Source organism: Actinomadura monticuli (assembly GCF_041463655.1).
Classification (GTDB): domain Bacteria; phylum Actinomycetota; class Actinomycetes; order Streptosporangiales; family Streptosporangiaceae; genus Spirillospora; species Spirillospora monticuli.
The window spans coordinates 1-57671 of record NZ_JAXCEI010000008.1; the positions used below are offsets into that span (position 1 = coordinate 1).

Annotated in this window: 49 protein-coding genes, 1 tRNA gene and 2 pseudogenes (1 of these 52 running past the window's edge); 30 read left to right on the forward strand and 22 right to left on the reverse strand. The window is 73.0% G+C overall.

Translation table 11 applies throughout. The annotated features are described in order from the left end of the window. Positions 1-161: 161 nt before the first annotated feature. Positions 162-3632 carry an AAA family ATPase gene (locus SM611_RS18985; protein WP_371951053.1) on the reverse strand — a complete coding sequence of 1157 codons (3471 nt, stop codon included), beginning with the start codon at positions 3630-3632 and terminating at the stop codon, positions 162-164. A 210-nt stretch (positions 3633-3842) separates the two neighbouring features. On the opposite strand from SM611_RS18985, the gene SM611_RS18990 reads away from it, so the two are divergent. Continuing rightward, positions 3843-7220 (forward strand): pyruvate carboxylase, encoded by a 3378-nt coding sequence (locus tag SM611_RS18990; RefSeq protein ID WP_371951054.1) that lies wholly within the window; start codon positions 3843-3845, stop codon positions 7218-7220. A 59-nt stretch (positions 7221-7279) separates the two neighbouring features. Here SM611_RS18990 and SM611_RS18995 read toward each other — a convergent pair whose 3' ends face one another. After that, a complete protein-coding gene (locus SM611_RS18995; protein ID WP_371951055.1) occupies positions 7280-7918 on the reverse strand; it encodes a TetR/AcrR family transcriptional regulator in 639 nt (212 codons plus the stop codon). A 194-nt stretch (positions 7919-8112) separates the two neighbouring features. Between SM611_RS18995 and SM611_RS19000 the strand changes: the two are divergent. After that, positions 8113-9015, forward strand: a pseudogene (locus tag SM611_RS19000) (RNA polymerase sigma factor); the annotation flags it as partial. A gap of 184 nt (positions 9016-9199) precedes the next feature. Here SM611_RS19000 and SM611_RS19005 read toward each other — a convergent pair. The 3 genes from SM611_RS19005 to SM611_RS19015 all read right to left on the reverse strand — a co-directional run bounded on the left by SM611_RS19005 (position 9200) and on the right by SM611_RS19015 (position 11930). Further along, positions 9200-10132: a threonine/serine dehydratase gene (locus SM611_RS19005; RefSeq protein WP_371951056.1), complete on the reverse strand. Its 933-nt coding sequence runs from the start codon at positions 10130-10132 to the stop codon at positions 9200-9202. A gap of 90 nt (positions 10133-10222) precedes the next feature. After that, positions 10223-11404, reverse strand: a complete 1182-nt coding sequence (locus SM611_RS19010) for an RNA polymerase sigma factor (RefSeq protein ID WP_371951505.1) — start codon at positions 11402-11404, stop codon at positions 10223-10225. A gap of 172 nt (positions 11405-11576) precedes the next feature. Beyond that, entirely contained in the window at positions 11577-11930 is a 354-nt protein-coding gene (locus SM611_RS19015) for a YciI family protein (RefSeq protein ID WP_371951058.1), read from the reverse strand. A gap of 252 nt (positions 11931-12182) precedes the next feature. Here SM611_RS19015 and SM611_RS19020 point away from each other — a divergent pair, with 252 nt between their 5' ends. Next, on the forward strand, positions 12183-13085 hold the full coding sequence (locus tag SM611_RS19020; protein WP_371951059.1) for a Sco1979 family transcriptional regulator: 903 nt from the start codon (positions 12183-12185) through the stop codon (positions 13083-13085). A 1-nt stretch (position 13086) separates the two neighbouring features. On the opposite strand, the gene SM611_RS19025 is transcribed toward SM611_RS19020, so the two are convergent. Further along, positions 13087-13647, reverse strand: a complete 561-nt coding sequence (locus SM611_RS19025; RefSeq protein ID WP_371951061.1) for a dihydrofolate reductase family protein — start codon at positions 13645-13647, stop codon at positions 13087-13089. 252 nt (positions 13648-13899) lie between these two features. Here SM611_RS19025 and SM611_RS19030 point away from each other — a divergent pair, with 252 nt between their 5' ends. The 4 genes from SM611_RS19030 to SM611_RS19045 are packed head-to-tail and all read left to right on the forward strand — an operon-like array spanning position 13900 to position 21381. Continuing rightward, positions 13900-17217, forward strand: coding sequence for an ABC transporter permease (locus SM611_RS19030; RefSeq protein ID WP_371951063.1), 3318 nt, complete (start codon positions 13900-13902; stop codon positions 17215-17217). Then, complete coding sequence (locus SM611_RS19035; RefSeq protein ID WP_371951065.1) at positions 17214-19778, forward strand: ABC transporter permease; 2565 nt, start codon at positions 17214-17216, stop codon at positions 19776-19778. Before SM611_RS19030 ends, SM611_RS19035 begins: the two co-directional genes overlap by 4 nt. Beyond that, positions 19778-20692 (forward strand): ABC transporter ATP-binding protein, encoded by a 915-nt coding sequence (locus SM611_RS19040; RefSeq protein WP_371951067.1) that lies wholly within the window; start codon positions 19778-19780, stop codon positions 20690-20692. Before SM611_RS19035 ends, SM611_RS19040 begins: the two co-directional genes overlap by 1 nt. Next, positions 20689-21381: an ABC transporter ATP-binding protein gene (locus tag SM611_RS19045; RefSeq protein ID WP_371951069.1), complete on the forward strand. Its 693-nt coding sequence runs from the start codon at positions 20689-20691 to the stop codon at positions 21379-21381. The genes SM611_RS19040 and SM611_RS19045 overlap by 4 nt, the downstream gene beginning before the upstream one ends. Before the next feature lie 4 nt (positions 21382-21385). On the opposite strand, the gene SM611_RS19050 is transcribed toward SM611_RS19045, so the two are convergent. Then, complete coding sequence (locus SM611_RS19050) at positions 21386-22129, reverse strand: GntR family transcriptional regulator (RefSeq protein WP_371951071.1); 744 nt, start codon at positions 22127-22129, stop codon at positions 21386-21388. A gap of 171 nt (positions 22130-22300) precedes the next feature. Here SM611_RS19050 and SM611_RS19055 point away from each other — a divergent pair, with 171 nt between their 5' ends. The 5 genes from SM611_RS19055 (at position 22301) to SM611_RS19075 (ending at position 25560) form a co-directional block, all read left to right on the forward strand. After that, positions 22301-22654 (forward strand): ATP-binding protein, encoded by a 354-nt coding sequence (locus tag SM611_RS19055; RefSeq protein WP_371951073.1) that lies wholly within the window; start codon positions 22301-22303, stop codon positions 22652-22654. Continuing rightward, the gene (locus tag SM611_RS19060) at positions 22651-22881 is read left to right on the forward strand and encodes a hypothetical protein (RefSeq protein WP_371951075.1); all 231 of its coding nucleotides are present in this window, start codon (positions 22651-22653) and stop codon (positions 22879-22881) included. Before SM611_RS19055 ends, SM611_RS19060 begins: the two co-directional genes overlap by 4 nt. A 220-nt stretch (positions 22882-23101) precedes the next feature. Next, entirely contained in the window at positions 23102-24334 is a 1233-nt protein-coding gene (locus SM611_RS19065; RefSeq protein ID WP_371951077.1) for a Tm-1-like ATP-binding domain-containing protein, read from the forward strand. After that, positions 24331-25152, forward strand: a complete 822-nt coding sequence (locus tag SM611_RS19070; protein ID WP_371951078.1) for a phosphoenolpyruvate hydrolase family protein — start codon at positions 24331-24333, stop codon at positions 25150-25152. The genes SM611_RS19065 and SM611_RS19070 overlap by 4 nt, the downstream gene beginning before the upstream one ends. After that, positions 25153-25560: a cupin domain-containing protein gene (locus tag SM611_RS19075; RefSeq protein ID WP_371951079.1), complete on the forward strand. Its 408-nt coding sequence runs from the start codon at positions 25153-25155 to the stop codon at positions 25558-25560. Here SM611_RS19075 and SM611_RS19080 read toward each other — a convergent pair. Beyond that, entirely contained in the window at positions 25557-26726 is a 1170-nt protein-coding gene (locus SM611_RS19080; protein WP_371951081.1) for an ROK family protein, read from the reverse strand. The genes SM611_RS19075 and SM611_RS19080 overlap by 4 nt on opposite strands. A 59-nt stretch (positions 26727-26785) precedes the next feature. On the opposite strand from SM611_RS19080, the gene SM611_RS19085 reads away from it, so the two are divergent. Then, positions 26786-27955: an MFS transporter gene (locus tag SM611_RS19085; protein ID WP_371951506.1), complete on the forward strand. Its 1170-nt coding sequence runs from the start codon at positions 26786-26788 to the stop codon at positions 27953-27955. Here the strand turns inward: SM611_RS19085 and SM611_RS19090 are convergent. Next, the gene (locus SM611_RS19090) at positions 27942-28271 is read right to left on the reverse strand and encodes a YchJ family protein (RefSeq protein WP_371951083.1); all 330 of its coding nucleotides are present in this window, start codon (positions 28269-28271) and stop codon (positions 27942-27944) included. The genes SM611_RS19085 and SM611_RS19090 overlap by 14 nt on opposite strands. A gap of 274 nt (positions 28272-28545) precedes the next feature. Between SM611_RS19090 and SM611_RS19095 the strand changes: the two genes are divergently transcribed. The 5 genes from SM611_RS19095 to SM611_RS19115 all read left to right on the forward strand — a co-directional run bounded on the left by SM611_RS19095 (position 28546) and on the right by SM611_RS19115 (position 33873). Next, positions 28546-28689, forward strand: a complete 144-nt coding sequence (locus SM611_RS19095; protein ID WP_371951085.1) for a YciI family protein — start codon at positions 28546-28548, stop codon at positions 28687-28689. A gap of 375 nt (positions 28690-29064) precedes the next feature. Further along, on the forward strand, positions 29065-29154 hold the full coding sequence (gene kdpF, locus SM611_RS19100; RefSeq protein ID WP_371951086.1) for a K(+)-transporting ATPase subunit F: 90 nt from the start codon (positions 29065-29067) through the stop codon (positions 29152-29154). Continuing rightward, entirely contained in the window at positions 29155-30819 is a 1665-nt protein-coding gene (gene kdpA / locus SM611_RS19105; RefSeq protein WP_371951087.1) for a potassium-transporting ATPase subunit KdpA, read from the forward strand. Further along, positions 30816-32963, forward strand: a complete 2148-nt coding sequence (gene kdpB, locus SM611_RS19110) for a potassium-transporting ATPase subunit KdpB (RefSeq protein WP_371951089.1) — start codon at positions 30816-30818, stop codon at positions 32961-32963. The genes kdpA and kdpB overlap by 4 nt, the downstream gene beginning before the upstream one ends. Before the next feature lies 1 nt (position 32964). Further along, positions 32965-33873 (forward strand): potassium-transporting ATPase subunit C, encoded by a 909-nt coding sequence (locus SM611_RS19115; RefSeq protein ID WP_371951090.1) that lies wholly within the window; start codon positions 32965-32967, stop codon positions 33871-33873. Here the strand turns inward: SM611_RS19115 and SM611_RS19120 are convergent. Together SM611_RS19120 and SM611_RS19125 are read right to left on the reverse strand one after the other, a co-directional pair. Further along, on the reverse strand, positions 33870-34535 hold the full coding sequence (locus tag SM611_RS19120) for a response regulator (protein ID WP_371951092.1): 666 nt from the start codon (positions 34533-34535) through the stop codon (positions 33870-33872). The two genes, SM611_RS19115 and SM611_RS19120, sit on opposite strands and share 4 nt — an antisense overlap. Next, a complete protein-coding gene (locus SM611_RS19125) occupies positions 34532-37057 on the reverse strand; it encodes a DUF4118 domain-containing protein (protein WP_371951093.1) in 2526 nt (841 codons plus the stop codon). Before SM611_RS19125 ends, SM611_RS19120 begins: the two co-directional genes overlap by 4 nt. A gap of 174 nt (positions 37058-37231) precedes the next feature. Here SM611_RS19125 and pabB point away from each other — a divergent pair, with 174 nt between their 5' ends. Beyond that, a complete protein-coding gene (pabB, locus tag SM611_RS19130; protein ID WP_371951094.1) occupies positions 37232-39283 on the forward strand; it encodes an aminodeoxychorismate synthase component I in 2052 nt (683 codons plus the stop codon). A gap of 57 nt (positions 39284-39340) precedes the next feature. On the opposite strand, the gene SM611_RS19135 is transcribed toward pabB, so the two are convergent. Then, a complete protein-coding gene (locus SM611_RS19135; RefSeq protein ID WP_371951095.1) occupies positions 39341-39601 on the reverse strand; it encodes a cellulose binding domain-containing protein in 261 nt (86 codons plus the stop codon). On the opposite strand from SM611_RS19135, the gene SM611_RS19140 reads away from it, so the two are divergent. Further along, positions 39600-41114 carry an alpha/beta hydrolase domain-containing protein gene (locus SM611_RS19140; protein WP_371951096.1) on the forward strand — a complete coding sequence of 505 codons (1515 nt, stop codon included), beginning with the start codon at positions 39600-39602 and terminating at the stop codon, positions 41112-41114. The genes SM611_RS19135 and SM611_RS19140 overlap by 2 nt on opposite strands. A 410-nt stretch (positions 41115-41524) precedes the next feature. Continuing rightward, positions 41525-41692, forward strand: a complete 168-nt coding sequence (locus tag SM611_RS37645; protein ID WP_504230281.1) for a DUF8730 family Cys-rich protein — start codon at positions 41525-41527, stop codon at positions 41690-41692. A gap of 90 nt (positions 41693-41782) precedes the next feature. Here the strand turns inward: SM611_RS37645 and SM611_RS19145 are convergent. Next, positions 41783-41855, reverse strand: a tRNA-Arg gene (locus SM611_RS19145). Positions 41856-41987: 132 nt separating this feature from the next. On the opposite strand from SM611_RS19145, the gene SM611_RS19150 reads away from it, so the two are divergent. Together SM611_RS19150 and SM611_RS19155 are read left to right on the forward strand one after the other, a co-directional pair. Beyond that, positions 41988-42431 carry a hypothetical protein gene (locus SM611_RS19150; RefSeq protein WP_371951097.1) on the forward strand — a complete coding sequence of 148 codons (444 nt, stop codon included), beginning with the start codon at positions 41988-41990 and terminating at the stop codon, positions 42429-42431. Positions 42432-42513: 82 nt separating this feature from the next. Next, complete coding sequence (locus SM611_RS19155; RefSeq protein WP_371951099.1) at positions 42514-43554, forward strand: D-alanyl-D-alanine carboxypeptidase family protein; 1041 nt, start codon at positions 42514-42516, stop codon at positions 43552-43554. 28 nt (positions 43555-43582) lie between these two features. Here SM611_RS19155 and mscL read toward each other — a convergent pair whose 3' ends face one another. The 4 genes from mscL to SM611_RS19175 form a co-directional block, all read right to left on the reverse strand. Then, entirely contained in the window at positions 43583-43996 is a 414-nt protein-coding gene (gene mscL, locus SM611_RS19160) for a large conductance mechanosensitive channel protein MscL (RefSeq protein ID WP_371951101.1), read from the reverse strand. A gap of 218 nt (positions 43997-44214) precedes the next feature. After that, the gene (locus SM611_RS19165; protein WP_371951102.1) at positions 44215-44967 is read right to left on the reverse strand and encodes an SAF domain-containing protein; all 753 of its coding nucleotides are present in this window, start codon (positions 44965-44967) and stop codon (positions 44215-44217) included. Next, positions 44964-45785, reverse strand: coding sequence for an S-methyl-5'-thioadenosine phosphorylase (locus SM611_RS19170; protein ID WP_371951104.1), 822 nt, complete (start codon positions 45783-45785; stop codon positions 44964-44966). Before SM611_RS19170 ends, SM611_RS19165 begins: the two co-directional genes overlap by 4 nt. A 119-nt stretch (positions 45786-45904) precedes the next feature. Beyond that, positions 45905-48028, reverse strand: coding sequence for an MMPL family transporter (locus SM611_RS19175; RefSeq protein ID WP_371951106.1), 2124 nt, complete (start codon positions 48026-48028; stop codon positions 45905-45907). Between the two features lie 345 nt (positions 48029-48373). On the opposite strand from SM611_RS19175, the gene SM611_RS19180 reads away from it, so the two are divergent. Further along, a complete protein-coding gene (locus tag SM611_RS19180; protein WP_371951521.1) occupies positions 48374-48559 on the forward strand; it encodes a hypothetical protein in 186 nt (61 codons plus the stop codon). A gap of 14 nt (positions 48560-48573) precedes the next feature. Here the strand turns inward: SM611_RS19180 and SM611_RS19185 are convergent. From SM611_RS19185 to SM611_RS19195, 3 genes and pseudogenes are all read right to left on the reverse strand, one after another. Beyond that, a pseudogene (locus SM611_RS19185) lies at positions 48574-48762 on the reverse strand (FmdB family zinc ribbon protein); the annotation flags it as partial. Between the two features lie 109 nt (positions 48763-48871). Beyond that, positions 48872-50356, reverse strand: a complete 1485-nt coding sequence (locus tag SM611_RS19190; RefSeq protein WP_371951107.1) for a potassium/proton antiporter — start codon at positions 50354-50356, stop codon at positions 48872-48874. Positions 50357-50760: 404 nt separating this feature from the next. Next, a complete protein-coding gene (locus SM611_RS19195; protein ID WP_371951108.1) occupies positions 50761-51342 on the reverse strand; it encodes a 5-formyltetrahydrofolate cyclo-ligase in 582 nt (193 codons plus the stop codon). A gap of 33 nt (positions 51343-51375) precedes the next feature. Here SM611_RS19195 and galU point away from each other — a divergent pair, with 33 nt between their 5' ends. From galU to SM611_RS19215, 4 genes are read left to right on the forward strand one after another with little or no spacing between them, the layout of a single operon-like run. Then, entirely contained in the window at positions 51376-52302 is a 927-nt protein-coding gene (gene galU / locus SM611_RS19200) for a UTP--glucose-1-phosphate uridylyltransferase GalU (RefSeq protein ID WP_371951110.1), read from the forward strand. Between the two features lie 26 nt (positions 52303-52328). Continuing rightward, entirely contained in the window at positions 52329-53534 is a 1206-nt protein-coding gene (glp, locus tag SM611_RS19205) for a molybdotransferase-like divisome protein Glp (RefSeq protein WP_371951112.1), read from the forward strand. Further along, a complete protein-coding gene (moaC, locus tag SM611_RS19210) occupies positions 53531-53998 on the forward strand; it encodes a cyclic pyranopterin monophosphate synthase MoaC (RefSeq protein ID WP_371951113.1) in 468 nt (155 codons plus the stop codon). The genes glp and moaC overlap by 4 nt, the downstream gene beginning before the upstream one ends. Positions 53999-54006: 8 nt before the next feature. After that, complete coding sequence (locus tag SM611_RS19215) at positions 54007-54474, forward strand: MogA/MoaB family molybdenum cofactor biosynthesis protein (protein ID WP_371951507.1); 468 nt, start codon at positions 54007-54009, stop codon at positions 54472-54474. A gap of 223 nt (positions 54475-54697) precedes the next feature. Here the strand turns inward: SM611_RS19215 and SM611_RS19220 are convergent, their stop codons facing one another. Then, entirely contained in the window at positions 54698-54886 is a 189-nt protein-coding gene (locus SM611_RS19220) for a DUF397 domain-containing protein (protein ID WP_371951115.1), read from the reverse strand. Positions 54887-54890: 4 nt separating this feature from the next. Then, positions 54891-55763, reverse strand: a complete 873-nt coding sequence (locus SM611_RS19225) for a helix-turn-helix domain-containing protein (protein WP_371951117.1) — start codon at positions 55761-55763, stop codon at positions 54891-54893. Between the two features lie 322 nt (positions 55764-56085). Here SM611_RS19225 and SM611_RS19230 point away from each other — a divergent pair, with 322 nt between their 5' ends. After that, on the forward strand, positions 56086-56511 hold the full coding sequence (locus tag SM611_RS19230; protein WP_371951119.1) for an ATP-binding protein: 426 nt from the start codon (positions 56086-56088) through the stop codon (positions 56509-56511). A gap of 269 nt (positions 56512-56780) precedes the next feature. After that, a protein-coding gene (locus SM611_RS19235) for a serine/threonine-protein kinase (protein WP_371951120.1) crosses the window boundary here: on the forward strand, positions 56781-57671 show its 5' portion. It continues 696 nt past the right edge of the window; 891 of the gene's 1587 nt are visible here — the first part of the coding sequence; the start codon lies at positions 56781-56783; its stop codon lies off the right edge, out of view.

Here is a 57671-nt window from a genome sequence, read left to right on the forward strand (position 1 = left end):
AAGGCCAAGACCCACCGGTCATCCCCCAGCCCACACCCGTCCAACTCCATCTCCTGGACCTGCTGGACATCGACCCGCGACAACTCCGCTGACGATCACTCATGTGCGGAAAACGGGGCTAGCGTCCGGCCGAAGGCGAGCCCGGCACCGGCGGAACCCGGCTACAGGTAGAGGCCGGGGCTCGCGGACGATTCGGGCTTGGGCGGGCGCAGGTCGGCGGCCTCCAGGGTGGTGAGGTCGGAGACGTCCGAGGAGGCGGTCAGCCGTTCGGACTGCACCGCGACCGCGCCGTCCAGGAGGTTGCGCATGAGCCGCCCGTTGCCGAACGACGGGCCGCGCGGGACGTCGCGGAGCACCTCGCGCAGGCGCGCGGGCACGTCCGCGGCCACCCGCAGCCCCTCGGCGGCGGCGAGCCGGCCGAAGATCTCGACGAGCTCGGCGTCGGAGTAGTCGGGGAAGGCCAGCCGCTTGGGGAAGCGGGATTCGAGCCCGGAGTTGGCGGTGAGGAACGCCTTCATCTCCCGCTCGTAGCCCGCTGCGATGACGACGAGGTCGCCGCGGTACTCCTCCATGAGCTGCACGAGGGTGGAGACGGCCTCCTGCGTATAGGCGTCGCCGGTCAGGGAGTACGCCTCGTCGATGAACAGGACGCCGCCGAGGGCCTGCTCGACGGCCGCCCGCACCCGCGGGGCCGTCTGGCCGAGGTAGGAGCCGACGAGGTCGGCGCGGGAGACCTCGACGAGGTGCCCGGACGAGAGCAGCCCGAAGTCGGCGTAGACGGCGGCGACGAGGCGGGCGACGGTCGTCTTGGCGGTGCCCGGGTTGCCGGTGAACACCATGTGCCGGCTCGGGACGGTCACGGGCTGCCCGGCGGCGCGGCGCAGGTCGGCGGCGCGGGCCTCGGCGGCGAGGCGGTGCACCTCCTTCTTGACGTCCGCGAGGCCGATGAGGGCGTCGAGCTCGGCGAGCGGGTCGGTGAAGGGGCGGACGCGGGCGGCGCCGGAGAGCGCGTCCGGGATGTCCTCGGGGAGGAGGGCGGCCAGGTCGTCCGGCGTGGGGTCGCTCAGCGCGGTGACGCGGCGGGCCTGCAGGACGGTGGCCCGCTCGCACAGGTTGCGCATGGTGCGGGCGTTGCCGAACGAGCGGCCGCGCGGGGCGCGGCGGAGCAGGTCGGTCACCCGGGCGAGGGCGGCCGGGGCCGCCTCCAGCCCGGCGGCCGCCACCTGGCCGGCGAAGATCTCGACGAGTTCGGCGTCGGCGAAGTCGGGGAACCGGACGGTGCCGGGGAAGCGGGACGCCAGCCCCGGGTTGGAGGCGATGAACCGCCGCATCTCGCGTTCGTAGCCGGCGACGATGACGACGAGGTCGTCGCGGTGGTTCTCCATGAACTTCAGCAGCTCGGCGATGGCCTCCGGGCCGTAGTCCTCCTCCACGCCCTCCTGGACCAGCGAGTACGCCTCGTCGATGAACAGGACGCCGCCGACGGCCCGCTGCGCGACCCTGCGCGTCTTCATGGCGGTCTCGCCGATGTAGGTGCCGACGAGGGCGGAGCGGGTCGCCTCGACGAGGTGGCCGGACGTCAGGACGCCGAGGTCCTTCAGGACACGGGCGAACAGCCGCGCGACGACGGTCTTGCCGGTGCCGGGGTTGCCGGTGAACACCATGTGCCGGGCGGGCGGCGCGGGGGCGGCGACGCCGGCGTCCCGCCGCATCTTCGCCGCCTTCGCGCCCGCGACGACCAGCTCGATCTCGTGCTTGACGCCGCCGAGCCCGGTGAGGGCGGCGAGCTCGGCCATCGGGTCGGCGCCGGACGGCCCGAACGAGGCGGGTATGTCCGGACGCTTGACGACGAGTTCCTGGCCGGGCTCGGTCCGCTCGCGGACGGCCTCCACGACGATGTCGGCGAGGCGCTGCGCGAGCCGGGCGTTGCGCAGGTTGCGGTCGGGCGCCGTGGCGGCGAGGAGCTGCCCCGCGGCCGTCAGGGCGCGCTTGTGCGCGCGCGCCCCGCGCTGCCGGATCGCCCGGTTGAACAGCTCGGCGTGCCCCTCCGGGGTGAACGGGCGGGTCCGGACGACCTTCAGCCGCAGGGCGAGCGCCGGGTTGACCTCGCGGATCCGCTCGTCGCCGCCGGGCTCGCACAGGGCGACGACGTGCAGGTCGTCGTGGACGTCCAGGGCCTGGTGCAGCTGTTCGAGGATGGCCTCGCCGCTGCGCTCGTCCCTGGACATGTCGTCGAGGCCGTCGATGATCATGAGCCGGACCCCGGCGCTGTCGCGGGCGTCGTTGTAGAGGTGGACGGTCGCGGACGACACCTCCTTGGCGGCGAAGAAGTCGCCCGACAGCCACAGCGGCGGGTCGACGATGCCGTGCCGCCGGACGAGCCGGACGATCTCCTGTGCCGCGTCGCGCTTGCCGGTGCCGTCCGGGCCGACGATCATCAGCCGGACCGGGCCGGGGCCGGTGGCGATCTCCTCCAGCGCGGCGGTGACGTCGGGCTGGCCGACCAGGTCGGCCTCGACCTTGGCGCGGGCCCGGCCGCCGCCGCTCGGGCGCGACGGCGCCTTGCCGAGGCTCGCGGCGAGCGGGTTGACGATCCGGCGGCGCGGCGTGAACAGCCGGAGGACGTCCTCCTGGAACCCGCCGACCGGGACCCAGGTGGACTGCGGGGCCTTCGGCACGCCGGGCAGGCCCTGGACGGACGCGGAGAAGCGCATCGCCATGTCGAGCCAGCCGCGGCACGCCTCGATGGCGCCGGCGCCGAGGCCGCGTGCGAGCCACGCCCACTCGTCCAGCGACCACGTGTTCCCGTCGAAGGACCCGCGCCTGTCCTCGAACCGTCCGAGCAACTCGCCGTACCGGTCCTCGGTGAGGACGGCGGACAGCTCCACCGGCACCTGCTTCAGCCCGGCCTGCAGCAGCAGGTGGACGAGCAGTTCGTCGGTGCTCTCGTCGTGCGGGGCTATCCCGCGCAGGTGCTCGTGGACGGGCAGCAGGCCGGAGCACACCCATTCCAGGTGGCTGATGGGCCCGGCCAGTTCGGGCAGGGCGGCGAGGACGTCGTCGTCGGCCTGCGCCGCCCACGCGTCGCGCCGGCGCTCCACGGAGAGCTTGAGCCAGTCGCCGTCCGGGGGGTTGTCGTACAGCTTCTGGAGCGCCCGGAGACGCCGCCCGAACGGTTCGATGCCCTCGAAGACGCCGAGGCACTCGCGTCCCAGGGCGAGCGCGAGGTCCTGGTCGCCGCACTCCTCCAGCCAGTCGAAGCCCCGGAACTCGCCCGACAGGGCGCTCCAGGTGTCCGGCTTGTCGGGCGTGCCGGGGTCCTTGGAATCGGTCAGGAAACGTCCGAAGAACTCGTGGTACAGCCTGTTGAACGCGCCGGCGTAGATCGCCCCGGCTCCCGGCAGATAGGCGAGAGTGCTGATCATCTCGGCGGCGACCAGCGGCGACGGATCGGTCATCATGCCGTGCTGGCGGGTCTTCAGCGGGACGCAGCGCGGGTCCCGGACGAGGGCGTCGACGCGGTCGCGGATCTCGGCGAACAGGCCGTCCGGGACGCGCCACGGCCCGTGCGCGTAGAGGTCGAGGACGCGGTCCTCGGACACGAGAAGTTCCAGATTCTCCGGCAGCCGCACAGCATTTCCCCTCGAAGGCACACCCGACAGGGCGAGCAGCCTAGCGATCAAGCCTGACGAACGCCGAGATGCGGGAAACAACGCCGCATTTTGACCACAAGTCGCCTTCTGTCACATTGTTCACAGCCTTGGGGTCCCCCAGGGGGCTGCCCCGGCTGAACAACTGGGTAAGTATCCGCAGATTCGGTTCGCTTTCCCGGGAGAGATACGTTGATCAGAAAGCTGCTCGTCGCCAACCGGGGCGAGATCGCCGTGCGCGCCTTCCGCGCGGCCTACGAACTGGGCATCGCCAGCGTCGCCGTCTACGCGCACGAGGACCGGCTGTCCCTGCACCGGCAGAAGGCGGACGAGGCGTACGAGATCGGCGAGCACGGCCACCCCGTCCGCGCCTACCTGGACGTGGACGGCATCGTGGAGACCGCGCTGCGGGTCGGCGCGGACGCCGTCTACCCGGGCTACGGCTTCCTGTCGGAGAGCCCCGAGCTGGCGGAGGCGTGCGAGCGCAACGGGATCGCGTTCGTCGGCCCGCCGTCCCACGTGCTCAGCCTCGCCGGCAACAAGATCGAGGCGGTCGCCGCGGCGCGCCGGGCGGGGCTGCCCGTGCTGCGCTCGGCGACCCCCGAGCCCGGACGCGAACTGGAGTCGGCCGACGAGGTCGGCTTCCCGCTGTTCGTCAAGGCCGCGGCGGGCGGCGGCGGGCGCGGGCTGCGCCGCGTCGACCAACGCGAGGAGCTGGAGGCCGCCGTCGACACGGCGCGCCGTGAGGCCGAGAGCGCGTTCGGCGACCCGACCGTCTTCCTGGAGCAGGCGGTGGAGCGCCCCCGCCACATCGAGGTGCAGGTCCTCGCGGACGGCGCCGGGCACATCGTCCATCTGCGCGAGCGCGACTGCTCGGTGCAGCGCCGCCACCAGAAGGTCGTCGAGATCGCGCCCGCGCCCCGGCTGGACCAGGCCGTCGCCGAGCGGCTCTGCGAGGACGCGGTGAAGTTCGCGCGCGAGATCGGCTACGAGAACGCCGGCACCGTCGAGTTCCTCGTGGACGACCGCGGCGAGCACGTGTTCATCGAGATGAACCCGCGCATCCAGGTCGAGCACACCGTGACCGAAGAGGTCACCGGCGTCGACCTCGTGCAGAGCCAGCTGCGCATCGCGGGCGGCGAGACGCTGGACGACCTCGGCATCGCCCAGGAGAACGTGACCGTCGGCGGGTTCGCCGTGCAGTGCCGCATCACCACCGAGGACCCCGCGAACGGGTTCCGTCCCGACACCGGGAAGATCTCGGCGTACCGGTCGCCGGGCGGCGCCGGGGTGCGGCTCGACACCGGCACCGCGTACGGCGGCGCGATCGTGTCCCCGCACTTCGACTCGCTGCTGGTGAAGCTGACGTGCCGGGGCCGGACGTTCGAGGAGGCGGTGCGGCGGGCGCGCCGGGCCGTCGCCGAGTTCCGCATCCGCGGCGTCGCGTCCAACATCCCGTTCCTGCAGGCGCTGCTGGACGAGCCCGACTTCCGCGCGGGCGGCGTCACGACGTCCTACATCGCCGACCACCCCGACCTGCTGACGGCCCGGTCGAGCGGCGACCGGGCGACGCGGCTCGTCCGGTACCTGGCGGACGTCACCGTCAACAAGCCGCACGGCGACGCGCCGACCGACCTGGACCCGGCGGCGAAGCTGCCGCCGCTGGATCTGGACGGCCCCTTCCCGGAGGGATCGCGCGACCGGCTGCTCGCGCTCGGGCCGCAGGCGTTCGCCGAACGGCTCCGGAACCAGAGCGCCCTGGCCGTCACCGACACGACGTTCCGGGACGCGCACCAGTCGCTCCTCGCGACGCGGGTACGCACCTACGATCTGCTCTCCGCCGCGCCCTACCTCGCGCGGATGACGCCGCAGCTCCTGTCCATCGAGGCGTGGGGCGGGGCAACGTACGACGTCGCCCTCCGCTTCCTGGGCGAGTCGCCCTGGGACAGGCTGGCCGCGATCCGTGCTGCCGCGCCGAACCTGTGCATCCAGATGCTGCTGCGTGGCCGCAACACCGTCGGCTACACGCCGTACCCCGACTCGGTGGCGCGCGCCTTCGTGAAGGAGGCGGCCAGTACGGGAGTCGACATCTTCCGTGTGTTCGACGCCCTGAACGACGTGGAACGCATGCGTCCGGCCATCGACGCGGCGCTCCAGACGCACGCCCTGGTCGAAGGAACCCTCTGCTACACGGGCGACCTCTCGTCCCCGCACGAACGGATCTACACGCTCGACTACTACCTGCGCCTCGCGGAGGAACTGGTCGAGGCGGGCGTCCACATCCTGTGCGTCAAGGACATGGCCGGCCTGCTCCGGGCTCCCGCCGCGCGGACACTGGTGAAGGCCCTGCGCGAGCGTTTCGACCTGCCCGTCCACCTGCACACCCACGACACGGCCGGCGGGCAGATCGGCACCTACATCGCCGCCATCGAAGCCGGGGTCGACGCGGTCGACGGGGCCGCCGCGCCGCTCTCCGGCACCACGAGCCAGCCGCCCCTCCAGGCGATCGTGGCCGCGACCGACTTCACCGACCACGCCACCGGCATCGACCTGGACGCGCTCACCGTCATGGAGCCGTACTGGGAGGCGGTCCGCAAGCTGTACGCGCCGTTCGAGATGGGGCTGCCGTCGCCGACCGGACGCGTCTACCGGCACGAGATCCCGGGCGGGCAGCTGTCCAACCTGCGGCAGCAGGCGGTCGCGCTCGGGCTCGGCGACCGCTTCGAGGAGATCGAGCGCCTGTACGCGGCGGCCGACGCGATCCTCGGGCGGCTCGTGAAGGTGACCCCGTCCAGCAAGGTCGTCGGCGACCTCGCCCTGCACCTCGTCGCGGCCGGCGCCGACCCGGACGACTTCGCCGAGAACCCGGAGCGCTACGACATCCCCGACAGCGTCATCGGGTTCCTCAACGGCGAGCTGGGCGACCCGCCCGGCGGCTGGCCCGAGCCCTTCCGGTCCAAGGCCCTCGCGGGCCGCCAGTACACGCCCGCCAGGGCCGAACTGGACGGCGCCGAGGAGAAGGCCCTGGCCGGGCCGGAGGTGCGCGACACGCTCGACCGCCTCCTCTTCCCCGGTCCCGCGAAGGACTACCGCGAGACCCGCGCCGCCTACGGCGACATCTCCGTCCTGCCGACGGGCCCGTTCCTCTACGGCCTCCGCACCGGGCACGAGGTCGCGTTCGACCTCGAACCGGGCGTCCGCGTGCTCGCCGGCCTGGAGGCGGTCGGCGCCGTCGACGAGGCGGGCGTCCGGCAGGTGATCTGCACGGTGAACGGCCAGCTGCGCACGCTGTCCGTCCGCGACAAGTCCGTGGCGTCGGACGCGCCGCCGGTCGAGCGGGCCGACCCGTCCGATCCCGGCCATGTCGCCGCCCCGTTCGACGGCTCGGTGACGCTGCGCGCCGCCCGGGGCGACGAGGTCGCCGCGGGCGACGTGGTGGCCACGATCGAGGCGATGAAGATGGAGGCCGCCATCACCGCCCCCGTGGCCGGCACGGTGGCCCGCCTCGCCGTGCCCGAGGCCACCCCCGTCCAGGCCGGCGACCTGCTCCTGGTCATCCAGACCGACTGACCGCCGGATCGCGGCGTGCCGTCGTCATCGCGCCCCGCATGGCGACGACACGCCGCACGTCAGCGGGAGGCGGCGGCCGGGCGGACGGCGTAGCCGGACAGGGACGGGGCCAGCAGGTCGAAGGCCCTCCTCCCGATCCTGGTGAGGGCGGCGGCGATCTGGTCGTCCGGTTCGCCGTCCAGGGTGCGGCGGACGGTCTCCTGGAACAGGACGCGGTGGACGGCGCCGAGCTGGGCGGCCACCAGCCGGGGGAGCGGGTCGTCGGGGGCGGCGGCGGTCTCCTCGGCGAGGACGGCGGCCAGGGCGTCCTCGCGCTCCTCGTGGAACTCGCGGAGCCGGGCGACCAGCGCCGGGCTCCCGGTGAGCATGCGGGCGAACTGCGGCCCGGAGAAGCCGATCACGGGATCGTGCCGGGCGGCGGCGTCCAGGAAGCCGCGGCGCAGCGCGGCCAGGGCGGACTCGCCGGGCGCCCGCTCCGCGACCGTGTCGGCCAGCAGGCCGGTGAAATCCTCGTGCAGGTCGAGTGCGAGGTCCTCCTTGCGCGGGAAGTAGTTGGTCACGGTCATCTTCGCGACCTGGGCGGCCGCCGCGACGTCGGCGATCGTCACCCGGTCGAAGCCGTGCCGCAGGAAGAGGCGCGTCGCCTGGTCCGAGATGGCCTGCCTCGTCTGCCGCTTCTTCATCTCCCGCAGTCCCATGCCGACCATCATCGCATAGCTCGACCTAAATTTGTCATTGACATAGTTTTAGGTCAGTCATAAGTTTATGTCGCGGGGCCGGCGGGTACCGAGATCGCGTGACCCGTTCCCTCCCGGTCGGACGAGCAAAGGACACCGCCCTGAACGCCAGCCGCACGACGAGCGCGTCCCCTCGCGCCACCGTGAACCTCGTCGACCCGATGAAGGACTACCTGTCACGCATCGGGCGCACCGCGCTGCTCACGGCCGAGCAGGAGGTCGACCTGGCCAAGCGCATCGAGGCCGGCCTGTTCGCCCGCGAACGCCTCGAGACCCTCGGCGACGACCTCAGCCTCCAGGACAAGGAAGACCTGGAATGGATCGCCGCCGACGGCGCGCGCGCGAAGCAGCACATGGTCGAGGCCAACCTGCGCCTCGTCGTGTCGCTCGCCAAGCGCTACATGGGCCACGGCCTCCCGCTGAACGACCTCGTCCAGGAGGGCAACCTCGGGCTGATCCGCGCCGTGGAGAAGTTCGAGTACCGGCGGGGCCTGAAGTTCTCCACCTACGCCGTCTGGTGGATCAAGCAGGCGATCAGCCGCGCGCTGGCCGACCAGAGCCGCACCATCCGCATCCCCGTGCACGTCGTCGAGGTGCTCAACCGGATGACGCGCGCCCGGCGGCGGATGATGCAGGACCTCGGCCGCGAGCCGACCTCGCGGGAACTGGCCGTCGAGCTGGACGTCACCCCCGAGAAGGTGGAGTGGCTGCGGCGGCAGGCCCGCGAGCCGCTGTCCCTGCACACCCCGCTCGGCGAGGACGGCGACGGCGAGCTCGGCGACGTCATCGAGGACCCGGAGGGCGGCGACCCCGCCGACGTCGTCGCGTCCTCCATGCTGCGCGGGCGGCTCGACGCCGTCCTGGAGACGCTCACCGAGCGCGAGGCGGGCGTGATCTCGATGCGGTTCGGGCTGTCCGGCGGCGAGCCGAAGACCCTCGAAGAGGTCGGCAAGGTCTACGGGGTGACGCGCGAGCGCATCCGGCAGATCGAGTCCAAGGGCATGCACAAGCTGCGCCATCCGTCCCGGCGCGAGACCCTCGCCGACCTGCTCGGCTGACCCCTCCGGCGCGACCCCTTCAGCAGGTGGAGGACGGCCGCGTCAGTCTCGACGCACCGGTCGGCGCCTTCCTGCCCGGCCTCTTGCCGGGGCGGCTCGGCGAGCAGGTCACCGTGCGCACGCGGGATGCTCGACGCCGTCGGCGGACCCGGCCTCCCGCGCCGCCAAGGGTCCAGAAGGGAGGTCAGACCAGGTCGGACGGGTCGGTGTTGGCGCCGCACAGCACGACCAGGACGCGCTCGTCCGGGGCGGGGCGGTGGGCGCCGGTGCGGAGGGCGGCGAGGGCGGCGGCGGTGCCGTGCTCGACGACCAGGCGGTACTCGTCCCACAGGTGCCGCCGCGCTTCGATGATCGCCTCGTCGGTGACGAGGAGGGGCCGCACCCCGGTCCGGGACGCGACCGAGAAGGCGATCTCGCCGAGCCGGGTGGCGCCGAGGGAGTCGGCCGCGACGCCGCAGACGTCCACGTCGACGGGGCGTCCGGCGTGCAGGGCCCGCTCCAGGGTCGGGATGGTCTCGGGTTCCACGCCGACGACCCGAGCCCGCCCTTCGAGGGCGGCGGCGACGCCCGCCATCAGCCCGCCGCCGCCGACCGCGATCAGGACGGTGTCGACCTCGCCGCCGGTCTGCTCCAGGATCTCCAGGCCCAGGGTGCCTTGACCGGCGCAGACCTCGGGCAGGTCGTAGGCGTGGCAGAGCAGCGCCCCGGTGTCGGCGGCGCGCTTGACGGCGGCGTCCTGCGCCTCGGCGTAGCGCGTCCCGACCTGGACGACGGCGGCGCCGAGGGCGCGCAGCCGCGCGACCTTCACGGCGGGCGCCGTCTCCGGGACGAACACCTCGGCGGGCACGCCCGCCTCCGCGGCGGCGTAGGCGAACGCGAGTCCCGCGTTGCCGCCGGACGCGGCGACGACGCCGGTGTCCGGCAGCCGCCCTTCGTCCCGCGCGGCGAGGATGTGGTTGAACGCGCCCCGCGCCTTGAACGACCCGGTGTGCTGGGCCAGTTCGAGCTTCAGCCACATCCGCCCCGCCGGGCCCGGCTCGACCTCGATGAGCGGCGTGCGCCGCACGTGCCCCGCGATGCGCCGTGCCGCCGCCTGGACGTCCGAATGAGCGATCACCGATCTTCCTCCCGGCCTCGATCCGCCTAAGCAGCCAAGCACAGTTTCGGAGATGACGGAGACTCCGGAGCGCCGGCTAATGGGCACCGGCTACTGCGCGCGGCCTCCCACGGAGGCGGCGCGGTCGAGGAGGGCCTTGCGTTCGGGCGCGTTGCGGGTCAGTTCCGCGGCGCGCTCGAACTGCGTCCGGGCCTCGTCCCACCGGCCGAGGCGTTCGAGCAGGTCGCCGCGGACGCTCGGCAGCAGGTGGTAGCCGCGCAGGGACGCCTCGTCCACCAGCGCGTCGGCGATGTCGAGGCCCTTCTCGGGGCCGTGCGCCATGCCGACCGCCACCGCGCGGTTCAGTTCCACGACGGGCGACGGGGCCACGGTCGCGAGGATCTCGTAGAGGGACGCGATCTGCGCCCAGTCGGTGTCCTCGGCGGTGGGGGCCTGCGCGTGGGACGCGGCGATCGCGGCCTGCAGGACGTACGGTCCGGGCGGCTCGCCGAGGTCCTTCGCGCGCAGCAGGGCGGCGTAGCCGCGGTGGATGAGGAGCCGGTCCCAGCGGCCGCGGTCCTGCTCCAGGAGCGGGATGGGCTCGCCGGACGGCCCGGTGCGCGCGCGTGTCCGGGACGCCTGGATCTCCATCAGCGCGGCGAGCCCGTGCACCTCAGGCTCGCCCGGCGCGAGTCCGGCGAGGATGCGGCCGAGGCGGAGCGCCTCCTGGCACAGGTCCGTCCGCACCCAGGCGTCGCCGGCGCTGGCCGCGTACCCCTCGTTGAAGATCAGGTAGATGACCTCCAGGACGGACGACAGCCGCGCCGCGCGGTCCGGCCCCTCGGGGACCTCGAAGGGGACGCCCGCCTCCGACAGCGTCCGCTTCGCCCGGACGATCCGCTGCGCCACGGTCGGCTCGGAGACGAGGAACGCGTGCGCGATCTCGTCGGTGGTGAGGCCGCCGAGCATCCGCAGCGTCAGCGCGACCCGCGCGTGCACCGGCAGCACCGGATGGCACGCCGTGAAGATCAGCCGCAGGACGTCGTCCTCGATGTGCTCGTCGTCCGGGACGTCCAACTCCGGTGGAGCCTGGCTCTCCAGGTCGCGGCCGATCTCTTCGAGCTTGTGCTCCAGGCGCTGCCGCCGGCGGATCCGGTCGATGGCGCGGCGCTTCCCGACGGCCATGAGCCAGGCGCCCGGGTTGTCCGGGACGCCTGACTCAGGCCACTGTTCGAGCGCGGCGACCAGCGCGTCCTGCGCGAGTTCCTCGGCGAGCCCGATGTCGTGCACCATGCGGGCGAGCCCGGCGATGATGCGGGCGGCCTCCAGCCGCCACACCGCGTCGATGCTCGCGTGCACACCGGACCCGTTCGAAGCCGTCACGCTGCCGATGAGAGCACCAGCACCGGCCGCCGCGCAAGCTCACCCCCGAGCTCAGCCCGGGTCAGCCCGGGTCAGTGCGGGTTCACTGCCCGGGGAAGGGGTCGTCCGGGCCGAACACCTGCTTGATGACGCCCTCGCCGTCGCCGACGATCGAGTAGAACCGCTTGGACATCTCGATCGCCTCCTCGCGGGTGCGGACCTCGATGAGCGCGAAGCCGACGACGCCCTCCTTGGCCTCGGTGAACGGGCCGTCCGTCACGGTGATCTTGCCGCCGGTCGAGGTGATCCGGGTGCCGTAGGGCTCCAGCCCGCCGGTCGCGAGGAGGATGCCGGCCTTGGCCGTCTCCTCGATGAACTTGCCCATCTCCTGCTGGAGCTTCTCGTCCGGCTGGCCGCCGTCGGAGCCGGTGTCCGTCGTCATCATCAGGAACCGCATGGGTGCCTCCTCATTTTCCGTCTTCCGGGTCATCCCCGGCCTTCGCTGACGCGTCGAACAAGGGGGGAGCGGATCGACATCCCGTCCCCGGGTTTTTCGGTTTTTTCTTTGGAACTGGATCGTGCCAGGTCAGCGCCCAGTGGGCGAGAAGCGGCACGGGCGTTGCAGAGACTGTGACAAACCGGGAGGTTCGGGGCAGGTGGGCAAGGTGCTCGCGGTCGAGTAACTTCTTCCCGTAGGTAGTTTTCCTGCATGCCGAGGAGGAGTTCCGTGGCCGACGACCCGGTCCGCGTCGCCACGGACCCGCGGGCCGCCGGGCCGACCGTGCTGCGGATGGTGGTCGGCGCGCAGCTGCGCCGCTTCCGCGAGGCCGCCGGGATCTCCACCGAGGCCGCCGGCTACGAGATCCGCGGCTCGCACTCCAAGATCAGCCGCATGGAGCTGGGCCGCGTCGGCTTCAAGGAGCGCGACCTCGCCGACCTCCTCACCCTGTACGGGGTGGCCGACCCCGCCGTCCGCGAGACGCTGCTGGACCTGGCCGAGCACGCCGGCGCCCCGGGCTGGTGGCAGGCGTACGGCGACGTGGTGCCCGGCTGGTTCGAGCCCTACCTCGGGCTGGAGCAGGGCGCGGAGATCGTCCGCCTGTACGAGGTCCAGGACGTCCCGGAGCTGCTCCAGACCCCGGAGTACGCCCGCGCCCTCATCGGCGCCCGCTTCCCGGAGGCGTCCAAGGAGGAGATCGACCGCCGGGTCGAGCTGCGGCTGGAGCGCCGCCGCGTGTTCGAGCGCCCCGAGCCGCTGAAGCTGTGGGCCGTCCTCGACGAGGCGGTCCTGCGCCGCGTCGTCGGCGGGACCGACACGATGCGCGCGCAGATCGGGCACCTGGCCGAGATGGCGGAGCGGCCGAACGTCACCGTGCAGGTGCTGCCGTTCGCCGCCGGAGGCCACGCGGGCGAGAGCGGCCCGGTGACGCTGCTGCGGTTCGCCGAGCCCGAACTGCCCGACGTCGTCTACCTGGAGCAGCTCACCGGCGCCCTCTATCCGGACCGGGCGGCCGACATCGCCCGCTACCGGGACGTCCTGAACCGCCTCGGCGTGCAGGCGGAGCCCCCGTCCCGCACGCCGGAGATCCTGCGCGACGCCCTCCGCCGCTGACCTACGTCCCGGCCGGGACGTACGTCGCGATGATCACGCCCGTCTCGAAGGCCCGGGTGCCGGCGGGCTTGAACGACGCCGCGAACCCTTCGCGGGCGATCAGGTCCTCCGGGTCGGCCGGCCCGACGAACACGGGGTGGATCCAGAGACGCAGCTCGTCCAGGAGGCCGTGTCGCACCAGCGTCCGCGACACGGGGCCGAAGCCGTACTGCAGGATGTCCTGGCCGTCCTGCTCCTTGAGCCTGGTGATCTCGGCGACGGCGTCCGCGCGCGGGATCGCCGTGGTGTCGCCCCAGCCCGGCTTCTTCAGCGAGTCGGACACGACGTAGTGGGGGAGGGTGTTCATCCGGACGCCGAAGTCGCCGGTCGCCTCCTCCATCGCCGGCCACGCCTGCGAGAAGCCGTCGAACGTCCGGCGCCCCATGAGCAGGGCGCCGCAGGAGAACAGCAGCTCCCGCGCGTAGGCGGCGGCCTCGTCCTGGAAGTAGTCCGACGTCCAGTTCTGCGGCCTCTCGATGACGCCGTCGAGCGAGACGTACGTCGAGTTGATGATTCTGCGCATGGTGCCTCCGTGATCCGGTCGTCTGCATGCGCGGCCCCGTCCCCCGGATTCTCGCGGTCGCCGGCCCGCACCGCCGCCATTTCGCCGCCGCGGGCGGTGCGGGCGTTTCGCCGCACCGGTTCCGAGGACGGGTGACCGGGTGATTTGTCATACATTGCGAGAGCATTGCGGAACGTTACGGAACGGTCGCGGCCCCTTGTGGTCCGTGCCACTCTCAATTGATCATGAGCGGCTGTGGGGCGACGGGGGCTTGTGCTCAGGCGGCTGGCCGGCGATCGGACGCTGGTCCTGGCCGCGTGCCTCACCGCGCTCTTCGCCACCACCGTCCTCGCGGCGCTCGTCGGCTACACCGGTTCGGTGACGCGCGAGGGCCTGCGCCGCACCCTCGCCGACGCGACGTTCGACTCGGTCGGGACGACGATCGTCACGCACGTCCCCGGGAACGGCCTGCCCAAGGTGCGGGACGAGGTGGACCGCGGGCTCGGCCGGATCTACCGGGACGCGCCGCTGTCCGTCTCGATGAGCGTGCGCAGTGACTCCTACACCCTTCCCGGGCAGGAGAGGAGCGACCATCCCGAGCTGACCGCGTTCGCGACCTACACCGGCGTCGAGAAGCACGCGCGCCTCACCGAGGGACGCTGGCCCGCCGAGACGTCCGGCGAGGTGGAGGCGGTGCTGCCCGCGGCCGCCGCCAAGGCCATGGACGCCGGCGTGGACGACGTCCTCACCCTGCACGGACGCGTCGACGAGAAGTCCGTCGTGAAGGTCCGGGTCGTCGGGCTGTTCGACGTCCCCGACCCGCGGCACTACTTCTGGCAGGACGACCGGCTCATCACCACCGGCGTCGAACGGCTCGACTACACGACGTACGGGCCGTTCGTGGTGCCCCCCGAGGTGTTCGCCGCCCGGTTCACCGGCACGGGCGCCGACGCCCGCTTCACCGTCATGCCCGACCTGCGCGGCGTCGGGGCCGGCGACCTCGGCGCGCTCGGCGACCGCGTGTCGCGCGCCGGCGCCGTCCTCCAGGACGCCGGCGGCGGAAGCCAGTTCACCGTCGTGACCAAGCTCCCCGAACTGACCGGGCAGCTGAGCGGCGCCGTCCTGGTGGCGCGGTCCACGATGCTGATCCCGGTGCTCCAGCTGATCCTGCTGGCCGGATCGGCGTGGCTGCTCGTCGCCCGGCTGCTCGCCGACCACCGGCGCGGCGAGGTCGCGCTGCTGCGCACCCGCGGCATGGGGATGCGGCAGCTCGCCGGGCTCGGGCTGGCGGAGGGCCTGCTCATCGTGCTGCCCGCCGCGGTGCTCGGTCCGCTGCTCGCCGGCCCGCTGCTGCGCCTCGCCGGGCACGCCCCGGCGGTCCGGGCGGCCGGCCTCCGGCTCGACGCCGGGCCGCTCGCGCCGCTGTGGGCCGTCTCGATCGCCACGGCGCTGGCCTGCGCGGTCGTGCTGACCATCCCGACATTGCGCGGCGCGAACCGCACGTTCGTCGAGGCGCAGGCCGGGATCGGCCGGCAGGGGCGCGGCGGCCTGCGCGGCTCCGGCGTCGACCTGGCCCTGCTGCTCGTCGCCGGGCTCGCGATCTGGCAGCTCACCCGGTACGGGGCGGACGGCGCGGGCGGTGCCGGGGACGGCACGTCCGGCATCGACCCGTTCATCGTGTCCGGCCCGGCGCTGGCGCTGCTCGCCGGCGGGGTGCTGCTGCTGCGGGTGGTGCCGCTGCTGTCGGGCGTCGCCGAACGGGTCGCGACGCGCGGCCGAGGGCTCGTGCCCGTCCTCGGCACCCGGCAGGTGGGGCGGCGCCAGCTCCGTTACGCGGGACCGGTCCTGCTGCTGGTCATGGCGATGGCCGTCGGGGTCCTGTCGGTGACGACGATGGCGACCTGGCGCCGGTCGCAGACCGACCAGGCCGACTTCCAGAGCGGCGCCGACCTGCGGCTCACCCGCGGCACCCGGTCCGGCGGCCCGGCGCCACTCGGGCAGGGCGGCCGGTTCGCGGCGCTGCCCGGCGTCACGGCCGCGACGCCCGTGCTGCGCACCGAGGCCGACCTCGGCAACGAGCCCGCGACCCTGCTCGGCGCCGACGCGAAGGCGCTCGGCCCGCTGCTGCGCGTCCAGCCGGGCCTGCGGGACGACCTGCGGCTGGACGAGCTGGCGAAGGCGCGTCCCGCAGCCCCGGCGCTGACCGTCCCGGGCCGGCCGGAGCGGCTGCTGTTCGACGTGCGGCTCGACCGTGCCGGGCCGGCGCCCGCCCGGCCGGTGGGCTACACGCCGCCGCGCGGGCCGGACCACAGGATCGCCGTGACCGTCGTGGACGGGGCCGGGCAGGCCCGCCGCGTCGACCTCCCCGCGTTCGACGCGGGCGGCGGCACGCACACCCTCGCCCTGGACGCCGCGGAGCTGGCCGGACCGGACGGCGTGCCGTCCTACCCGCTGTCGGTGCGGGGCGTCCACTTCGCCTACGACGACAACGTGCTCACCGGCAGGCTCGATCTCCGGCTGCTCCGCGTGCGCGGCGAGGGGACGGGTGAGGCCGCGCTCCCCGCCGGCTCCCGCTGGGACGTGTTCGCCGAGCAGCCGGACCTGCCGGACTCCCGCGAGCCGGCCGGCGAGGACACCAAGGACGCGCTCGTCGACCTCGACATCCCCGCGTCACCGACCCTCTCCGGGAACCGCGGCTACGGCAACGGCACCGCGACCGGCATGGTCGTCCACGCGATGCTCGGCGCGGGGACGCCGCCGTCCCACGGCGCGGGGGCCAACGACGACCTCCTGCCCGCCGTGCCGGGCGTCGTCACCGAGGAGACGGCCGGACGCGCCAAGGTCGGCGTCGGCGGCACCGTCACCGTCAGCACCGTCGACGGCGACCAGCCGGTCAAGGTCGTGGGGATCGCCCCCGCGCTGCCGACCGTGCCGCCCGGCGAGCCCGGCCTCCTCGTGGACCTGCCGACGCTCGTCCAGGGCCGGCTCACCGCCGCCGGCTTCGCCGGCGCGAACGTCGAGCCCGGCGAATGGTGGGCGTCGGCGCGCGGCGGGCGCACCGCCCCGGCCGTCCGGGCGCTCGCGCGGCACCCCGCCTGGGGCGAGGTCGCCGCCGACCGCGTCGACCTGCGCGCCGAGCTGCGGGACGCGCCGCTCGGCGCCGCCCTGCAGGGCGCGCTCGTGCTCGGCTTCGGCGCGGCGCTGGCCTTCGCCGTCATCGCGTTCGTGGTGAACGCCGCCGTCACGGCGGGCGAGCGGACCCGCGAGTTCGCGGTGCTGCGCGCCCTCGGCGTCCATCCCCGGCAGGTCGCCGGGATGCTGGCGATCGAGCAGGCGTACCTGGTCGTGCTCGGCCTCCTCGGCGGGACGTTCCTCGGCCTCGCCGTGGCGCGGCTCGTCGTCCCGCACATCGTGCTCAGCGTGCAGGCGGCGCAGCCGTACCCGCCCGCCGAGCTCGTCGTCCAATGGCCGCTGGTGCTGGCCGTGCTCGGCGGCGTCGCCGCGGTGCTGGGCCTCGTGCTGCCGCCGGTGATCCGCGTGCTGCGGCGCGGCGACCCGGGCGCCGGCCTGCGTGCGGGGGAGGACCGATGAGGGGCTCCGCCATGCGGCTCGCGCGGGCGCAGTGGGCGCCGCTCGCCGCGCTGGCCGTCCTGTCGCTGCTGTCGGCGCTGCTCGCCGTCGCCGTCCCGGCCCGGACGGAGGCCGGGTACGACCGCGCCGCTGCCGCCGCCGCCGGCTCCTCCGCCGACCTCACCGTGGAGGGCAAGGCGGCGGGGAGCGCCGCGTGGTCGGCCGTCCCGAGCCAGGCCGCGATGGGCGCCAACAGCGTCACCTGGCAGCAGATGCTGCCGCGCTCGCTGGCGAAGGTCGCCGGGGAGCCGGAGGCGTCCGCCAGGACGGCGCGGCTGCCCGTCCCCGGGACGTTCGACGCGCCGCGGCTGATGTACCTGGGCTGGGATCTCGGCGCCTGGAACCGCATCCGGGTCGTCGCCGGCCGCATGGCGATCAACCCGCCGTCGGAGACGAGCGGCGACATCCGCGTCATGGTCTCCGAGACGTACGCCGCGCAGCTCGGCTACAAGGTCGGTGACCGGCTGGACCTCGGGGACCTCGCGGTCGAGATCTCCGGGCTGTACGAGCCGCTGAACGCCGCCGACCCCTTCTGGGAGCCCCGCCCCAGCCTGCTGCACCCGGTGAAGGTGTCGCTCGGCGGCGACGGGGGCCAGGCCGACGCGGGCACCGCGCTGCTGGACGCGGGCGGGTACTCGCGGGTCGTCCGCGAGACCGGCACGCAGTTCACCTTCAGCTGGCGCTTCCCGATCCGCGGCGCGGACATCGACGCCGGGGACGCCGCCGCCCTGGCCGCCGACCTCGGCGCGTTCCGGTCCGCCGTGCAGGGGCGCGGCGGGCTCTTCCCCTGCGACGTCGTCTCCGCGCTCGACGACCGGCTGACCGAGTTCGCCGGACGGCTGCACACCGCCCGGTCCGTGCTCGGCCTGGCGCTCGGCGGGCTCGCCGCCGTCGCCGCCGGGGTGCTGCTCCTCGCCGCCGGGCTGCTCGGCGAACGGCTCCGCCCGGTCCTCGGCACGATGCGGGCGCGCGGCGCGTCGCTGCGCCAGCTCGCCGTCCCCGCCTGCGGGCTGACCGCGCTCGCCGTCGTCCCCGCCGCCCTCCTCGGGTACGCGGCGGGCCGGCTGCTGGACGCCGGGCCGCCGCAGCCGTCCTCCGCCTACGCGATCGGCGCGCTGGTCGGGGTCGTCCTGCTGGTGCCCGCCGCCATGGCGTGGCGGGAGCGGGCCGGCGGCCTCGGCTCGGCCACCGACCGCCGCGAGGACCTCGTCGCCGCCCGGCCCTTCGTGCGGCGGCTCGTCCTGGACGTCCTGCTGGTCGCGCTCGCGGTGATCGGCGTCGTGCTGCTGCGCGAGCGCGGCGCGTCCGCCGGGACGGACCCGCTGGTCGCCGCCGTCCCCGTGCTGCTGGGCGCGGCGCTCGGCGTGCTCGTCCTGCGCGCCTACCCGTACCTGCTGCGCGCCGCCGGGCCGTTCCTGCGGCGGCGCAGCGGCGCGGTCGCGTTCCTCGGCATCGCCCGCGCGTCCCGGCAGAACCTGGTGGGCGCGCTGCCGCTCGTCGTGCTGCTGCTGGCGGCCACCGTCGCCGGGTTCACCGCCACCGTCGACACGGCGCTGCGGGACGGGCAGGTGCGCGCGTCCTGGTCGGAGATCGGCGCCGACGCGCGCATCGAGGCGGGGCCGGTGGACGACGCGGCACTGGCCCGCATCCGGGCGCTGCCCGGCGTGACCGGCGCCGTCCCGTTCCGGGTCATCACCGGCGTGTCGACGGCCACGGACCAGGCCCCGATGACCGTGGTCGGCGTTGACCTGGACGCCTACCGGAAGTTCGCGCCGCGCGTGCCGGACGTCCCGTCCGGCTCGGGCGTCCTGCTGTCACCGCTCGCCGCCCGGACGGTGGGCGGCGGCACGGTGACCCTGAGCCGTCCCGGGATGTCGCCGATCACCGTCAGGTCGGCCGGGGAGATCGAGTACATCCCCGGGCAGGGCCGGGGCACCGCGTTCGTCGTCGTCCCGTACAAGATGATCGCCGGAGAGACGGGCTTCCCGTCCCAGGTGTTCGTCAACGGCGACGTGGACGCCGAGGCCCTGCGCGCCGCCGCACCCGGACGCGACGTGCGGATGCGGCAGGACGTGCTCCGATCCATGACCGATGTGCCCATGGTGACCGTCGTCCACCAGACGTTCCGGGACGGCGCGCTCATCGGCGGCGGGTTCGGCCTGCTCGCGGTGCTGCTCGTCCTCGTCGTCGGCGCCCGCGCCCGCGGCCGCACCGTCGCCCACCTGCGCGCCCTCGGGCTGAGCCGGCGGCAGAGCCGGGGCCTCGCGCTCGTCGAGATCGCGCCCGTCCTGCTCTGCGCGGTCGGCGCCGGCTGGGTGCTCGGCCTCCTGCTGCCCGACATCACCGGCCCGGTCGTCGACCTGCGCCCCTACACGGGCGGCTTCGCGGCGACCGCGCACGTCCCGGGATGGCCGGCGCTGCTCGGCCTGCTCGGCGCCCTGCTGCTCGCCGCCGCCGCGGCCGTCGCCGTCGACCGCGCCTTCGACACCCGCCCCGGAACCGCCCTGAGAACGGGGGACTGATGACCAACGCACCCGACCTCGCCGAACTGGAGCGTCGCGCCGCCGAGCGCGGGCCCGCCTACGGCGAGGGCGCGCACATCGTGTGCGACAACCTCGTCCGCATCTACAAGACCGACGGGGTCGAGGTCGTCGCGCTGCAGGGCCTCGACCTGCTCGTCGACCCCGGCGAGCTGGTCGCGCTCGTGGGCGCGTCCGGCTCCGGGAAGTCGACGCTCCTCAACATCCTGTCCGGCCTGGACGTGCCGACCGCCGGCGTCGCCCGGGTCGCCGGCTCCGACCTGCTGACCATGGCGTCCAAGGAGCGGCTCCGGTTCCGGCGCGAGCAGGTCGGGTTCATCTGGCAGCAGACGTCCCGCAACCTCCTCCCGTACCTGACCGCCGCGCAGAACGTCGAGCTGCCCATGAGGTTCGCGGGCCGCTCCCGCCGCGCCCGCGCCACCCGCGCCGCCGAACTGCTCGGCATGCTGGACGTCGGCGACTGCGCGAACCGGCGTCCGGCGGAACTGTCCGGCGGCCAGCAGCAGCGCATCGCGATCGCCGTCGCCGTCGCCAACGAGCCCAAGGTCGTCCTGGCGGACGAGCCCACCGGCGAACTCGACACCGCCACGGCCACCGGGGTATTCGACGCGCTCCGCCGCGTCAACGAGGAGCTCGGCACCACCACCGTCGTCGTCACCCACGACGCGCAGGTGTCCGAGCGCGTCGACCGGACGATCGGCATCCGGGACGGCCGCACCAGCGTCGAGGTCCGGCGCGGGGGCGGCGCCCCCGAGGAGTACGCGCTCCTCGACCGCACCGGCCGCGTCCAGCTCCCGGCCGCGTTCACCGAGGCCCTCGACATGCGGGACCGCGTCCGCCTCGCCCTGGAGAGCGACCACGTCGGCGTCTGGCCCGACCGGGAGGAGACCCCATGACCGACCCGATGGTGGCCGTCGAGGGCCTCACCCGCACCTACCGCACCGGGAAGATCGAGGTGCCGGCGCTGCGCGGCGCGTCGTTCACCGTCGACGGCGGCCGGCTCGTCGCCGTCAAGGGCCGGTCCGGCTCGGGCAAGACGACCCTCCTCAACCTGATCGGCGGCCTCGACACCCCCGACGGCGGCACCGTCCACGTGGACGGCAGGAACGTCGGGACGCTTCCGGAGAACGACCTGCTGGCCCTGCGCCGCGACCACATCGGCTACGTCTTCCAGTCCCACGGCCTGATCCCGGTCCTCTCCGCCGCCGAGAACATCGAGGTCCCGCTACGCCTGGTCAGGACGAACCCGGCCGAGCGCGACGAACGCGTCCGCGTCCTGCTCGCCTTGGTCGGCCTGGCAGACCACGCCGCCCAGCGCCCCTACGAACTTTCGGGCGGCCAACGCCAGCGAGTGGCCATAGCCCGCGCCCTGGCGAACCGCCCGCGCCTGCTCCTGGCCGACGAGCCCACAGGTCAGCTCGACTCCGAAACGGCCGCCGCCATCATGCCCCTGCTGCGCGCGGTCGTGGCCAGCGAAGGCGTGACCGTCCTGGTCGCCACCCACGACCAGGCCCTCCTCTCCGAAGCCGACCGGGTCCTGAACCTGGAGGACGGCATCATCACCGAAGCCCCCGTCCCCGCCTGACCGATCACTCGACAGGGATGGTGTAAGCCAGCTCGTAGCGGTCGACCGGTACCACGATGTCGGCGGTCTCGACCGCGCGGTCCCCGGTGTAGGTGCGCTGGATCACCATCACGATGGACCCCACCGGCTCGTCCAGACGCTCGGCCTCGTCCGCCAGGATGGCCCGCGCCGTCACGACCTCGGTGGCCAACGTGATCACCTGACCGATGGCCCGCATCCGCGCGACCACGCCGGCACCGGCGTGCGGTCCCTCTTCGGGCAGCATCACCGGCGTCCCGCGCGTGATCTCCAGCGGTTCCCAAGAAGCGGAGAGCATGACGGGCTGATCGTCCGCGAGGAAGGTGTACCGCGTCTCCAGCACCGCATCGCCCTCGGCGATGCCGAGCCGCTCGGCCACCGTTGGCGACGCCGTGCCCGTCTCCGAGGTGGAACGCCACGTCCCGGCGCGCCCCTGCGCCTCCATATCCGCCCGAAACGGCGAGGTCCCCCGGCCACGCGCGCGGTACCAGCTCCTCGTGAGGCGCTTCACCCGCGGGCGCTGGCGCACATATGTGCCGCTCCCGGAACGAGACTCCACGTAGCCCTCAGACACCAGAAGCCTGACGGCCTCGACGGCTACACGATCTGAGACGCCGTGCTCGCGCGCGAGCTGATGGCGCGAGGGAACCCGGTCGCCCGGTGCCAGGTGGCCGTCGACTATCTGTCGGCGCAGATTGTCGGCGATGCGTAGATATGCAGGCTCGGTCACTGTGACTCCGGGTGGCGAAGTGGGTGCGAATGCTCGACTCAAGCTTGACAAGCTGCGTACTCAACTCTCGAGCTGAGCACTCAGCTTGGCCATTACTTACCGTCACTGCTTGATCGCTTGGGGGTGCCTCCTGTCATGGAATGGTCCCAGACCTACCCGGGTCTCCCATCCATGGTTCCTGCGATCCGCGCATTCGTCCGCGGGCTACTGGACGGCTCCCCGCGAACGTCCGACGCCGAACTGGTCGTGTCCGAACTCGCGGCGAACTCCCTGCGGCACACCATCAGCGGGGCCCCAGGCGGAGAGGTTTCGGTCACCGTGGCGTTGCGTCCCGGATGGGTGCGCATCGCTGTCACGGACGCCGGGGCAGGAGCGTGGCAGCAGCCGGCCGGGGCCGTGGACGCGGTGTCCGAGTACGGACGGGGATTGTTCATCGTCGAGCAGACCGCCGACAAGGTCGGGCATGACATCACCAAGTCCGGTCAGACCATGTGGGCGGAGTTCACCTGGGACGTGGAGTCATGAGCCTGAGGCCGCTGGAGGACACGGCTGTCATCGACGTGCGGCCGATCCAGAAGGACTCGGCTCAAGCGCTCGCGCTGAAGTACGGCGTCCTGGCGTGGTTCGGACATCACACGCGTGAGTGGTGGGCCCTGGTGGACGGTCGGGTGCTCGTCGGCGCGCGATGCCCTGAGCGGCTGGGCCAGGCCATCGCGGCGGTTAGAAGGCGGAGCGTGTCCGGGTCTCCATAGAGCCGGAGTGGTGCGGTCGGTTGAGATGCCCCCATTCCCGGCCGTGCCACTCCTCCTTACTCCTATGCGGGTTGGTTGAGGGACGGGAGGCGTGTTTTGACCACGTAGATGCGGGTGGCGATGGCGACGATGGCGGCTATGGGGAGCCAGACGGCGGGGCGGCCGCGTGCGGTGGCGGCCGTCTCGGTTGGCGGGCGGGCGGGGCGGGAACTGATCGTTCATGGCGACTGTGGTGCTGGTGGGGACGCTCGATACCAAGGGGCCGGAGTACGCGTGGCTCCGAGAGCGGTTGCGGGAGCTCGGGTGCGAGGTCGTGCTCGTGGACGCGGGGGTCGGGCCGTCCGAGATCGAGGCCGATGTCTCCGCCGAGGACGTCGCGCGGGCTGGGGGCGCCTCGCTGGACGCGTTGCGGGACGCGGGCGACCGGGGCGCCGCCGTCGCCGCGATGGGCGAAGGTGCGGCGGTCGTGCTCGCGGGGCTGGAGCGGGTCGACGCCGTGCTCGCCGTGGGCGGGAGCGGCGGCTCGTCGATCGCGGCCCGGGCCGTGCGGGACCTGCCCATCGGGCTGCCCAAGCTGATCGTGTCCACGATGGCGTCCGGCGACGTCGCGCCCTACGTGGGCGCCAAGGACGTGACCCTGATGTACAGCGTCGTCGACATCGCGGGCGTCAACCGCGTGTCGCGGCTCGTCCTCGGGAACGCGGCGGGCGCGGCGGCCGGGATGGCGAGGGCGCACGCCGAGGCCGAGGGGGAGGCGGGCGCGGACGAGCGGCCGCTGGTCGGGGCGTCCATGTTCGGGGTCACCACTCCGGCGGTGGACGCGGCCCGCGAGCGGCTGGACGAGCTGGGCTACGAGGTGCTCGTCTTCCACGCGACCGGGGCCGGCGGGCGGGCGCTCGAAGGGCTCGCGGAGAGCGGGCTGCTGGCCGGGGTGCTCGACCTGACCACCACCGAGCTGGCGGACGACCTGGTCGGCGGCGTCCTGTCGGCCGGGCCCGAGCGGCTCACGGCGGCCGGGAGGCGGGGCGTCCCGCAGGTGGTGGCGCCCGGCGCCCTGGACATGGTCAACTTCGGGCCGCGCGAGACCGTCCCGGAGCGGTTCGCGGGGCGCGACCTCTACGTCCACAACCCGACCGTGACCCTGATGCGGACGACCCGGGACGAGATGGCCGAACTCGGCGCGCGGATCGCCGCGAAGCTCCGTTCCGCCACCGGGCCGACCGCGCTGTTTTTGCCGCTCGGGGGCGTGTCGGCCCTGGACGCGCCGGGGATGCCGTTCCACGATCCGGAGGCGGACGCGGCGTGCTTCGCGGCCATGGAGGGCGCCGCCGAGACGGAGAGGCTCGACATGAACATCAACGATCCGGCGTTCGGCCGCGCGATGGCCGACCGGCTGCACCGGATGATCTCGGGGGACCCGGGGGACTCGGGGGACTCGGGGGACTCGCGGTGAACCGGGAGACCGTCCTGTTCCGGCTGCGGAACGCCGTCGCGGACGGCAAGCCGGTCATCGGCGCTGGAGCGGGCACCGGGCTGTCCGCGAAATGCGCGGAGGCCGGCGGCGTCGACCTGATCATCATCTACAACTCCGGCCGGTACCGGATGGCGGGCCGCGGTTCGCTGGCCGGGCTGCTGCCCTACGGTGACGCCAACCAGATCGTGGTGGAGATGGCGTCGGAGGTGCTGCCGGTCGTGCAGGACACGCCCGTGCTGGCGGGCGTGTGCGGCACCGACCCGTTCCGGGTGATGCCCGTCTTCCTCGACCAGCTGAAGGCCATGGGGTTCGCCGGAGTGCAGAACTTCCCGACCGTCGGGCTCTACGACGGGGTCTTCCGGCAGAACATCGAAGAGACCGGCATGGGGTACGGCCTGGAGGTCGAGATGGTGCGGCTCGCGCACGAGCGCGGCCTGGTCACCGCCCCCTACGTCTTCGACGAGGACCAGGCGCGGGCGATGGCGGAGGCCGGCGCGGACGTCCTCGTCCCGCACGTCGGGCTCACCACCAAGGGCAGCATCGGCGCGGGCACCGCGCTGACGCTGGACGAGGCGGTCGAACGGGTGCAGGCCATGCGGGACGCGGCGGCGGCCGTGCGGTCCGACGTCCTCGTCCTGTGCCACGGCGGCCCCATCGCCGAACCCGGCGACGCCGCGTACGTGCTGTCGCGGACGGAGGGCGTCGTCGGGTTCTTCGGCGCCTCCTCGGTCGAGCGGCTGCCGACGGAGCGGGCGATAACGGAACAGGTGGCGGCCTTCAAGAATCTGGAGCTCTGAATGCTGGTCGATCCCGCTGACGTGAAGACGATGACCTTCGACTGGGGGTCCATCAAATGGTTCGTCACCCCGTCGAGCGTCGACGGCGCGAGCAGCACGCTGGGCGAGGTGATCGTCAATCCCGGCAAGGGGCACGCGCGCCACAACCATCCGGCCGCCGAGGAGGTCATCTACGTCATCTCCGGTGAGGCGACGCAGATGGTGGACGACGAGGAGCCGTTCCCGATCCGCGAGGGCGACGCCGTCCACATCCCGAAAGGCGCCTGGCATTCCACGCACAACACGACATGGCGCCCGCTCCGGCTGATCGTCACCTACACCCCGGGCGGTGAGGAGAAGGCCCTGGAGGGCGCCCCCGACTTCTGCCTGCTGGAGCACGGCGCCGTGCCGGAGTGGCGCCGGGCCTAGCCCCGCGTCCAGGCGTCCAGGCCCTCGTCGGTGAGGAGGACGTCGAAGGCGGTGTCGGCGGCTCCGGTGAGCGGGCCGTGCGGGCCGAGCGTCGACGGCAGGACGGGCGGCGGTGCGGCCCGGCGGTAGCGCATCAGGGCCGTCCGGTAGCCGTCCTCCAGCGCGCCGGGCGCGGTCGCGGCGAGGTCGACGGCCAGGCCGGACAGGGTGACGACGTCCGGGTCGAGCGCGTTGGCGAGGGCGCCCATCCCGCGTCCCAGCGCGCGTGCCGCGCCCGCCACGGCCGCGCGGGCCCCGGGGTCGGACGCGGCGGCGGCGATGACGTCCCCGGCCGCCGTGCGCGGGTCCCGGGGCGGCGGCCGGTGCAGGGCGCGGGCCATGGCGCGGCCGTCGACCTCCAGGTCCCAGCAGCCGCGCGCGCCGCACGGGCAGTCGAGCGCGGGGTCGCCGAACGGCATGTGGCCGAACTCGCCGCCCGCGCCCGTCGCGCCGTTGACTGGGCGTCCGTCCACGACGAGGATGCCGCCGACGCCGACCTCCACGGTCAGGTGCAGGACGACCCGCGACCCCGCGCCCGCCCCCCGCCGCGCCTCGGCCAGGCCGGCGAGCGAGGCGTCGTTCCCGACCAGCAGGGGGATTCCGTCCGGTTTCAGCGGTTCCAGGGAGACGTCGCGCCACCCCATGCCGGACGCCTGGACGACCTCCGTCCCGCTGACGGTCCCCGCCACGCAGGCGGACACCGCGCGCAGCCGCCGGCCGTACCGGGCCTGGAGCGCCGCGACGTGCCCGGCCAGCGGCGCGACGACGTCCGGCGATCCGGTGTGGCGGCCCGTCGACTCGGTCAGGACGCCGCCGCCCAGCTCGATGGCCGCCACCCGCCAGCCCTCGTGGCTGATGTCGACCACGCACACCAGCGGGCCCTCCGGGTGGGCGGTGAGCGCGGGGGACGGGCGGCCCCGCCCGCCGGTGCGGGCCGGGGCGTCCTCCCCGATCAGCCGCGCCGCCTTGAGCCGGCTCGTGATCTCGGTCGCGGACCCGCTGCTCAGCCCGAGCGCCCGGGACGCGTCCGCGCGGGTCGCGGACGGGTGCGCGTGGGCGTACCGGAGCACCGCGAGCGCGCCTTGGCTGCGCAGTGCCCGGGCGGAGTGCGCGGTCGTCGGCTGCATGGTGACATCCTGGCTCGTTCCGATTATCCTCGTGGAACGAGCATAATCCGGAGGTGGCGATGGGCGGGATCGGGACGCCGCGGCGGACGTCCGGGACGCTCGGCCTCTACGCGGCGTTCGGCTGCCTCGGCTACCTGCTGACCGCGCTCGGCGCGATCCTGCCCGAGTTGCGCGCGGAGCGCGGGCTTCCCCGCGGCGAGGTCGCCCTCTACCCGTCGGCGTTCGCGCTCGGCCTCGTGGTCATCGGGTTCACCGGGCACTGGGCGGCAGCGCGGCTCGGCCGCCTCGCGCTGCCCGCGGCCCTCGCGGCGCTGGCGGGCGGCGCCTGCGTCATGGCGCTCGGCGGGGGACGGCTCGGCTCCGGCCTCGGGGCGCTCGTCCTCGGGCTCGGCGGCGCGGGGCTGGTGCAGCTCGTCCCGGCGGCGCTGCGAGCGGCCGCGCAGCCCGGTGATGGAACGATCCAGATCGGGGTGGCGAACGCGGTGTCCAGCGCGGCGTCCGTGCTGTCCCCGATCCTCATCGGCGCCGCGCTGGCGTACGGCCTCGGCTGGCGCGCGGCGTTCGCGGTCCCGCCGCTGATCATGGCCGCCGTCCTCCTCCTCGTCGCCCGCCCGGCCGCGCCCCGCGAGGCGGAGACCGGCAAGGAGGCGAGCGGCGTGGAGGCGAGCGAGCCCGCTCCGCGAGCCTTCTGGAGCCGGTGGCTCGACCTCGTCCTCGCGGTGGGCGTGGAGTTCTGCATGGTCTTCTGGGCCGCCGACTTCCTCGGCGACGTGAAGGGGCTCGGCTCGGGCGCCGCGGCCACGCTGTCGGCCGCCTTCGTGCTGGGCATGGCGGCCGGGCGGGCCGCGTCCGCGCCGGTCGTGCGCGGCGCGGGACGGCCCGACCGGCTGCTCGCGGGGGCCGCGCTCGTCGGCGTCGCCGGGTTCGCGATCCTGTGGGCGTCGCCCGCCCCGCTCGCCGTCGCCGGGCTGCTGGTCGCCGGGCTCGGCGTGGCGCTGCTCTACCCGGTGATCCTCGGGCAGGCGCTCGGCGCGTGGCCGGGGCGGCCCGTCCGGGCCGCCGCCCGCTGCGCGCTCGCGTCCGGCGTCGCGATCGGCGTCGCGCCGCTCGCCCTCGGCGTGCTGGCCGACGCCATCACGCTGCGCGCCGCCGTCTTCGTCGCCCCCGCCCTGCTGCTGATCCTGCTCGCGCGCTGCGCACGGCGGCTCCGCCCCGCTACGAATCGATGATCTTGCCCCGGACGTAGACCCAGCCGCCGTCCCGCCGGACGAAGCGGCTGACCTCGTGCAGTTCCCCCGGCTCCGCGCCCGTGACGTAGTGGGCGCGGAACTCCACGACGCCCTTGTCGTCGTCCGGGCCGCCGTCCTCCTCCCGGACGATCTCGAGCCGCGTCCAGCGCGTGCCGTCCTCGAACCCGATCCGCTCGGGACGCGTCGCCGGATGCCACGTCCGCAGCAGGTAGGACTCGTCCCCGACGGCGAACGCGCTGAACCGCGACCGCATCAGCTCCCCGGCCGTCCCGGCCGAGGTCTCGCCCCGGTGCAACCGGCCGCAACAATCCCGGTACCGGGGGCCGGCACCGCAGAAGCACTTCTTCGCCACCCGAGGATTCTGCCTTGCGGGACGGTATGCGCGCGGCGACGATGAACGCCATGTCCGCCGAACAGACGTCCGAGATCGACGAGCGGGTCGGCGACCAGGCGGCCCGCCGCCTGCGGCTCGGCCGCGAACCCTGACCGTGTCGGATCGGGCGTCGCTCGTTCGTCTAGGGGGTGACAGCAACCGAACGTCCCCTCGCCGGGACGCCGAAAGGGGGCACATGAAGTACGTCCTCATGTTCGTCGAGGGCAAGGAGGTCGTCAGCGGCTACGCCGAGGTCGAGGTCGCCGACCTGGACGAGGCCCTCGCCATCGCCCGCGACTGGCCCGCCTGCCCGCTGGTCGAGATACGCCCGCTCACCTAGCGCATCCGGTGGACGAGGCCCACGCCGAGCTGACCCGCGCGCTGCGCGAGCACGCGGGCCTGCCCTCACCTGGACCTGACCCGCGCCGGGACGAGGGGGGCCGTCCGCCGTCAGCGCGGCGTCAGGATCGCCGCCCCCGGTGTCAATATCGCGTAGCCGGCCGCCCCTCGACCCGAATACTTCCCTATGTTGAGGTTCGTCGGCAGGTACCGGAAATAGCGGTATCGGTTTATCGCGAAGCCTGCCGTGAAGTATTCGCCTGACTCGGGGCGGAATTCAACAAGGGTGGTCGATCGTGGGTGACCTGGTCTTCGTCCTGCTGACAGCGGCGGTATTCGCGCTGATCGGCCTGCTGGTGAAGGCGATGGAAAGGCTATGACCGCGGATAACGCCGTCGGGCTCGTCCTGGCGGTGGGGCTGATCATCTTCCTGGTCGCGGCATTGTTGTTCCCGGAGCGTTTCTAGATGAGCACAACACTCGCGGCGGTCCTCTTCGTCGTTTCCCTGGTGGTCGCCTTGGCCGCCGTGTACCGCCCGTTGGGCGACTACATGCATCGCGTCTACAGCCGTCCCGCGCACAGCCGCGTGGAACGCGCCGTCTACCGCCTCGTCGGCGCCGATCCCGACGCCGAGCAGACCTGGGGCGTCTACGCCCGCAGCGTCCTCGCCTTCTCGATGATCGGGGTCCTGTTCCTGTACGGGCTGCAGAGGCTCCAGAACCATCTGCTGCTCAGCCTCGGCTTCCCGCCGGTGAAACCGGACCAGGCGTGGAACACCGCCGTCAGCTTCGTCACCAACACCAACTGGCAGTCGTACTCGGGAGAGACGACGATGGGCCACCTGGTGCAGATGAGCGGGCTCGCCGTGCAGAACTTCGTCTCGGCGGCCGTGGGCATGTCCGTCGCCGTCGCGCTGATCCGCGGATTCACCCGGACGAAGACGGGTCACCTGGGCAACTTCTGGGTCGACCTCACGCGCACCTGCCTCCGGATCCTGCTGCCCATCGCGTTCGCCGGCGCGATCGTCCTGATCGCCGGCGGCCTGGTGCAGAACTTCTCCGGCGGCCATGTCGCCGACACGCTCGCCGGCGCGCAGCAGAAGATCACCGGCGGGCCGGTGGCGAGCCAGGAGGCCATCAAGGAGCTCGGCACCAACGGCGGCGGCTTCTACAACGCCAACTCGGCGCACCCGTTCGAGAACGCCACGTCCTGGACGAACTGGCTGGAGATCTTCCTGATCCTGCTGATCCCGATCGCGCTGTGCCGGACGTTCGGCCGCCTCGTCGGGCAGAACCGGCAGGGCTACGCGATCGTCGCCGTGATGACCACGATCGCGCTCGTCAGCGTCGCCCTGGTCAACGTCTTCCAACTGGCGCACCACGGCACCGTGCCGACGGCGGCGGGGGCGTCCATGGAGGGCGTGGAGACCCGGTTCGGCGTCGCGAACTCGGCGACGTTCGCGGGGGCGACCACGCTGACTTCGACCGGCGCCGTCGACTCCTTCCACGACTCCTACACGAGCCTCGGCGGAATGATGACGATGGTCAACATGATGCTGGGCGAGGTCGCGCCCGGCGGCGTCGGCTCCGGCCTGTACGGGATGCTGATCCTGGCCGTGATCACGGTGTTCGTGGCGGGCCTCATGGTCGGCCGGACGCCGGAGTACCTCGGCAAGAAGATCGGCCCCCGCGAGATCAAGTTCGCGGCCATGTACTTCCTCATCACGCCGATGCTGGTGCTGACCGGGACGGCGGTCGCGATGGCGTCGCCCGACGGGCGCGCCGGAATGCTCAACGGCGGCGCCCACGGCTTCAGCGAGGTCCTGTACGCGTTCACGTCGGCGTCCAACAACAACGGGTCCGCGTTCGCGGGCCTCACCGTCAACACCGTCTTCTACGACACGGCGCTCGGCCTGTGCATGGCGTTCGGGCGGTTCCTGCCCATCGTGTTCGTGCTCGCGCTGGCCGGGTCGCTGGCCCGGCAGGGGCGCGTCCCCGAGTCGGCCGGGACGCTGCCCACCCACCGCCCGCAGTTCGTCGGGATGGTCGTGGGCGTGACGATCGTCCTGGTCGCGCTCACCTTCCTGCCCGCCCTCGCACTCGGCCCGCTCGCCGAAGGGATCCACCGATGACCGCACCGACGACCTCCCCGGCGCCCGGCCGCCCGGCCGGGCGGGACCGCGGCGAGGGGCTGCTCGACCCCGTCAGGCTGCTCCGATCGCTGCCGGATGCGTGCCGCAAACTCGACCCGCGCACGCTGTGGCGCAACCCCGTCATGTTCATCGTCGAGATCGGCGCGGTGTGGACCACCGTCCTGGCCGCGCTCGACCCGACCGTCTTCGGCTGGCTGACCGTCGGCTGGCTGTGGCTCACCGTGCTCTTCGCGAACCTGGCGGAGGCGGTGGCGGAGGGACGCGGCAAGGCGCAGGCCGACGCGCTGCGCAAGGCCAGGACCGACGCGGTGGCGCGCCGCCTGACCGGCTGGTCGCCGGGCCGCGCGGACGCCCGGGAGGAGCGGGTCCCGGCCCCGGATCTGCGCCGCGGCGACCACGTGGTGGTCGAGGCCGGGGAGATCATCCCGGGCGACGGCGACGTGGTCGAGGGCATCGCCAGCGTGGACGAGTCGGCGATCACCGGCGAGTCCGCCCCGGTGATCCGCGAGTCCGGCGGCGACCGGTCCGCGGTGACGGGCGGGACGAAGGTGCTCTCGGACCGCATCGTCGTCCGGATCACCCAGGAGCCCGGCAGGTCGTTCGTCGACCGGATGATCGCGCTGGTGGAGGGCGCGAGCCGGCAGAAGACGCCGAACGAGATCGCCCTCAACATCCTGCTCGCCGCGCTCACCGTCGTCTTCCTGCTGGCCGTCGCGACGCTGCAGCCGATGGCGATCTACGCGAAGGCCGTCAACCCGGGCGTCCCCGACGGCCCCTCCCTCGACGCCCACGGCGTGACCGGCATCGTGCTGGTGTCGCTGCTCGTCTGCCTCATCCCGACGACCATCGGGGCGCTGCTGTCCGCGATCGGCATCGCCGGGATGGACCGGCTCGTCCAGCGCAACGTCCTGGCGATGAGCGGGCGCGCGGTCGAGGCCGCCGGCGACGTGAACACGCTGCTGCTCGACAAGACCGGCACGATCACGCTCGGCAACCGGCAGGCGGCCGGGTTCCTCCCCGTCGCGGGCACGTCCGAGGACGAGCTGGCGGACGCGGCGCAGCTGTCCAGCCTGGCCGACGAGACCCCCGAGGGACGGTCGGTCGTCGTGTTCGCCAAGCAGCGCTACGGCCTGCGCGAACGCACGCCCGGCGAGCTGGCGGAGGCCGCCTGGGCGCCGTTCTCCGCGCAGACCCGGATGAGCGGCGTCGACCTCGGCGGCGCCCGGGACAGGATGCTGCGCAAGGGCGCGGCCGCCGCGGTCGCGGACTGGGTGCGCGGGCACGGCGGCGACGTCCCGCCCGACCTCGGCGTCATCGTGGACGGCGTCTCCGCGTCCGGCGGCACACCGCTCGTCGTCGGCGAGCGGAGCGGCGGCACCGCGCGCGTCCTCGGCGTCGTCCACCTCAAGGACGTGGTGAAGGAGGGCATGCGGGAGCGGTTCGCCGAGATGCGCCGGATGGGCATCCGCACCGTGATGATCACCGGCGACAACCCGCTGACCGCCAAGGCGATCGCGGACGAGGCGGGGGTGGACGACTTCCTCGCCGAGGCCCGGCCGGAGGACAAGCTCGCGCTGATCAGGCGGGAGCAGGCCGGCGGCCGGCTGGTCGCGATGACCGGCGACGGCACCAACGACGCGCCCGCCCTCGCGCAGGCCGACGTCGGGATGGCGATGAACACCGGCACGTCCGCCGCCAAGGAGGCGGGCAACATGGTCGACCTCGACTCCGACCCGACCAAGCTCATCGAGGTCGTGGAGATCGGCAAGCAGCTGCTCATCACGCGCGGCGCGCTGACCACGTTCTCGATCGCCAACGACATCGCCAAGTACTTCGCCATCATCCCGGCGCTGTTCGCGGGCCTGTATCCGGGGCTGGACGCGCTGAACGTCATGCGGCTGCACAGCCCGGAGTCGGCGATCCTGTCCGCGGTCGTGTTCAACGCCCTCGTCATCGTCGCGCTGATCCCGCTGGCGCTGCGCGGGGTGTCCTACCGGCCGGGCGGAGCGTCCCGGCTGCTGTCCCGCAACCTCGGTGTCTACGGGCTGGGCGGCCTCGTCGCCCCGTTCGCCGGCATCAAGCTCATCGACCTGCTCGTCCGCTTCATTCCGGGGATGTCCTGACATGCGAATTCCCAGCCGGCTGCGGCTGCCCCTGGCCGCCCTCCGCGCCCTCCTCGTCCTGACCGTGGTCCTCGGCGTCGCCTACCCGCTCGCCGTCCACGCCGTCGGACGGCTGCCCGGCCTGCACGACAACGCCGACGGCTCCCTCATCACGGTCGGCGGCAGGACGGTCGGCAGCGCGCTGATCGGCCAGTCGTTCACCGGACCGGACGGCGAGCCGCTCAGGCGGTACTTCCAGAGCCGCCCGTCCGCCGGTGGCTACGACCCGGCGGCCTCCGGCGCGAGCAACCTCGGGCCGGAGGACGTCGTCGACACCCTGCCCGACCCGACGCTCGCCGCCGCGGGCAAGGAGGACCCGAACGCCCGGCAGAGCCTGCTCACGCAGGTCTGCGAGCACAGCAAGGCGGTCGGCGATCTCAACGGCGTGAGCGGCGCGCGCCCGTTCTGCACGCCCGGCGGCGTCGGCGCGGTGCTCGCGGTGTTCGGCCGCCGCGCCGCGGACGGCACCGTCCCGCACCCGACCCGCGTCGTCAGCGTGAACGAGCAGCAGGGCGTGGTGAAGGCGCCGTTCATCGCGTCCTACAAGGGCGTCCGGGTGGAGCCGGCCCGGTTCGGCGAGGACTACGCCAAGGGTCTGGTCGTCCCGGTCCGGGGCGACGCGCCCGCCGCGCCGGCCGTCCCGGCGGACGCCGTCACCGCGAGCGGCAGCGGCCTCGACCCGCACATCTCACCGGCCTACGCGTCCCTGCAGACCGGGCGCGTCGCGGCGGCGCGCGGCGTCTCGCCCGCCCAGGTGGCGCGCCTCGTCGAGGAGAACACCGGCGGGCGGGCGCTCGGCTTCATGGGCGGGCGGGCCGTCAACGTGCTGAAGCTCAACCTCGCCCTCGACCGCGCGTTCCCGGCCCGCTAGGGCTGGTAGCGGTAGCCCATCCCCGGCTCCGTCAGCAGGTGCCGGGGATGGGACGGGTCGCTTTCCAGCTTGCGCCGCAGCTGCGCCATGTACTGCCGCAGGTAGTGCGTCTCGCTCTTGTACGCCGGGCCCCACACCGTCGTCAGGAGCTGCTGCTGCGCGACGAGCTTGCCGGGATTGCGGAGCAGGACCTCCAGCAGCCGCCATTCGGTGGGCGTCAGGTGCACGCCGCCCGACACCGTCTTCGCGGCCAGGTCGACCGTGCGCTCGCCCACCCGCACGGGCTCGACCGGCTCGGCGGACGAGATCCGGCGCGACACGGCCCGGATGCGGGCCACCAGTTCCTCGATGTCGAACGGCTTGGTGACGTAGTCGTCGGCGCCCGCCTCCAGCGCCTCGACCTTGTCGCGGCTGCCCGCCCGTCCCGACAGGACGATGATGGGGACCTCCGTCCAGCCGCGCAGCCCGTGGATCACCTCGACGCCGTCCAGATCGGGCAGGCCCAGGTCGAGGACGACGAGATCGGGACGCCACGCGCCGGCCCGGCGCAGCGCGGTGGTGCCGTCGGCGGCCACGTCCACCTCGTAGTCGCGGGCGCGCAGGTTGATCCGCAGCGCCCGCAGCATCTGGGGTTCGTCGTCGACGACGAGAACGCGCGTCACGGTCTCTCCTTCCGGTGCACGGGCAGTGCGACGATCATCGTGAGGCCGCCGCCCGGGGTGTCCTCGGGGATCAGCTCCCCGCCCATCGCCTCCGTCAGCCCGCGTGCCAGCGCCAGCCCGAGCCCGACCCCGGTGTGGTTGTCGCGGTCGCCGAGCCGCTGGAACGGCAGGAACGCCCGCTCCCGCTCGTCCGGCGGGATGCCGGGGCCGCGGTCGGCGATCCGCAGCTCCACCCGGTCGCGGATCGCGCCCGCGGTGATCAGCACGGGCTCGCCGGGCGGGCCGTGCCGCAGCGCGTTCGCGATGACGTTGACCAGGACCCGTTCGAGCAGCGCCGGATCGGCCGACACCTCGGGCAGGCCCGGATCGAGCCGCACCGACACCTTTCCCGGCACCTCGCCGCCGCCGAGATCGTCGAGGGCGCGCGGCACGACCTCGTCCAGGGCCAGCGGACGGGCGGCCATGCCGAGCACGCCCGCCTGCAACCGGCTCATGTCGAGCAGGTTGGCGACCAGCCGGTCGAGCCGGTCCAGGGAGAGCCGCGCCGTGTCGAGCAGCTCGGCGCGCTCCTCCTCCGTCCAGGCGACGGACGTGCCGCTGAGGCTGTCCACCGCGGCCTTCGCCGAGGCCAGCGGTGTGCGCAGATCGTGGCTGACCGCGTTGAGCAGGGCGGTCCGCATCCGGTCGGCGGCCTCCAGCGGGCGGGCCCGCTCCGCCTCCGCCCGCAGCCGCTGCTGCCGCAGCGCGCCCGCCGCCTGCCGCGCGAACGCCTCCAGGACGCGCCGGTCCCCGGCGGGCATCGGGCGGCCCTCGCGGCCCCGGACCGCGAGGGTCAGATCATCGCCGACCGGGATGTCGGCGTCGCCGTCGCCGGGCGCGGCGCAGGGACGGCCGCCGACGGTCGCGACGATCCGCCAGTCCCCGGTGTCCGCCGGACGTTCCAGCAGCGTGACCGAGGTGAGCCCGAACGTCTCGCGCAGCCGCCCGAGGACCGCGTCCAGGGCGTGCTCGCCGCGCAGGACGTCGCCCGCCAGCGTCGACAGGACCTCCGCCTCCGCGCCCAGCCGCGCCGAGTCCCGGGAGCGGCGCGCGGCGCGGTCCACCACGACGCTCACCCCGGTCCCGACCAGCACGAACACCGCCAGCGCGAGGAGGTTCTCGCGCGCGGCGACGGTGAACCGGTGCACGGGCGGGGTGAAGTACCAGTTGAGCAGCAGGAACCCGGCGACCGCCGTGAACAGCGCCGGCCGCATCCCGCCGACCAGCGCGGTCGCGACGACCGCCGCGAGGAAGAACAGGATGTCGGAGGGCAGCGAGAGCGCCGGACGCGCCGCCAGCAGCACGGCCGTGAGCAGCGGCAGCCCGGCCAGGGCCAGCAGGAACCCGCCGAGCCGCCGGCTCACCGGCAGTCCCTGCTCCCGGCCCGGACGCCCCACCCCCCGCCGCGCGTGGTCGTGGGTGACCATGTGCACGTCGATCGAGCCGGAGCGCGCCGTCGTCGTCACCCCGATGCCCGGCCGCAGCAGCTGCGCGAACCTGCCCCGCCGCGACACCCCGAGCACCAGTTGCGTCGCGTTGGCCCCGCGCGCGAAGTCCAGCAGCGCGCGCGGCACGTCGTCGCCGACGACCTGGTGGTAGGTGCCGCCGAGCTCCTCCACGGTCTGCCGCTGCCGCGCGAGATCCCCGGGCCGCGCGCCCGCCAGGCCGTCGCTGCGCGCGACGTGCACGGCCAGCAGGTCCGCGCCCTTCGAGCGGGCCGCGATGCGGGTGGCGCGGCGCAGCAGCGCGTCGCCCTCCGGGCCGCCCGTGAGCGCGACGACGATCCGCTCGCGCGCCTCCCACGTCCCGCCGATGCCGTGGTCGGCGCGGTACCGGTCGAGCTGGTCGTCCACCTTCCCGGCCAGCCACAGCAGCGCCAGCTCCCGCAGCGCCGTCAGGTTGCCGACCCGGAAGTAGTTGGACAGCGCGGCGTCCACCTTCTCCGGCCGGTAGACGTTGCCGTGCGCCATCCGCCGCCGCAGCGCCTCCGGGGCCATGTCGACCAGCTCCACCTGGTCGGCGCGGCGGACCACCTCGTCCGGGACGGTCTCCCGCTGCGCCACCCCGGTGATCTGCTCGACGACGTCGTTGACCGACTCCAGATGCTGGACGTTCACCGTCGAGATGACGTCGATGCCGGCGTCCCGGATGTCCTCGACGTCCTGCCAGCGCTTGGCGTGGCCGCCGCCGGGCACGTTCGTGTGCGCCAGCTCGTCGACCAGGACGACCGCGGGCGCCCGCTCGATCACCGCGGCCACGTCGAGTTCGGTGAACGCGGTGCCCCGGTACGTCAGGGTCTTGCGCGGGACGATCTCCAGACCGTCCAGCAGCGCCTCGGTGCGCGGCCGGTCGTGCGTCTCCACGTACCCGACGACGACGTCGGTGCCGCGCTCGCGCCGCCGCCGCGCCTCCGACAGCATCGCGTACGTCTTTCCCACGCCGGGGGCGGCCCCCAGGTAGACGCGGAGGCGCCCTCTGGCCATATCTCCCATTCTCCCAGCCCGGAGGGCGTTTCCGCCGCCGGGCCCTGCGATCTTGACGTCATCCATACGCCCGCGTGCCGGGCACCGCACGGCCGAGGTAACGTTTCGTCATATCCCGGCCACACCGGACTGCGAGCCGGCGGGACCGGGACCGTCGACTTCCAGCGAGCGCCCGTGCGAATCCTGATCATCGACAACTACGACTCCTTCACTCACAACCTCGTCCAGTACGTGGCGGAGGCGGGCGCCGAGCCCGTCGTGCTCCGCAACGACGAGGCGGAGTGGAACCCGGGCCTGCTGCGCCCGTTCGACGGCGTCGTCATCTCGCCCGGCCCCGGATCGCCGGAGAACGCCGCCGACTTCGGGATCTGCGCGGACGTCATCGAGCACGCCCGGGTCCCGCTGCTCGGGGTGTGCCTCGGGCACCAGGGGATCTGCCATCTGTACGGCGGGCGCGTCCGGCCCGCCCCCGAGGTCCGGCACGGGCTGCTCTCGCGGGTCGAGCACACGGGGGACGGCCTCTTCGACGGCGTCCCGTCGCCGTTCTCGGCGGTGCGGTACCACTCGCTGGCCGTGGACGAGGTGCCGCCGGTGCTGGAGCCGGTGGCGTGGACGTCCGACGGCGTGCTGATGGCGGTGCGGCACAAGCTGCGGCCGATCTGGGGCGTCCAGTTCCACCCGGAATCGGTGTGCACCGAGCACGGCCGGCGCATCATCGCGAACTTCCTGGCCCAGGCCGGTCCGGTCGCGCCGGCGCCGCCCCGCGCGGCGGCCGTCCGCGAGGCGCGGGCCACGCCGTTCACGGTGCTCGCGCGCAGGCTGGAAACGCCGGCGGTGGCCGAGGACGTCTTCGGCGCGCTGTTCGCCTCGTCCGACCGGGCGTTCTGGCTCGACAGCAGCCGGACCGGCGAGCACGGCGGGAGGTTCTCCTTCATGGGCGACGCCGGCGGCCCGCTGGCGCGCTTCGTCACCTTCGACGTGTCCTCCGGCGCCCTGACCGTGGAGTCGGCGGCCGGGCGGACGCGGCTGGACCGCGCCTCCTTCTTCGACTGGCTCGACGCCGATGTGCGCGCCCACGCGGCGCAGGTCCCGGACCTGCCCTTCGGCTTCGCGCTCGGCTGGGTGGGATACCTCGGCTACGAGCTCAAGGCCGAGACCGGCGGCTCCCGGGCGCACCGCTCCCCGCACCCCGACGCCGCCATGATCTTCGCCGACCGGGCGGTGGCGTTCGACCACCGGGAGGGCGCCGTCCATCTCCTCGCCCTCGGCCCGGCGGGCGCCGAGGGCGGCGCGCTGGCCTGGCTGGACGCCACGGAGGCGCGGCTGGCGGACCTCCCCGCCCCTCCGGAGCCCGCCCCCGTGCCCCGGCCGGCGGAGCTCGCGCTCCGGCACGGGCGCCGGCGCTACCTCGACAAGATCGCGGAATGCCGGCGGGAGATCCTCGCCGGGGAGACCTACGAGGTGTGCCTGACCAACATGCTGACGGCCGCCGTGCGCGCCGATCCGTGGGACCTCTACCGCCGCCTGCGGCGGAGCGACCCGGTGCCCTTCGGTGCGCTGCTGCGGTTCGGCGAACTGGCGGTGCTCAGCTCCTCACCCGAGCGCTTCCTGCGCGTGTCGGCGGACGGGGCGGCCGAGTCCAAGCCGATCAAGGGCACCCGGCCGCGGTCGCCCGACCCGGCCGAGGACCGGCGGCTGCGCGCCGAACTGGAGCGCAGCGCGAAGGACCGCGCCGAGAACCTCATGATCGTCGACCTCGTCCGGCACGACCTCGGGGGAGTCGCCGAGACCGGGACGGTCACCGTCGGCCCGATCTTCGACGTGGAGAGCTACACGACCGTCCATCAGCTGGTCAGCACGGTGCGGGCCAGGCTCCGGCCGGACGTCTCGGCGGTGCGGTGCGTGCGGTCGGCGTTCCCCGGCGGGTCGATGACGGGCGCCCCGAAGATCCGCACCATGCGGATCATCGACCGCCTGGAGGAGGGGCCGCGCGGCGTGTACTCGGGGGCCGTCGGCTACTTCTCGCTGTCCGGGGCGGCCGACTTCAGCATCGTGATCCGCACCGCCGTGGCGTCCGGCGGACGCGTCGAGTTCGGCATCGGCGGCGCCGTCACCGCGCTGTCGGACCCGGCCGCCGAGTTCGAGGAGACCGCGGTCAAGGCCGCCCCGCTGCTCCGCCTGCTCGGCCTGCCCTTCCCCGGACCCCTGGACGGCCCGGGTCCCTGACCGCGAGAGCGCCGCGAGGGCGGGGCGGGAGCGCGCCCGCCGCCCCGCCCCTCGGCGTCAGTCGCCGTCGCAGGCCGGAGTCACGGTCTCGGCCGAGCCGGTGCCGATGAAACCGAACGTGGTCGTGGCGCCGGGAGCCGGCGCCCCGTTCCAGGACTCGTTCGACGCGGTGACCGCCGCGCCGTCCTGCGTGACCTCGGCGCCCCAGATCCGGGAACCCGGCCGGCCGCCGGACGCCGGTGATTCGCGCGATGCCGGGTGCGGCGCGGTCGGCGGACACTGTGCATCCCCAACCCCTGCTCCACGGAGGCACCCCATGCGCCCACCCCTTCGGCGTCCCGGACGGCGAGTCGTCGCCGCGACGCTGGCGGCGGCACTGTCCGCCGCCCTGCTGAGCGCGCCGCCGGCCGCCCGCGCCGCCGCCGGTCCGATGATCACCATCCCGCCCGCCGGCGACCACGGCTTCCCGTTCCTGGCCGCCGCCGAAGACCTCGGCTCGTTCGGCTACACCGAGAGCGAGTACTTCATCTCGGGGACGGCCACGTCCTACGCCAAGTCCGGCATCTGGGGCTCGAACGGCCGATGGGACGTTCGGGAGTCCGGCCGCGCCGCGTACAAGAGCCGGCTCCTGGTGCGCCGGCCCGCCGATCCGGCGAGGTTCAACGGCACCGTCGTGGTCGAATGGCTCAACGTCAGCGGTCAGATCGAGCTCTCTCCCGACTACTGGTTCGCCCGCGACGAACTGCTGCGAGAGGGCTACGCCTGGGTCGGCGTCTCGGCGCAGTCGGTCGGGGTCAACGGCGGCCTCGGCGAGGTCGAGGGGCTCAAGGGCTGGGACCCGGCGCGGTACGGCGATCTCATCCACCCCGGCGACGCCTACTCCTACGACATCTTCTCCCAGGCCGGGCAGGCGCTGCGGGCCCCGGACGGGCCCGACCCGCTCGGCGGGCTGGAGCCCAGGACGCTCCTCGCCGACGGCGAATCGCAGTCCGCCGGCTTCATGACCACGTACGCCAACGCCGTCCACCCCGTCGCGAAGGTCTACGACGGCTTCATGATCCACAGCAACAGCGCCGTCGCGTCCCCGATCAGCGGCGAGCTCATCGACGTCCTGTCGATGCCGAACCCGTCCCGGATCAGGACCGATCTGCCGGTGCCGACGTTCGTGGTCCTCACCGAGACCGACGTCCCGGGCGCCTTCCTCGCGCGGCAGCCCGACACGGACCGGGTCGTCCACTGGGAGCTCGCCGGCACCTCCCACGGTGACCAGTGGGCGTTCGACATGGGCGAGGCGACGGTGAAGAAGTCGGTCGGGTCCGCCGCGCCGCGGGCCGACTGCGCCGCCGGATCGGCGCCGTTCAACGACGGGCCCGGGCACTACTCGATGAACGCCGCGCTGCGCCTGCTGGCCGGCTGGGCGCGGGGCGGGCCGACGCCGCCGAGCGGGCCGGAGCTGAACACGGTCTTCCGCGACCCGCGCACCGGCCTCGCCGCCGGCGGCATCCGGCTGCCGGACGTCGCGGTGCCGACCCGCACCCTCACCGGGATGCGCGACACCACCGGCAGCGGCGTCTTCTGCGGCCTCTACGGCGCCCGCGACCCGTGGAACGGCGACGCCGACCCATGGGACCGGCACGACGACGGCGACCCGTCCGACCCGTCCTCCCCCCGCACGGCCGAACCGGTGCTGAGCAGGCTCTACCCGACGCACGCGGACTACGTGGCCAAGGTACGGGACGCCGCGCGGCAGTCCGTGAACGCCGGCTTCCTCCTGCCGGAGGACGCGGCGGCCGTCGTCACCGCCGCCGAGAACTCCGCCGTCGGCGGCTGACCCGCGCCCGGTGCCGCGGCGGACGCCTCCGCCTGGGACGACCGTCCCGGGCGGAGGCGCATCGGGGGGCGGCTTGCCCGGCCGCGACACGACGGCGGGACGCTGTCCGCCGGTGAGTTGCTCGCCGCCGGTGCGGCGGCGTCGGGCCGGGAGCGTCTGACGGCCCCGGACTTGGCGGACTGGTGCGGCCCGGAGGCACCGCGGCTTGCCGGACTCCTGGGCGGCGCGGGTCGGGTCCCGGCGCCGATCCCGTTGCCGGTACCCGCGCCGCGCCAGGGGGACTCTGGTGCCGCCTACCAGATCAAGGTGCACCTCTGCGGGCAGGTACCCCAGGGGGTATATTGTCGGAAGGAGAACTCACCAGGCGGTACGGGCCACCGGCCGTCGCACCCGATCCGAAGGAGAAACCCATGTGTCAGCGGGCCGTATGCCGCAAGTGCCAAGGCATCACCTACCAGGGCTGCGGCAGGCACGTCGACCAGGTGCTCACCGGAGTTCCCCGGTCGCAACGCTGCAACTGCGAAGAGAAGCAGGCTTCCACTGGAAACACCTGGACGCGCCTGTTCCGCCGGGGCTGACCTCCGCCCGCCGGACGTCCGAGGCGGACCAGTCGCCCCCGCGGCCAGTCGGCGGGCGAAGGCCGGCCGTGGCGTCACAGTTCTGATGTGCGCCCCCGGCAGGATTCGAACCTGCGACACCCGCTTTAGGAGAGCGGTGCTCTATCCCCTGAGCTACGGAGGCATGTCGTCGCTCGCGCACGAGCGTAGCGGACGGCAAGTACAGGGTAGGGGAAAGGGAGCGTTGAACGCTTCCCCTTATGGGCCCCTGCGGGCTCTAGGCCCGGTGGGGCCGGTGTGGGTACGCTTCGGTGCCGTGACGGGACGGCATCGCGGACAGCCGAAGGACAGGGCGGCCGAGGACGAGATGGACGAGCGCGCGCCCCGGGGCAGACGGGTCGCGTTGATCGTCGGTGCCTTCCTGGTTCCCGTGCTGGCGGCGTCCGTGATCGCGGTCGGGATGCGGGACGAGCCCGCCCGGGAGCGCCCGGAGACGGCGGGGACGCGGGTGCAGAACTACGCGCCGGCCACGCCGGAGAGCGAGCCGACGTTCGGGACGTACGTGCCGCCCGACTCGGAGCCGCAGGCCGCGACGAGGACACCCGAGCGGAGGCCCGCTCCGGTGACGAAGCCGCGGAAGACCACCGCGCCCACTCCGTCACCGTCGCCGACTCGGGTGCGGCGGCCGTGCCCGGCGGGCTGGCAAGACGTCTGGTGGATGCGCCGGTGGTGCGAGCGCCATGGTTACCGTGAACGGTGAACCGGTTACGGACAGGTCATCGTAGAACCTGTAGTAGCGTTCTGCCGCTGTTTCGCATCTGGGCATCAGGAGGAAGACCACCGTGCCGAACCCCCGGTCGGCGGCGCTGACCGCGGTATTCCTGGTGATGGCGACGCTGTCATCCCACGTCGCGAACGCGGCCACGGGCGGCCGGGCCGACACGCTGGAGTCGCTGCGCCGCGAGGCGTCGAAGGCTCGTGAAGAGCTGGAGAAGGCCACCGGTCAGATGAAGGGCCGGCAGAAGGACCTCGCCGCCTCGCAGGTGAAGCTGCGCGGCACGCTGAAGGACCTCGCCGGGGCCGAGGCCGAGCTGAACCGGATCCGGGAGCCGCTGGCCAGGCTGGCGAACTCGTCCTACCAGCAGAGCGGCGCGGCCGGCTCGATGGCGATCTTCGGTGGCGGCGATCCGGGCCAGGCGCTGCGGTCGACCGCGGACGTGACGTTGCTCGCCCGCTCGCAGCAGGCGCTTGTGGACCGTGCCGACGAGCTGCAGGAGAGGCGGCAGCGCCTCGCGTCCACCGCGCAGGAGCTGCAGTCGCGCAACGCGGTGGAGCAGACCCGCCTCCAGCAGGAGGTGGACGGGCTGAAGAACAAGTCGGCGCAGCTGACGAAACAGCTCAACGCGATGCTCGACAAGCTCGCGGTGAGCCGGCAGAAGCGGCTGGAGATGGGCTGTGACAAGAGTCTCGCCGCGGACGCGAAGAAGTTCCCCAACGGGCTGATCCCGGCGAAGTACCTGTGCGCGCTGCCGCAGAAGGGCGACCACAAGCTCCGTGCGGACGCGGCGCTCTCCTTCTACAAGCTGAACGGCGCGTACAAGCGCCGGTTCGGCCGCGACATGTGCGTGACGGACGCGTACCGGAGCCTGTCCGAGCAGCACGCCGTCTACGCGAGGCGTCCCGGGTTCGCGGCCGTCCCCGGGACGAGCAACCACGGCAAGGGCCAGGCCCTCGACCTCTGCGGCGGGGTGCAGAGTTCGGGCTCCATCCAGTTCAACTGGATGGAGGCCAACGCCGGCAGATACGGCTGGATCCACCCGTCGTGGGCCTACAGCAACCCGTTCGAGCCCTGGCACTGGGAGTTCGGCACCCAGGACGAGTGATCCGCGCCCGCAGAGAGCCGCCAGGGGTCTAGTAGGGGGTTTCGGTGGCGGGGACGATCTCCGCGGTGCAGTAGCGGCAGCGGCGGGCCTTCACCGGGATGTCGCTGAGGCACTGCGGGCATTCGCGCTCGGTGGCCTCCTTGCCGCGGTCCATCCGCTCGATCAGCTTCGCCGTCGGGAGGACGACCAGGAAGTAGATGATCGTCGCCGTGATGACGAAGGCGATCGCCGACGTGAGGAAGACCCCGTAGGGGAACGCCGTGCCGTTGATGGTGACGGTCAGCCGCGTGTAGTCGGGCTTGCCGCCGAGGAGGGCGATGAGCGGCGTGATGAACGAATTCGCGAAGTCCTTCACCAGACCCGCGAACGCGGCTCCGACGACGAACGCGACCGCGAGGTCGACCAGGTTCCCGCGGAAGAGGAACTTCTTGAATCCGCTCATGAGTGCTCCAGGGATGTCGGGGGGCGCACCAGGCCTGACCGGGGCGCGGGACGGCTACGGATGGTAACGAAACCGCCCTGGTTCGCCAAGTTGGTCGAATAGGCCCTGGCCTGCGAACTTTCGCCCCGTCCCCGGCCCAACTCCGGCCGACCCCGCCCTGCGATGCCAACGGCCGGCTCGGCCATCCGTGGGCGTGCCGATTTCGTCCCGTCCGGGGGTCAATGGCTGGTGATCGTCAGGGAGAGGAGGGGGCCGGCGGCCGCCAGGGCCAGGGCTTGGGGTCTGTCGGTTGCGAGGACGACCAGGGCTCCTTGCTGACCGTCGTCTTGTTCCGCCGGCGGGACCGCCACGACCGGGACTCCCGTGACCACGACGCGGGCGTCGGCCCATGCCGGTGCATCCCGAATCCGGAAGGCGGCCGTCCGTGACGCAGTGCGCTGGAGGTCATCACGATGTGTTCGGGCGGTCTTGGGGAGGCGCGGGGTGGGGCGTTCGGCGGTGCGGGTGGAAACGTGAGTCGTGCTTGCCTGTCCGGTCGGTGGGAAGGGGGAGCGGTCGTCGGTGGGGCCGGAGAGGACGTCTATGCGGTCGCCGGGGTGCAGCAGGCGGACGGCGGCCGGGTCGGCTATGCGGATCGGGGTGGCCACCGTGCCGGGCGCGTAGCCCCGCAGGAGGGCATCGCCAAGCACGCGTGCGTCGGTCAGGGGTTCGCCCTCGCGCATCGGCCCGGCGATGACGCGGCCCACGGCGGAGCCGTGCAAGGCGCCGGACGGGACGGCGGAGGGCGGGACGTCGACCGGGCGCAGGTCGGACGAGGTCAGGGTCTTGCCGGCCGGGAGGTCGTGGGCGGCGGCGAGGACGCGGGCGGACGCCGGCGGGGACGGGCGCAGCGCCAGCAGGGCGAGGCCGGCGGCGGCCGCGGCGAACAGGGACGCCAGGGGCCGCCGCAGGCGGGTCGACCGTGCGGTCACGGCAGCTCCAGGGGGAGTTTCATGCCGTCCAGGGCGCTCGCGCAGGGGCAGGTGCGTTCGGCGGGCAGCGCCTTGACCACGTCGGCGACGAGGGTGCGGAGGCGGCCGGTGTTCTCGCCGAAGACGCGGAGCACCTCCTGCATGGTGACGCCCTCGCCCTCTTCGATGCCCGCGTCGAGGTCGGTGACGAGGCAGAGGTTGGTGTAGCAGAGGGCCAGTTCGCGGGCGAGGACGGCTTCGGGGTGCCCGGTCATCCCGATCAGCGTCCAGCCCTGGGAGGCGAACCACTGGGACTCGGCGCGGGTGGAGAAGCGCGGGCCCTCGATGACGACGAGGGTGCCGCGGTCGACCGGGGGCCAGTCCGCGGCGCGGGCGGCGTCGACGGCGGTGCGGCGGCCCGTGGGGCAGTACGGGTCGGAGAACGACACGTGGACCGCGGCGCCGTCGTCGTAGTAGGTCTGGTCGCGCCCGGACGTCCGGTCGGCGAGCTGGTCGGGCACGGCGAGCGTGCCGGGCCCGTAGTCGGGCGTCAGGGAGCCGACCGCGGAGGGCGCGAGGACCTGCCGGACGCCGAGGGACCGCAGCGCCCACATGTTGGCCCGGTACGGGATCCGGTGCGGGGGGAAGCGGTGGTCGCGGCCGTGCCGGGGGACGAACGCGACGCGGCGGCCGGCCAGTTCGCCGACGGCGATGGGATCGCTCGGCGGGCCGTAGGGGGTGTCGACCCGGACCTCTTCGATGTCGTCGAGGAACGAGTAGAACCCCGAGCCGCCGATGACCCCGATCTCGGCGGTGGGCTGGGAACCGGTAGTGGACATGGCGCCGACATTAGCCACCGGCCGGGCACCGGCGGCAGACCGTCCGCCAATTGTGGATAACCGAGGGGCCCGGCCGCGGCCGGGCCCCTCGCCCCGGCCTCGGGAACCGGGGTGGTCCGTCAGCCGACCGGCTCCAGGACCTTGGGCTCCGGGGCCGGTGCCTTGGCGAGGCGTCCCGGCGCCCAGATCCGCCGTCCGATGTCGTGCGACAGGGCCGGCAGCAGCAGGGACCGGACGATGAGCGTGTCGAGCAGGACGCCGAAGGCGACCACGAAGCCCAGCTCGACCATCCCCACCAGCGGCAGCGTGAGCATGGCCGCGAAGGTGGCGGCCAGCACCAGCCCGGCCGAGGTGATCACCCCGCCGGTGACGGTGAGGCCGCGCTGGATGCCGCGGCGGGTGCCGAGCGCCTGCGATTCCTCCCGGACGCGGTGCATCAGGAAGATGTTGTAGTCGACCCCCAGCGCGACCAGGAAGATGAAGGCCAGCAGCGGGAAGCCCGCGTCGGTGCCCTCGAACCCGAAGCCGTGCGTGAAGATCATCGCGCAGGCGCCGAGGGACGCCAGGAACGACAGCACGACGGTGCCGATCATCAGCAGCGGCGCGACGGCCGCGCGCAGCAGCGCCATGAGGATCAGGAAGACCACGCCCAGCACGATCGGGATGATCACCTTGTTGTCGCGGGTCGAGGCGCGCTTGATGTCCAGCGAGGTGGCGGTCGTCCCGCCGACCTTCGCGTCCGCGGACGGGACGGCGTGCACGGCGCTGCGCAGCCGGTCGATGGTCGTGCGGGCGGCCTCGCTGTCGGCCGGGTCCTTCAGGACCGCCTCGTACTTGACCAGGCCGTCCACGGTCGCGGGCTGGCCGACTTCGGCGACGCCGGGCGTCCCGCGCACGGTCTCGGCCAGCCGGCCGGACGCCGACGCCTGGCCGATGACGACGGCGGGCGCGCCGGATCCCGCGGGGAAGTGCCGGGCGACGACCTCCGAGCCCCTCACGGAGTCGGGGGTTCCGGTGAACTGCCCGGCGTCCGAGAGCCCGTCGGCCTTGAGCGATCCCAGCCCCAGACTGAGGACGATCAGGCCCAGCATGGTGACGGCCCAGATCGCGCGCGGGCGCCTGCCCACCAGACCGGCCACGCGGCTCCACACGCTGTGCTCGGCCTCGTACGCCTCCGGCTTGAGGTACTTCTCGTCGTACCGGGGGACGAGCGGCCAGAACAGCCAGCGGCCGAAGATGACGAGGAGGGCCGGCAGCAGGGTGGTCATGGCGGCGAGGGCGAGGAGGACGCCGACGGCGGCCACCGGCCCCAGTCCCGCGGTGGAGTTCATGTCCGCGAGCAGCAGGCACAGCAGGCCGACCGCGACGGTGGCGGCGGACGCGATGACGGCGGGCGCCGCGCGGCGCAGCGCGAAGGCCATGGCCTCGTGCCGGTCCTCGTGGCGGTGGAGTTCCTCCCGGTAGCGGGCGACGAGCAGCAGGGCGTAGTCGGTGGCGACCCCGAAGACGAGGACGGTCAGGATGCCCGCGCTCTGCCCGTTGACGGTGAGGTCCGCGTACTTGGCGAGCAGATAGATCGTCGACTGGGCCAGGCCCAGGGCGAAGACGGCGCTGAGCACCGGGACGAACCAGAGGACGGGGCTGCGGTAGATGAAGAGCAGCAGCACGATGACGACGAGGCCCGCGGCCATCAGCAGGAACCCGTCGAGGCTCTCGAAGACGGTGAACATGTCGGCGCCGCTGCCGGCGGGACCGGTGACGTGCGCGTTCAGTCCTGGGGGCCCGCGCTTGGCGATGTCGCGCGCGTCGTCGATGGCCTTGGTGATGTCCACGTCGGTGAGGGGGACGAGGGTCTGCAGGGCCTTGCCGTCCTTGGACGGGAACGGTCCCTGCACCTGCTGGGCTCCGGGGAGCTTCTGCAGCCCGGCCACGTCCGCCTGGGCCTTGGCGCGGTCGGCCGCGGTGATGCCGCCGGAGCGCTCGTAGACGATGACGGCGAGCATCGTCTCGTCCTTGCGGAACCGCTCCTCCAGCTGGACGACCTGGGTCGACTCCGCGCCGGCGGGCAGCCATGCCGCCGCGTCGTTCTCCTCGACGTCGCCGAGCTTCCCGGCGAGCGGGCCGAGGGCCGCCAGCAGCACGATCCACAGGGTCAGGACGGCCCATTTGGTGTGCCGTCCGGCGATCAGGCCGGCCACGCGGTGGGCCGGCGATCTGGGCGGTGCCGGGCTTGGTGCGGTCATGTCCCTCTCCCGAAGACGGTGTCGATCGGCGCAATCAAGATATGTCGCGTTGGCTCAGGATCTCTCGCTGGCCGAGACATGTCAAGTAATATCGCGAATCTGGTGGACGGGAGGCGGAGCCCCCGGCTCCCATCCCCTCAATCGTCGCCGGGATGCGCGCGCCGCGCGTCGGGCGCGAGAAGGGAACGCCGCTACGTCGTTCGAGGCAGGTACGGGCCGCCGGCTACCTCTTGAGATGTAGTCGGCACCCCGGACACGCCGAAAGCCCGGCGGACCGCTGCGGGTCCGCCGGGTGAGGCGTGCGGAGTCCTAGGAGGTCAGGCGACCTTTTCCGATGAGGACGACGTGCCGGACGTCGAGGTCGACCCGGCCGACGAGGACGAGGACGACGTGCCGGAGTCACCGCCCGAGGAGCCGCTGGACGAGGCCGAGCCCTCGGACGAGGACGAACCCTCGGACGAGGACGAGCCGTTGGACGACGAGCCCACGGTCGAGGACGACTTGCCGGAGCCGCGGCTGTCGGTGCGGTAGAAGCCCGACCCCTTGAAGATGATTCCCGCCGCGGAGAAGACCTTGCGGAGCCTGCCGCTGCACGCCGGGCAATCGGTCAGCGCGTCGTCGCTGAACTTCTGCACGACCTCCAGAGGCTCGCCGCACTCGGTGCAAACGTACTGATACGTCGGCACGGTTCCTCCTAGCTGACTCAGCCCGGCGGAGTCCGGACTGGCACTCACTTTGAACGACTGCTAATGGTACCCAGGTGTGGAACACGATTCGCCCCCGGCCTGTTCCCTGACCGGTCAGGAAAGCACCCGGCCGGGCCGGGAGGCCGGGCGCGGGACGTCAGGCGCCGGTCTCGCCGAACCAGCCCGCCAGCCGTCCCTTGCGGCTGACCGCGCGCAGCCGCCGCTCGGCGGCCTCGCGCACGGAGTCGGTGGTCACGACCAGGAGCGTGTCGCCCGCCTGCAAGGGCGTGGTGGGCTCGGGGACGAAGCTCGCCCCGTCCCGCACGATCAGGGTCACCGACGCGCCGGGCGGCAGCCGCAGCTCGAAGATCTCCACGCCGCTCATCATCGAGTCGGCCGGGATCCGGACCTCCAGCAGGTCGGCGTGCAGTTCCTCCAGGGGCGCCGCCTCCACGTCCACCTCGCGCGCCTGCTCGTCGCTCCGCAGCCGGCACCAGCGCGACACGAGCGGCAGCATGGGGCCCTGCACCAGGGTGAACACGACGACGATGTTGAACACGATCGCGAACAGCCGGTCGGCGCTCGGGACCTCCGCGACCATCGGGATCGTGGCGAGGACGATCGGCACCGCGCCCCGCAGCCCCGCCCAGGACGTGAAGATCTTCTCGCCCCACGTCAGCTTGAACCCGATCGTGGACAGCGCGACCGACACCGGGCGGGCGACGAGCAGCAGCACGGACCCGATGATGAGCGCGGGCACGATCTGGCCGGGGAGATCGCCGGGGTCGGCGAGCAGCCCGAGCATCACGAAGAGCCCGATCTGGGCGAGCCAGCCGATGCCTTCCGCGAAGCCCCGGGTCGCGGGACGGTGCGGGAGCCGGGCGTTCCCGAGGACGACCGCGCCTACGTAGACGGCCAGGAACCCGCTCGCGTGCAGCAGGGAGGCGGCGCCGTAGGAGGCGACGGCCAGCGACAGCACCGCGATGGGGTAGAGGCCGGAGGCGGGCAGCGCGATGCGTCGCAGCCCCTGCGCGCCGAGCCAGCCGATCGCGATCCCGATGACGGCGCCGGCGGCGAGTTCGTAGACCATCACGCCGAGCAGCTCGGCCAGGTTGGGCGCGGTGCTGTGGGCGCTGAGCGTGACCACGATGATGACGACGGGGGCGTCGTTGAAGCCGGATTCGCCCTCCAGCAGGCCCATCAGCCGTGAGGGCAGCGGCAGTCGCCGCAGCACGGAGAACACGGCGGCCGCGTCGGTCGGCGCGAGCACGGCGCCGAGCAGGAACGCGGGACGCCAGTCCATCCCGACGAGCCACATGGCGGCGACCGCCACGATGCCGATGCTGATCAGGGTGCCGATGGTGGACACGCTGATCGCGACGGGCACCGACGGCCGCATCCGCCGCCAGCTGGTGGTGATGCCGCCCTCGGCGAGGATCAGGACGAGTGCGGCGAGGCCGAGCGTCTCGGCCAGTTCGGCGTCGTCGAAGCGGATGTGGAGGGGACCGGACTCGCCGATGAACAGGCCGAGGGCCATGTACGCCAGCAGGGTCGGGAGCCCCGCCTTGTGGGACAGCCGGACGGCGACGATGGCGCAGAGTACGAGCGTGGCCCCGAGGAGTAGCCAGATGTCGAGGTGCACATCCCACCCTTCGAGGTCGTCAAAGTTGATCGTTTAGAGATCCTACAGATTCAGGACCCGATCGCGCATTTCCGGTTGAGTGACGGCATGTCGGGAACGCAGGCTACCGCCGTGTGACCTGCACATTTACCTCGTTGATGATGTTCTGCACGTCCTGTCCCAGAACCGCCGCGGTGGCGTCGTGGCCCGCCGCCGTGATCAGGTTCGGCCGCGACCGGACCGCCGGACCCGCCGCGTGCGGCGACGGCAGGGCGTCCTCACGCGAGCGGCGGATGGTCCGGCGGCCGGGGTCCCGGCGCCCCGTCGACCCGAACCTCCTGACGCGCCCTCGTCCGCCCGCGTCCCCCCGGCCACGCGGTCTCATCCTCACCTTACGAGCCCGCCCACCGTCCGGACGCCGCAGGTCAGCCGAGCCGGACCAGGCCCTTGGACGGCGTCACGACGGCGCGGACGCGCCGGTCGTGCGGCTCGGTCGGCAGGGTCTGCACCAGCTCGCCGTCGTACAGCAGCGCGACCGTCAGGATCGCCGGGCCGACCCGCGCCAGCGCCCGGTCGTAGGAGCCGCCGCCGCGACCGAGGCGCACGCCCGTCCGGTCGACGGCGACCGCCGGGGTGAGGACGACGTCCGCACCGGCGATGGCGCCCGGCCCGCGCGGCGGCTCGGACGGCTCCAGGCAGCCGCGCGCCCCCGGCACGAGCGAGTCGGGGCCCTCGTAGGACGCCCAGTCCAGATCGCCGTCCGGGAGCAGGCGGGGGACCAGCACGTACGTCCCGCGCTTCCAGAGGGCGAACAGCAGGCTGCGCGTGTCCGGCTCGTCGCCGATCGACACGTACGCCGCGATCGTCCCGGCCATCTCCACCTCCGGGACGGTCAGGAGCGCGTCCCGGATCGGGCGTGCCGCCGCGGAACGGGCCTCCGGCGGCATCGCCGCACGTCGTCCGAGCAATTCCGCACGAAGATCGGTCTTCGAAACGATGTCCTGCACGCTGTCGTCCTCACGGATGGCTAGGGTCGGTACATGGCCGACATTGCACCTGTGCTCAAGGCGGTCGTCCCGGCGGCCGGCCTCGGTACCCGATTCTTGCCCGCCACCAAGGCGACTCCCAAGGAAATGCTGCCCATCGTCGACAAACCGGCGATCCAGTACGTCGTCGAGGAGGCGGTCGACGCCGGCCTCAGCGACGTCCTGATGATCACCGGCCGCAGCAAGCGGTCCATCGAGGACCACTTCGACCGAGCCTACGAGCTCGAGGAGGCACTGCGCGCCAAGGGTGACGACGGGCGGCTGGAGGCGGTGCGCGAGTCCAGCGACCTCGCGATCATGCACTACGTCCGGCAGGGCGAGCCGCGCGGGCTCGGGCACGCCGTGCACTGCGCCCGCCAGCACGTCGGCCGGGAGCCGTTCGCGGTCCTGCTCGGCGACGACATGATCGACGCCCGCGACAAGCTGCTGCGCCGCATGATCGAGGTGCGGAACCAGTACGGCGGCAGCGTCGTCGCGCTGATGGAGGTCGAGCCCGACCAGGTCTCGGCGTACGGGTGCGCGGCCATCGAGGCGACGGACGAGGACGACGTCGTCCGCATCTCCGACCTCGTCGAGAAGCCCGCCGCCGAGGAGGCGCCGAGCAACTGGATCATCATCGGCCGGTACGTCTGCGACCCCGCCGTGTTCGACGTCCTGGAGAAGACACCGCCCGGCCGCGGCGGCGAGATCCAGCTGACCGACGCGCTGCGCACCCTCGCCGACACGCCCGCGGACCAGGGCGGGGGCGTCTTCGGCGTGAAGTTCCGCGGTCGCCGCTACGACACCGGCAACAAGCTGGAGTACCTGCGGACGGTCGTCCAGTTCGCAGCGGAACGTCCTGACCTGGCGCCGGAGTTCATCCCGTGGCTGCGCGAGTTCGTCCGGCAGCACGACGGCGTGGGGGACGCGGGCGGCGCGTGACGACCCGCCAGACTGGGAACGTGGTCATGAGAACGGTCGATGAGCATCTGACGGAGATCCTCGGCAGGGTGACGGTGCTGCCGCCGCTCGACCTGGCGCTGCTGGAGGCGCACGGAACGGTGCTCGCCGAGCCCGTCTCCGCGCCGGTGCCGCTGCCGCCGTTCGACAACTCCGCGATGGACGGCTACGCCGTCGTCGCGGCCGACATCGCGGCGGCCACCGACGCCGCCCCGGTCGCGCTGCCCGTCGTCGGCGACATCGTCGCGGGCGACACCGGCGTGTCGGCGATCCGGCCCGGCCTGACCGCGCGGATCATGACGGGCGCGCCGCTGCCCGCCGGTGCCGACGCGGTCATCCCCGTCGAGTGGACGGACGGCGGGAACGCCAACGTCCAGATCTTCCGCGCCGCCCCGCCGGGCAACTACATCCGCCGCGCCGGTGAGGACGTCCTGGCCGGCCAGGTCGTCGCGGACGCGGGGACGCGCCTGAACGCGCCCCAGCTCGGCATGATCGCCGCGGTGGGACGGCCCCGGGTGACGGTACGTCCGAAGCCCCGCGTCGTGGTGGTCGCCACAGGCGACGAGCTGCGCGAGCCCGGTTCCACTCTGGCGCCGGGCCAGATCTGGGAGTCCAACAGCTTCATGCTCACCGCGGCCGTGGCCGAGGCCGGGGGAGTGGGTTTCCGGCAGGCCACGGTCGTGGACGAGCCCGCCAAGGTCCTGGAGATGCTCCACGACCAGCTCGTCCGGGCCGATGCCATCGTCACCACCGGCGGCGTCTCCATGGGCACCAGGGACGTGGTCAAGGAAGTCCTCACGGGAACCGGGACGGTCGACTTCCACAAGGTGCGCATGCGTCCGGGCAAGCCCCAAGGGTTCGGGCTCCTCGAAGGCACGCCCGTGTTCACCCTCCCTGGGAACCCCGTAAGCGCATACGTCTCGTTCCAGGTTTTCGTGCGTCCCGCACTGCTCGCCATGCAGGGCCTGGCTCCGGAACCACTGCCCACCGTGAGCGCCGTCCTGGCGGAGGACATCAAGTCCCCTGCCGGTCTGCGCCATTACCTGCGCGGCAGACTGTCATTCGACCGCGGCTACAGCGTCACCGCCGCCGACGTCCAGGGCTCGCACCAGCTCGGCTCCCTCTCGTCCGCGAACGCGCTCATCGAGCTCCCGGAGGACGTCGAGGCCATGCCCGCCGGTTCCCACGTCAACGTTCTGAGGTTGCCGTCGTGACGGAGTTCACCCACCTGGACGACACGGGCTCCGCCCGCATGGTCGACGTGTCGGCGAAGGACGTCTCCGCCCGCACCGCAACCGCGACCGGTTTCGTCCGCCTCTCGCCCGACTGCGTCGCCCTCCTGCGCGCCGGCGACATCCCCAAGGGTGACGCCCTCTCCGTGGCCCGCATCGCCGGGATCATGGGGGCCAAGCGCGTCCCGGACCTCGTCCCCCTCTGCCACCCCATCGCCCTGCACGGCGTCACGGTCGACCTGGAGATCCGGGACGACGGTGTCGCGATCACGGCCGTCACCCGCACCGCCGACCGCACCGGCGTCGAGATGGAGGCGCTCACCTCCGTCAGCGTCGCCGCGCTGGCCCTGATCGACATGGTGAAGGCCGTCGACCCCGCCGCCGTGATCAACGATGTCCGGGTCGAGGAGAAGACCGGCGGCAAGACCGGGGTGTGGCGCCGGTGATCAGGGCGATGGCGGTCACCGTCTCCAACCGCGCCGCGGCGGGCGTCTACGCGGACAAGTCCGGGCCCGTCCTGGTCGAGATGCTGGAGGACCTGGGCTGCCAGGTGGACGGCCCGGTGGTGATCCCCGACGGCGCCCCGGTCGCCGAGGTCCTCCGCGACGCGGTCGCCCAGGGCTACGACGTTGTTGTCACGTCCGGCGGCACGGGCCTCACTCCGACCGACGAGACCCCCGAAATGACCCGCCAGGTCCTCGAATGGGAGATCCCGGGCATCGCCGAGGCCATCCGCCTGGAGGGCCGCGACAAGGTGCCCGCCGCGATCCTGTCCCGGGGCCTCGCCGGTGTCGCGGGCCGCACCCTGATCGTCAACCTGCCCGGCTCGACCGGCGGCGTCCGCGACGGCATGACCGTCCTGGCCCGCGTCCTGGCCCACGCCGTCGACCAGATCGGAGGCGGCGACCACCCCCGCCCCTGACCTGCGCGAACCTGCGGCGCGCGAGGCCGCCGAGCTGCTCGATTCACCGGCGCGTATCCCCGCCCCTGCCGTACGCGGCGCGCTGTCCCGGATGCCGGCGGGACATGATCATGAGTCGGCGCCGCCAATGCGGGCGTTCTTTGACGGCCGGCGGCCTGGCGGGCGGTGTAGCGGTGGTCTTGGCCGATCTCAAGGCCGGGCGGTCCAGCCCAGGAGCGAGAAGTCAGACGTTGCGGAGGCGGGTGAGCAAATGCGCCCACTCGGTGCGGCTGAGTTCAAGGACGATGTCAGGCGTCCCAGCCTTGGAGTCGCGAACACCGATAGTTCCGCCGGAACCCTTGGCCACCTCTACACAGTCGCCATTTGGATCGCTGTGTCGTGATTTGTGCCAGTGGTTGTACTTCGCGCTCATGCGGTCATTCCGTCCCGTCGTCCAGTCGCTCGGCCGCTTGGGCCAGGAAGGCCAGGCTGTCCGTCGGGGGCAGCGCGACCTTCCTCAAGAGATCGTAGTGTCCGGTATACCCTGCCACCTCGTGTCTGTCGGTGAGTATGAGGTCGGTGGTGACTGTGTCAACCACGGCCATCGGCGGGTCGCCCTTCTCAGGGAAGGCGTAAAGCGAAAAGGAGGACTTGGGCATGAGGACGCCCGATAGGTAGGCGTTGTAGCGCAGGACGCGCAGGGAAATGCGCGGCTCTGCTGAGATGGCCTCGGCCATGTGCCTGAGCTGGGCACTCATGACCTCTCGCGGGACTCCGAGCCGGTAGATCACGCATTCGTCGAGGACGGTGTCGTAGGTAGGGCCGTCCGGGCTGAGGAGATGTTGCTGTCGGCGCATGCGGGCGTCGGTCATGCGGTCGGGGCGGTAGGTGATGGGGCCTGCCGCCTGGTCGCGTTCGATCAGGGCCGCGATGAGTTCAGGCGTCTGCAGGACGGCGGGGATGCCCGTCTGGTTGTAGCTGCGGATGGCGTCGGCGCCTGACTCCAGGTCGGCATAGAGACGCTGACGGTCCCCCATCGCGTTGCCGTACTTGTCCCACCAGCCCTTGCTCGCCGCCGTACGCGCGATCTTGAAGATTCTCTCGTACTGCTTTTCGGTGACGTCGAGTGCTTCGAGAAGCGTGACGACCTCGGCGAGGTCCGGGCGGATCTGGGCGTTCTCCAGCTTGGAGATCTTGGTGCGGGACTGGTAGACGAGCCGGGCCAGCTCGTCGGTGGTGAGGCCGCGTGCCTCGCGGAGCCTGCGCAGCTCGTCGGCGAGGCGGCGGCGTCGAATATAGGGGCTGGCCATCAGCGACCTCCCGGAAACCTCGCGATACGTCGGCGCACGCGACGACCACGAGGAATTACTTTGCGTTGACATTGATAACGCTATGCGTTCGCCATTCATGGTGTGCGGCTCATGACCTGATCCGGACACGAGCCGGTGAAAAGGAACGTCCCGGCCGCCGAACGTCCGGCTCGCGAACGTTCGGCGGCCGGGAAGCATGAATCACGTCCCGGATCGCTCTGACCAGCGCACTTCGCCCCTCCGCGGCGTCGCTGCGTGTGAGCATGTGGCCACCGCGCAGGTGTCCATCCGCATCCCGACGACTTCAGCTCATGGAGTGCCCATGCTCTCGACGCTTCCCGCCCACACCGCGCCCGCGGCGCTGTGCTGGCGACGGACGTTCTCCGGCAACGCCACACAGGCCCGCACGGCCCGCCGGTTCGTCTCCGGCCTGCTGGCCGATCGCCCCTGCCTGGACGACGTCGTCCTCACCGTGGACGAGCTCGTGGTGAACGCGCTCAGGCACACGAGCTCGGGGCAGGAGGGCGGGTCGTTCACCGTCGAGGTCCGGTTCGTGGGGGACATGGTGGCCGTCTCCGTCGCCGACCAGGGCGGGCCGGGGGAACCCGTGGCGCGCGACGCCGCCGTGACCGACGAATCGGGCCGGGGCCTGCGGACCATTTCCCTCACCGCCGAGTCGTGGGGCTGGCACGGCAACGACCGGGGCCGCACGGTCACCGCGGTGTTCCACGCCGGGGACGTGGCGTGAAGCAGGGGGCCATGCCGCCCTTCACGAACGGGTCGGCCGGCAGGTCCACTCGACCGTCATCGCCGCCTTTCGCGACGCTCTTGATGGCGGTGTCACGGTAGTGCCGGGCCTGATCGACGGGATCGGTGCGGTCCGGTCGATTGCCTGTATCCGGCTCTTCTCGTCCACCGCCATTCGGGCATGACGCAGATATCGTGATCCACAAGTGATCACCGTCCGACATGATTCCCTGCACGAATCGGTGCTTCTCCGGTCTGCGGGGTGAATGGGTGCAGGCGTTGCGAGCCGGTGATCCAGCTGAGCTGGGCGGCTACCAGTTGCTGGCCCGGCTCGGCGCGGGCGGAATGGGACAGGTCTACCTGGCATTGACCAGGGGCGGCCGGCACATCGCCATCAAGGTCGTCCGGGACGACTTCGAGGGTCCGCAGGCGCTGGCGCGGTTCCGGCGCGAGGTCGCCACCGTGCAGGCGATCCGGAGTCCGCACACCGCGGCGCTGGTAGGGGCGGAGCTAGACGAGCTGCCCTACTGGCTGGCGACCGAGTACATACCCGGGCCGACGCTCGCGCAGGCGGTCGCCGCCCATGGAGCGTTCTCGCCGCGGGCCGGGCTCCGGCTCCTGGCGACGCTGGCCGAGGCGGTCGCCGACGTGCACGCTCGCGGGATCGAGCACCGTGACCTGAAACCGCAGAACGTGATCCTGGCGAAGGACGGCCCCAAGCTCATCGACTTCGGCATCGCGCGCGGTGACGACCAGACGGCGATCACGCGTACCGGGGCGATGGCGGGAACGCCGGGCTATCTGGCGCCCGAGGTGGTGCTGCGGGGCGAGACCGGGCGGGCGATGGACGTGTTCGCGCTGGCGGCCACGGTCGCGTTCGCGTGCACGGGGAGGCCCCCGTTCGGCGGAGGTGACGCACAGGCCGTCGTCTACCGCAGCATCCACCAGGAGATGGAGCTGGACGGCCTCGACCCGCAGCTGGCGGCGCTGCTGCGGAGCGCCGGCCACAAGGACCCGCAGCAGCGTCCGACGGCCGCCGAACTCCTCGAACGTTGCCGCGTCACCGGGGCGCTCACCGACGAGGAGGACTACCGGCGCCTGCACTCGATCGCCCCGGCGCCGCCGGCGAGCGCCGAGGAGGCGGTCGCCACCGGCCTGCTG

Bases quoted from the DNA above. Each gene is read 5' to 3' on its own strand.
- SM611_RS18995 (WP_371951055.1), bottom strand. From the start codon at position 7,918: ATGGGACTGCGGGAGATGAAGAAGCGGCAGACGAGGCAGGCCATCTCG.
- SM611_RS19010 (WP_371951505.1), bottom strand. From the start codon at position 11,404: ATGGTGCACGACATCGGGCTCGCCGAGGAACTCGCGCAGGACGCGCTG.
- SM611_RS19015 (WP_371951058.1), bottom strand. From the start codon at position 11,930: ATGCGGTTCCTGATGATGACGACGGACACCGGCTCCGACGGCGGCCAG.
- SM611_RS19020 (WP_371951059.1), top strand. From the start codon at position 12,183: ATGCCGAGGAGGAGTTCCGTGGCCGACGACCCGGTCCGCGTCGCCACG.
- SM611_RS19025 (WP_371951061.1), bottom strand. From the start codon at position 13,647: ATGCGCAGAATCATCAACTCGACGTACGTCTCGCTCGACGGCGTCATC.
- SM611_RS19035 (WP_371951065.1), top strand. From the start codon at position 17,214: ATGAGGGGCTCCGCCATGCGGCTCGCGCGGGCGCAGTGGGCGCCGCTC.
- SM611_RS19040 (WP_371951067.1), top strand. From the start codon at position 19,778: ATGACCAACGCACCCGACCTCGCCGAACTGGAGCGTCGCGCCGCCGAG.
- SM611_RS19045 (WP_371951069.1), top strand. From the start codon at position 20,689: ATGACCGACCCGATGGTGGCCGTCGAGGGCCTCACCCGCACCTACCGC.
- SM611_RS19055 (WP_371951073.1), top strand. From the start codon at position 22,301: ATGGTTCCTGCGATCCGCGCATTCGTCCGCGGGCTACTGGACGGCTCC.
- SM611_RS19060 (WP_371951075.1), top strand. From the start codon at position 22,651: ATGAGCCTGAGGCCGCTGGAGGACACGGCTGTCATCGACGTGCGGCCG.
- SM611_RS19065 (WP_371951077.1), top strand. From the start codon at position 23,102: ATGGCGACTGTGGTGCTGGTGGGGACGCTCGATACCAAGGGGCCGGAG.
- SM611_RS19075 (WP_371951079.1), top strand. From the start codon at position 25,153: ATGCTGGTCGATCCCGCTGACGTGAAGACGATGACCTTCGACTGGGGG.
- SM611_RS19080 (WP_371951081.1), bottom strand. From the start codon at position 26,726: ATGCAGCCGACGACCGCGCACTCCGCCCGGGCACTGCGCAGCCAAGGC.
- SM611_RS19085 (WP_371951506.1), top strand. From the start codon at position 26,786: ATGGGCGGGATCGGGACGCCGCGGCGGACGTCCGGGACGCTCGGCCTC.
- SM611_RS19095 (WP_371951085.1), top strand. From the start codon at position 28,546: ATGAAGTACGTCCTCATGTTCGTCGAGGGCAAGGAGGTCGTCAGCGGC.
- kdpF (WP_371951086.1), top strand. From the start codon at position 29,065: ATGACCGCGGATAACGCCGTCGGGCTCGTCCTGGCGGTGGGGCTGATC.
- kdpA (WP_371951087.1), top strand. From the start codon at position 29,155: ATGAGCACAACACTCGCGGCGGTCCTCTTCGTCGTTTCCCTGGTGGTC.
- kdpB (WP_371951089.1), top strand. From the start codon at position 30,816: ATGACCGCACCGACGACCTCCCCGGCGCCCGGCCGCCCGGCCGGGCGG.
- SM611_RS19115 (WP_371951090.1), top strand. From the start codon at position 32,965: ATGCGAATTCCCAGCCGGCTGCGGCTGCCCCTGGCCGCCCTCCGCGCC.
- SM611_RS19125 (WP_371951093.1), bottom strand. From the start codon at position 37,057: ATGGCCAGAGGGCGCCTCCGCGTCTACCTGGGGGCCGCCCCCGGCGTG.
- SM611_RS19140 (WP_371951096.1), top strand. From the start codon at position 39,600: ATGCGCCCACCCCTTCGGCGTCCCGGACGGCGAGTCGTCGCCGCGACG.
- SM611_RS19135 (WP_371951095.1), bottom strand. From the start codon at position 39,601: ATGGGGTGCCTCCGTGGAGCAGGGGTTGGGGATGCACAGTGTCCGCCG.
- SM611_RS37645 (WP_504230281.1), top strand. From the start codon at position 41,525: ATGTGTCAGCGGGCCGTATGCCGCAAGTGCCAAGGCATCACCTACCAG.
- mscL (WP_371951101.1), bottom strand. From the start codon at position 43,996: ATGAGCGGATTCAAGAAGTTCCTCTTCCGCGGGAACCTGGTCGACCTC.
- SM611_RS19170 (WP_371951104.1), bottom strand. From the start codon at position 45,785: ATGTCCACTACCGGTTCCCAGCCCACCGCCGAGATCGGGGTCATCGGC.
- SM611_RS19175 (WP_371951106.1), bottom strand. From the start codon at position 48,028: ATGACCGCACCAAGCCCGGCACCGCCCAGATCGCCGGCCCACCGCGTG.
- galU (WP_371951110.1), top strand. From the start codon at position 51,376: ATGGCCGACATTGCACCTGTGCTCAAGGCGGTCGTCCCGGCGGCCGGC.
- glp (WP_371951112.1), top strand. From the start codon at position 52,329: ATGAGAACGGTCGATGAGCATCTGACGGAGATCCTCGGCAGGGTGACG.
- SM611_RS19215 (WP_371951507.1), top strand. From the start codon at position 54,007: ATGGCGGTCACCGTCTCCAACCGCGCCGCGGCGGGCGTCTACGCGGAC.
- SM611_RS19220 (WP_371951115.1), bottom strand. From the start codon at position 54,886: ATGAGCGCGAAGTACAACCACTGGCACAAATCACGACACAGCGATCCA.
- SM611_RS19225 (WP_371951117.1), bottom strand. From the start codon at position 55,763: ATGGCCAGCCCCTATATTCGACGCCGCCGCCTCGCCGACGAGCTGCGC.
- SM611_RS19230 (WP_371951119.1), top strand. From the start codon at position 56,086: ATGCTCTCGACGCTTCCCGCCCACACCGCGCCCGCGGCGCTGTGCTGG.